At 68.4% G+C, this 46,504-nt stretch carries 34 protein-coding genes and 1 tRNA gene; 32 read left to right on the top strand and 3 right to left on the bottom strand.

The annotated features are described in order from the left end of the window. From VKZ50_00710 to VKZ50_00645, 14 genes are all read left to right on the top strand, one after another. Nucleotides 1-1,585, top strand: a 1,585-nt coding sequence (locus VKZ50_00710; GenBank protein ID HLJ58235.1) for an ABC transporter substrate-binding protein, incomplete at its 5' end; no start/stop codon positions are given. Between the two features lie 48 nt (nucleotides 1,586-1,633). Continuing rightward, nucleotides 1,634-2,659 (top strand): ABC transporter permease, encoded by a 1,026-nt coding sequence (locus VKZ50_00705; GenBank protein ID HLJ58234.1) that lies wholly within the window; start codon nucleotides 1,634-1,636, stop codon nucleotides 2,657-2,659. Next, nucleotides 2,656-3,609 carry an ABC transporter permease gene (locus VKZ50_00700; GenBank protein HLJ58233.1) on the top strand — a complete coding sequence of 318 codons (954 nt, stop codon included), beginning with the start codon at nucleotides 2,656-2,658 and terminating at the stop codon, nucleotides 3,607-3,609. The genes VKZ50_00705 and VKZ50_00700 overlap by 4 nt, the downstream gene beginning before the upstream one ends. Before the next feature lie 50 nt (nucleotides 3,610-3,659). Then, nucleotides 3,660-5,435: an ABC transporter substrate-binding protein gene (locus VKZ50_00695; protein HLJ58232.1), complete on the top strand. Its 1,776-nt coding sequence runs from the start codon at nucleotides 3,660-3,662 to the stop codon at nucleotides 5,433-5,435. Nucleotides 5,436-5,529: 94 nt separating this feature from the next. Further along, nucleotides 5,530-5,865, top strand: a complete 336-nt coding sequence (gene gatC, locus VKZ50_00690; GenBank protein ID HLJ58231.1) for an Asp-tRNA(Asn)/Glu-tRNA(Gln) amidotransferase subunit GatC — start codon at nucleotides 5,530-5,532, stop codon at nucleotides 5,863-5,865. Between the two features lie 71 nt (nucleotides 5,866-5,936). Next, nucleotides 5,937-7,364 (top strand): Asp-tRNA(Asn)/Glu-tRNA(Gln) amidotransferase subunit GatA, encoded by a 1,428-nt coding sequence (gatA, locus tag VKZ50_00685; protein HLJ58230.1) that lies wholly within the window; start codon nucleotides 5,937-5,939, stop codon nucleotides 7,362-7,364. Next, complete coding sequence (gene gatB / locus VKZ50_00680) at nucleotides 7,361-8,818, top strand: Asp-tRNA(Asn)/Glu-tRNA(Gln) amidotransferase subunit GatB (GenBank protein ID HLJ58229.1); 1,458 nt, start codon at nucleotides 7,361-7,363, stop codon at nucleotides 8,816-8,818. Before gatA ends, gatB begins: the two co-directional genes overlap by 4 nt. A 139-nt stretch (nucleotides 8,819-8,957) precedes the next feature. Beyond that, complete coding sequence (gene rlmD / locus VKZ50_00675; protein HLJ58228.1) at nucleotides 8,958-10,322, top strand: 23S rRNA (uracil(1939)-C(5))-methyltransferase RlmD; 1,365 nt, start codon at nucleotides 8,958-8,960, stop codon at nucleotides 10,320-10,322. Nucleotides 10,323-10,478: 156 nt separating this feature from the next. Beyond that, a complete protein-coding gene (locus tag VKZ50_00670; GenBank protein HLJ58227.1) occupies nucleotides 10,479-14,060 on the top strand; it encodes a DNA polymerase III subunit alpha in 3,582 nt (1,193 codons plus the stop codon). Beyond that, nucleotides 14,044-14,769, top strand: a complete 726-nt coding sequence (locus VKZ50_00665) for a DUF881 domain-containing protein (protein ID HLJ58226.1) — start codon at nucleotides 14,044-14,046, stop codon at nucleotides 14,767-14,769. Before VKZ50_00670 ends, VKZ50_00665 begins: the two co-directional genes overlap by 17 nt. Next, nucleotides 14,766-15,020, top strand: coding sequence for a glutaredoxin family protein (locus VKZ50_00660; GenBank protein ID HLJ58225.1), 255 nt, complete (start codon nucleotides 14,766-14,768; stop codon nucleotides 15,018-15,020). Before VKZ50_00665 ends, VKZ50_00660 begins: the two co-directional genes overlap by 4 nt. 38 nt (nucleotides 15,021-15,058) lie before the next feature. After that, entirely contained in the window at nucleotides 15,059-16,138 is a 1,080-nt protein-coding gene (locus VKZ50_00655) for a hypothetical protein (protein HLJ58224.1), read from the top strand. A gap of 463 nt (nucleotides 16,139-16,601) precedes the next feature. Next, nucleotides 16,602-18,191, top strand: coding sequence for an HD domain-containing phosphohydrolase (locus tag VKZ50_00650; protein HLJ58223.1), 1,590 nt, complete (start codon nucleotides 16,602-16,604; stop codon nucleotides 18,189-18,191). 284 nt (nucleotides 18,192-18,475) lie between these two features. After that, the gene (locus tag VKZ50_00645) at nucleotides 18,476-20,335 is read left to right on the top strand and encodes a diguanylate cyclase (GenBank protein ID HLJ58222.1); all 1,860 of its coding nucleotides are present in this window, start codon (nucleotides 18,476-18,478) and stop codon (nucleotides 20,333-20,335) included. Here VKZ50_00645 and VKZ50_00640 read toward each other — a convergent pair. Beyond that, nucleotides 20,287-20,847: an EVE domain-containing protein gene (locus VKZ50_00640; GenBank protein ID HLJ58221.1), complete on the bottom strand. Its 561-nt coding sequence runs from the start codon at nucleotides 20,845-20,847 to the stop codon at nucleotides 20,287-20,289. The two genes, VKZ50_00645 and VKZ50_00640, sit on opposite strands and share 49 nt — an antisense overlap. After that, nucleotides 20,844-21,299 carry a MarR family winged helix-turn-helix transcriptional regulator gene (locus VKZ50_00635; protein HLJ58220.1) on the bottom strand — a complete coding sequence of 152 codons (456 nt, stop codon included), beginning with the start codon at nucleotides 21,297-21,299 and terminating at the stop codon, nucleotides 20,844-20,846. Before VKZ50_00635 ends, VKZ50_00640 begins: the two co-directional genes overlap by 4 nt. 467 nt (nucleotides 21,300-21,766) lie before the next feature. Here VKZ50_00635 and VKZ50_00630 point away from each other — a divergent pair, with 467 nt between their 5' ends. The 4 genes from VKZ50_00630 (at nucleotide 21,767) to VKZ50_00615 (ending at nucleotide 27,007) form a co-directional block, all read left to right on the top strand. Further along, nucleotides 21,767-23,380, top strand: a complete 1,614-nt coding sequence (locus VKZ50_00630) for an ABC transporter substrate-binding protein (GenBank protein ID HLJ58219.1) — start codon at nucleotides 21,767-21,769, stop codon at nucleotides 23,378-23,380. A 136-nt stretch (nucleotides 23,381-23,516) separates the two neighbouring features. After that, complete coding sequence (locus VKZ50_00625) at nucleotides 23,517-25,244, top strand: CocE/NonD family hydrolase (GenBank protein ID HLJ58218.1); 1,728 nt, start codon at nucleotides 23,517-23,519, stop codon at nucleotides 25,242-25,244. Between the two features lie 4 nt (nucleotides 25,245-25,248). Then, entirely contained in the window at nucleotides 25,249-26,166 is a 918-nt protein-coding gene (locus VKZ50_00620) for an ABC transporter permease (protein HLJ58217.1), read from the top strand. Nucleotides 26,167-26,179: 13 nt separating this feature from the next. Beyond that, nucleotides 26,180-27,007 (top strand): ABC transporter permease, encoded by an 828-nt coding sequence (locus tag VKZ50_00615; GenBank protein ID HLJ58216.1) that lies wholly within the window; start codon nucleotides 26,180-26,182, stop codon nucleotides 27,005-27,007. 94 nt (nucleotides 27,008-27,101) lie between these two features. Here VKZ50_00615 and VKZ50_00610 read toward each other — a convergent pair. Continuing rightward, nucleotides 27,102-27,185, bottom strand: a tRNA-Leu gene (locus VKZ50_00610). Nucleotides 27,186-27,319: 134 nt separating this feature from the next. Here VKZ50_00610 and polA point away from each other — a divergent pair. The 14 genes from polA (at nucleotide 27,320) to VKZ50_00540 (ending at nucleotide 46,372) form a co-directional block, all read left to right on the top strand. After that, nucleotides 27,320-29,959 carry a DNA polymerase I gene (gene polA / locus VKZ50_00605; GenBank protein HLJ58215.1) on the top strand — a complete coding sequence of 880 codons (2,640 nt, stop codon included), beginning with the start codon at nucleotides 27,320-27,322 and terminating at the stop codon, nucleotides 29,957-29,959. A 10-nt stretch (nucleotides 29,960-29,969) separates the two neighbouring features. Further along, nucleotides 29,970-30,611 carry a dephospho-CoA kinase gene (coaE, locus tag VKZ50_00600; protein HLJ58214.1) on the top strand — a complete coding sequence of 214 codons (642 nt, stop codon included), beginning with the start codon at nucleotides 29,970-29,972 and terminating at the stop codon, nucleotides 30,609-30,611. A 106-nt stretch (nucleotides 30,612-30,717) separates the two neighbouring features. Then, entirely contained in the window at nucleotides 30,718-30,933 is a 216-nt protein-coding gene (locus VKZ50_00595; protein HLJ58213.1) for an amino acid transport protein, read from the top strand. 218 nt (nucleotides 30,934-31,151) lie between these two features. Further along, nucleotides 31,152-33,317: an excinuclease ABC subunit UvrB gene (gene uvrB / locus VKZ50_00590; protein ID HLJ58212.1), complete on the top strand. Its 2,166-nt coding sequence runs from the start codon at nucleotides 31,152-31,154 to the stop codon at nucleotides 33,315-33,317. A 172-nt stretch (nucleotides 33,318-33,489) separates the two neighbouring features. After that, a complete protein-coding gene (uvrA, locus tag VKZ50_00585; GenBank protein HLJ58211.1) occupies nucleotides 33,490-36,474 on the top strand; it encodes an excinuclease ABC subunit UvrA in 2,985 nt (994 codons plus the stop codon). Between the two features lie 43 nt (nucleotides 36,475-36,517). After that, a complete protein-coding gene (locus tag VKZ50_00580; protein HLJ58210.1) occupies nucleotides 36,518-38,476 on the top strand; it encodes a S9 family peptidase in 1,959 nt (652 codons plus the stop codon). A gap of 162 nt (nucleotides 38,477-38,638) precedes the next feature. Then, complete coding sequence (locus VKZ50_00575; GenBank protein HLJ58209.1) at nucleotides 38,639-39,658, top strand: C-terminal binding protein; 1,020 nt, start codon at nucleotides 38,639-38,641, stop codon at nucleotides 39,656-39,658. Continuing rightward, nucleotides 39,655-40,428 carry an aldolase/citrate lyase family protein gene (locus tag VKZ50_00570; protein HLJ58208.1) on the top strand — a complete coding sequence of 258 codons (774 nt, stop codon included), beginning with the start codon at nucleotides 39,655-39,657 and terminating at the stop codon, nucleotides 40,426-40,428. The genes VKZ50_00575 and VKZ50_00570 overlap by 4 nt, the downstream gene beginning before the upstream one ends. A 94-nt stretch (nucleotides 40,429-40,522) precedes the next feature. Then, entirely contained in the window at nucleotides 40,523-42,079 is a 1,557-nt protein-coding gene (locus VKZ50_00565; protein HLJ58207.1) for an ABC transporter substrate-binding protein, read from the top strand. 57 nt (nucleotides 42,080-42,136) lie between these two features. Then, a complete protein-coding gene (locus VKZ50_00560; protein ID HLJ58206.1) occupies nucleotides 42,137-43,105 on the top strand; it encodes an ABC transporter permease in 969 nt (322 codons plus the stop codon). After that, on the top strand, nucleotides 43,102-43,929 hold the full coding sequence (locus VKZ50_00555) for an ABC transporter permease (protein ID HLJ58205.1): 828 nt from the start codon (nucleotides 43,102-43,104) through the stop codon (nucleotides 43,927-43,929). The genes VKZ50_00560 and VKZ50_00555 overlap by 4 nt, the downstream gene beginning before the upstream one ends. A gap of 75 nt (nucleotides 43,930-44,004) precedes the next feature. After that, nucleotides 44,005-44,745, top strand: coding sequence for a creatininase family protein (locus VKZ50_00550; protein ID HLJ58204.1), 741 nt, complete (start codon nucleotides 44,005-44,007; stop codon nucleotides 44,743-44,745). A gap of 28 nt (nucleotides 44,746-44,773) precedes the next feature. Then, nucleotides 44,774-45,604, top strand: a complete 831-nt coding sequence (locus VKZ50_00545) for a creatininase family protein (GenBank protein HLJ58203.1) — start codon at nucleotides 44,774-44,776, stop codon at nucleotides 45,602-45,604. A gap of 51 nt (nucleotides 45,605-45,655) precedes the next feature. Beyond that, nucleotides 45,656-46,372 carry an MOSC N-terminal beta barrel domain-containing protein gene (locus VKZ50_00540; GenBank protein ID HLJ58202.1) on the top strand — a complete coding sequence of 239 codons (717 nt, stop codon included), beginning with the start codon at nucleotides 45,656-45,658 and terminating at the stop codon, nucleotides 46,370-46,372. The last annotated feature ends 132 nt before the right edge of the window (nucleotides 46,373-46,504 follow it).

Genomic DNA, 46,504 nt, shown 5'->3' with positions numbered 1-46,504 from the left:
AATCTACGAGACGCTGATCACGTACGACGGCAGCGTGCTCTCCCGGTACGTGCCGCGCTTGGCGACCGAGGTGCCGAGCGTGGCGAACGGGCTCATCAGCAAAGACGGGCTGACGTACACGTTCCCGATCCGCCAGGGCGTCCACTTCCACGACGGCACCGTGATGACGCCGGCGGACGTCCAGTACTCGATGCTGCGGTTCATGTTGCAGGACCGCGACGGTGGCCCGTCGTGGCTGCTGCTGACGCCGCTGCTGGGCACGGACAGCACGCGGGACAGCAAGGGAGCCGTCGTGGTCAAGTACGCCGACGCGGCCAAAGCCGTGACGGTCGAGGGCCAGAACGTCGTGTTCCACCTGAAGCGCCCTTCCGCGGCGTTCCTGAGCATCCTGGCCGCCTGGTCGTTTGTGCTCCCGCAGAAGTGGGCGGCAGCGCACGGGGACTGGGACGGCGGCGCCGCGACCTGGGCGAAGTACAACAACCCCAAGCTGCAGGACCGCTACGAGTTCGATCATACGAACGGCACGGGGCCGTTCTCGCTGCAGACCTGGGACCGGCAGACCAAGGAGTTGATCCTGGTCCGCAACGAGCACTACTGGCGCGCTCCCGCCCCGCTCGCGCGCGTCGTGATCCGGACCGTCACCGAGTTCGCGGCACGGCGGCTGCAACTCCAGCGCGGCGACGCGGACGTGATCTCGGTGGACCGGCCGGACCAGAGCCAGGTGACGGGGATGGCCGACGTCGCGATCCAGGACGGACTCCCCACGCTGGTCGTGCAGGTGATGCACTTCAACCAGAAGATCGATGCGTCCGGGAACCCCGACGTCGGGAGCGGCAAGCTCGACGGCAACGGGATCCCGCCCGACTTCTTCTCGGACGTGCACGTCCGGCGGGCGTTCTCGTATGCGTTTGACTACGGCACGTTCATCCGCGACGGGTTCCGGGGCAAGGCGCTGCAACCGAACGGCCCGATCATCCAGGGACTGCTCGGCTATGATCCGACGCTGCCGAAGTTCACGTTCGACAAGCAGAAGGCAACGGCGGAGTTCAAGGAAGCGTGGGGCGGGAAGCTCTGGGACACCGGCTTCCACTTCACCGAGACCTACAACACCGGCAACGCGGCGCGTCAGATTGGCGCGCAGATCATCAAGGACTCGGTGGAGTCGTTGAACCCGAAGTTCAAGATCGACGTCCGGAACATCCAGTGGTCCACGTTCCTCCAGGCCACCGTCCAGCACAAGGGAACGCTGTACGCCCTCGGGTGGGCGGCCGACTATCCCGACCCGGATGACTTCGCCCAACCGTTCCTGGCGACGAACGGCGATTACCCGAAGCGGAACGGGTTCTCCGATCCACGCGCGGATCAGATGGTCCGGCAGGGCGCGGAGACCGCAGATCCCGCGAAGCGCACGCAGATCTACCGCGATCTCACGAAGCTCGCTTACGAAGACGTGCCCGGTATCTTCGAGGCGCAACCGACTCAGTTCGTCGTGATGCGGTCATGGGTGCGCGGGTGGTATTACAACGCGATCCTGCCGCCCCTCGCCAATGTGGGATTTGACTTCTACACGATGTCGAAACAGTAGCACGGGGGTCTCCCGCCGGCCCGCCGCGCGGCGGGCCGGCGCCGCCGGATGAGCACGTTCATCGCGCGCCGGCTGTTGTTGCTCCCGTTCGTGGCCGTCGGGGTGACACTGCTCATTTTTTCGCTAACGCAGCTGCTCACGCCGGCGATGCGGGCGAGCCTCTACATCACCGACCCCAAGCAGTTGAACGCGCTGCCCGACATCATCCGCAAGTATCATCTGGACCAGCCCGTGTACGTCCAGTACTGGGAGTGGCTGCGCCAGGTCTTGCACGGCGATCTCGGGTGGTCCGAGACGGCACGGGAGCCGGTGGCCATCGCGATCGCAGGGTACTTCCCGGCGACGTTCGAACTTGCGCTCTACTCCTTCGCGTGCATCCTCACGCTCGGGATCTGGCTCGGCACCCTCTCAGCGGTCCGCAAGGACCAGCTCGTCGATCACATCAGCCGGTTCACGTCGATCAGCGGCGCATCGCTGCCGACGTTCGTGTGGGGCCTCCTGCTGCTGATGATCTTCTACGGGCACTTCGGCTGGTTCCCGCCCGGGCGGCTCGGGCTTCAGGCGGACCTGTTCGTCCGCAGCAGCCGGTTTCACCCGTACACCGGTCTCATGACGGTGGACACACTCCTTAACGGGCAGTGGTGGCTGTTCTGGGACGCGCTCCGCCACTTGGTGCTCCCGGTGGCAACGCTCACCTACTTCCTGACGGCCGTGCTCGTGCGGATCACGCGGTCGTCCATGCTCGAGACGCTGCGCGCCGACTACGTCCGGACCGCCGAGGCCAAAGGACTGAACCAGTCGGTGGTGATCGATAAGCATGCGCGCCGCAACGCCCTGATCCCGGTGATCACCCTTGCGGGCTTGCTGTTCGTGGGCCTGCTCTCCGGCGTCGTGATCACGGAGACCGTGTTCAACTGGCCGGGGATCGGGCGGTGGGGAGTGGCGGCGAGCCAGCAGCTCGACATTCCCGCGGTCACGGGGTTCGCGCTCGCGTTCGCCGGGATGCTCGTGCTCGGGAACCTGTGCGCAGACGTGCTCTATGCCGTGGTCGATCCGAGGATTCGCCTCAAATGAGCGCGGTGCGCACGACCTCGCCACCGCTCGTGGCGCCGGGCGCGGCGCCCGCGCCGCGCGTGCAGCAGACGACGTGGCAGCGCACGGTGCGTCGGTTCCGCCAGAACCCGCTGTCGATGCTCGGTCTGTGCATCGTCGTGTTCTTCGGCGTGGTGGCGCTGCTCGCGCCGCTGCTCGCGCATCCCACCGAGCGGAACCCCTACATGATTCCCCACGAGGGGTACTCGAGCGATCCCCACCCGCCCGGGCCGGGCCACCCATTTGGGACTACCGAGGAGCAGTTCGATCTCTACTACGGCGCCGTGTGGGGCACGAGGAGCGCGCTCCTCGTCGCGCTGACCGTCGTGGCGATCGGGATAGGCGTGTCGCTCGTCCTCGGGAGCCTGAGCGGATACTATGGCGGATGGATGGACGAGCTGGTCATGCGCGTGACCGATATTTTCCTCGCGTTCCCGGGCCTGATCCTGGCGGTCGTGATCGTGGCGGTCCTCGGGCAGAGCGTGCGCAACGCCATGATCGCCATCGCCGCGGTGCAGTGGCCCACGTACACGCGTCTCCTGCGGGCGGAGTTTCTCCGCGTGCGGGACATGGAGTTCGTGCAGGCGGCCCGGGCGCTCGGCGATCGCGATTTGGTCATCATCGGCCGGCACGTGATTCCGAACACGATCTACCCGATCCTGATCCTCGCGTCGCTGGACATGGGGCAGATCGTGATCACCTTCGCGGCGCTGTCGTTCCTCGGGCTTGGCGCCCCGCCGGGGTACGCGGACTGGGGACAGCTCATCAACCTGTCGCACAACTGGATCCTGGGCACCGCCGGTGACCCGTTCCAGTTCTGGTACACGCTCGCCGTGCCCGGGACGGCGATCTTCCTGTTCGTCCTGGGATGGAACCTGCTCGGGGACGCGTTCCGGGACATCTTCGACCCGCGCCAGCAAGGGAGCCGCTAGCGCCGAGCTCGCGCAGGATGCAGCGAAGACAACCGCAGAGGAGGAGAGAGATGCGTATCGCGTCGTGGACCGTCCGCGGTGCGGCGGCGTTGGTCGCCGTCGTGTTGATGCTCTCGCTCGGCGTGCTCGTCGCCCGGGGTGCCGGTGAGCCGGTGAAGAATCCCGACACCTTCGTTGAACTGCAGTTCGGCGACGTCACGAGCCTCGATCCCGACCTCGCCTATGACATCTACTCCGCCGAACCGATCTGGCCAAACGTGTACGAGACGCTGATCATCTACAGCGGCTCGTCGATCGACAAGTTTTCGCCGATGCTCGCGACGGAAGTCCCGAGCCTGGAGAACGGCCTGATCAGCAAGGATGGGCTGACGTACACGTTCCCGATCCGCCAGGGCGTCCAGTTCCACGACGGCTCCACGATGACGACGGACGACGTCGTGTACTCGTTCCGGCGGTTCCTGCTGCAGGACCAAGCCGGCGGGCCCGCGTGGCTGCTGTTGAGCCCGCTCCTCGGCGTCGACAGCACGCGGGACGCCCAGGGCAAGATTCAGGTGACGTGGGACCAGGTCCAGAAGGCCGTGTACGCGCAGGGCAATACCGTCGTCTTCCATCTCAAGAAGCCGTTTGCGCCATTTCTGACGATCATGGCGGCCTGGGGCGGCGTGATGCCGCGCAAGTGGGCGGCGGCGCACAACGATTGGGACGGGGGCGCGACGACCTGGCAGAAGTTCAACAACCCGAAGAACGAGGACCGGTACCAATTCAACCACATGGACGGCACCGGGCCGTTCATGCTGCAGCAGTGGGATCCTCAGACCAAGGAAGTGATCCTGGTCCGCAACACCCACTACTGGCGCAAGCCGGCGGCGCTCGCCCGTGTCATCATCCGGTCGGTGTCGGAGCTGGCCACGCGGCGCCTGCAGCTGCAGCAGGGCGACGCGGACCTGATCGTGGCGTCCCTGAACGAACAGTCGCAGTTGCGAAACCTACCCAACACGGTGATGCAGACCAAGCTGCCCCAGATCGCGGTGCAGACGCTCCAGTTCAACTTCAAGATCGACACCGATGGCAACCCCGACGCGGGCAGCGGCAAACTCGACGGGCAGGGGATTCCACCGGACTTCTTCGCGGATATCCACGTCCGCCGGGGGTTCGCGTACGCGTTCGACTACACCCAGAACCTGAACAGCGCCTACGCCGGGCAGGGCATCCTGCCGCACGGCCCGATCGTGCAGGGGCTGCTCGGGTACGACCCGTCGATCCCCACCTACGCGACGAGCCGCGACAAGGCGATCGCCGAGTTCAAGGAGGCGATGGGCGGCAAGGCCTGGGACACCGGGTTCAAGTTCACGATCCCGTACACCGCCGGCAACGCCGCGCGGCAGGTCGGAGCCGAGATCGTGCGCGACGACGTGCAGGCCCTCAACCCCAAGTTCCAGATCGCCTTCCGCCCGGTGCCGGCGAGCACGCTCAACTCCCTGTTGTTCAGTCACAAGGGGACGATGTACTTCCTCGGGTGGTTCGCGGACTATCCCGATCCGCATGATTTCGCGCAGCCGTTCCTCGCCTCGGCCGGGTACTTCCCGGTCCGCGGCGGGTATCACAGTGCGGACGCCGACCGGCTGATCGATCAGGCGGTCAGCGTAACCGATCCGGCCCAGCGCAAGGCGCTGTACAAGCAGGTCTCGATGATCGCGTACAACGATCTTCCATACCTGTTCCTCGTGCAGCCGACCACGTATTTCACGATGCGTTCGTGGGTGCACGGGTGGTACTACAACCCGATCTTCCCCGGGCAGTACTTCTACACTCTCTACAAACAGTAGCGGCCGCACGGACGACGACGCACGCGGGGGGCGCGTAGACCGTGCCCCCCGCGCTGTGTTACGATGGCGGCGACCACACGTCAGGAGGGATCGCGTGTCCGACGACCGGTCGCCTGCACCGACGATCGACGATGCCACCGTGGCGCACGTGGCCCGGTTGAGCCGGCTTGAGCTCACGCCCGAAGAGCGCCGTCTGTTCCGCGCGCAACTCGGCGGCATCCTCGAGTCGTTCCAGCGGCTCACCGAGCTCGATCTCGGGGACACACCCGCGGCGGGCCAGGGGGATCCTGCGGTCGGCGCGCTGCGCGACGACCGGGCCGTGCCGTCGCTGCCCCGGGAGCAGGCGCTCGCAAACGCGCCGGCCGTCGAAGACGGCTACGTCGTCGTCCCGCCCGTGATCGAGGGCGCGGAGGACGCCGGCACCCCATGACGCCCACCCCGTCCGCGTCGCCCGCGGACCTGCCCGCGTGGGAGCTCAGGGCGCGCTACCGTCGGGGAGAGATGCGCCCGACCGAGGTCGTCCGGGCGGTGCTCGACCGGATCGACGCGGTGGAGCCGCGGATCCACGCGTATCTGTATCTCGACGCCGACGCCGCGCTCCGCGACGCCGCGCGGTGGGATGCGGCCGCCGGGCGAGAGGACGCGCCGGCGCTCGCGGGCGTGCCCGTCGCGCTTAAGGACAACCTCTGTACGCGCGGCGTGCCGACGACGGCGGGCTCGCGTATCCTCGAGGGATTTCGGCCGCCGTACGACGCGACCGTGGTCACGCGCCTGCGTGAGGCGGGGGCGATCGTGCTGGGCAAGACGAACTGCGACGAGTTTGCGATGGGGAGCAGCACTGAGAACTCCGCGTTCGGTCCCACGCGGAACCCCTGGGATCCGGCCCGGGTCCCCGGGGGCAGCAGCGGTGGGTCGGCGGCGGCGGTGGCCGCCGGTGAGGCGACGCTCGCGCTCGGCAGCGACACTGGCGGCAGCATCCGCGAGCCGGGCGCGTTCTGCGGTGTCGTCGGTCTCAAGCCGACGTACGGGCGCGTCTCCCGGTACGGACTCATCGCGTTCGCGTCCTCGCTCGACCAGATCGGGCCGTTCGCGCGCGATGCGCGCGACGCCGCGCTGCTGCTGCGCGAGATCGCCGGGCGCGATCCGGCCGACGCGACGTCGGCCGACGTCGAGGTGCCCGACTATCCCGCGCTGCTGACGGGGCGCGTGCGCGGACTCCGCCTCGGCGTGGTGCGCGAGTTCCTGGAGGACGGCGTGGATGCCGGGGTCGCGAACGCGGTCCGGGACGCGATCCGAACGCTCGAGGGGCTCGGGGCCCGGCGCGTAGACGTGTCGCTGCCGCACGCGCCCTACGCGTTGCCCGCATACTACATCGTTGCGCCGGCGGAGGCGAGCAGCAACCTGGCCCGGTACGCGGGGGTGCTGTACGGCCGCCGCACCGACCGCGCCGACGATCTGATCGGCATGTACGCACGGACGCGCGATGAGGGGTTTGGCGCGGAGGTGAAGCGGCGTATCATGCTGGGGACGTATGCGCTCTCCGCTGGCTACTACGACGCGTTCTACCTGCGGGCGCAGCGTGTCCGCGAGGTGATCCGGCGCGAGATGGAGGATGCGCTCGCCGCGGTCGACATCCTCGTCGGGCCGGTGGCGCCGACGACCGCGTTTCCGCTCGGCGAGCGCGTCGAGGACCCGCTCCAGATGTACCTCGCCGACGTGTTCACCGTTCCGCTCAACCTGGCGGGGCTCCCGGGCGCCTCGGTGCCGTGCGGGGTCGTTGGGGGGCTCCCCGTGGGACTCCAGATTGCGGGCCGGCGGTTTGACGAAGCCACGGTGCTCAACGTCGCGCACGCGCTCGAGCAGGCGATTGGGACGCACGCCTTCCGGCCGCCGCTCGCAGCGGCCGAGGGCCGGCGCACCCGCGCATGAACGCGACCCGCGCCCCGGCGGCGTACGAGACGGTCATCGGGCTGGAGGTGCACGTTCAGCTCAACACGGCCAGCAAGATGTTCTGCGGGTGCGCGGTTACATTCGGGGCACCACCCAACACCCTGACGTGCCCGGTCTGTCTCGGTCTCCCCGGGTCCCTGCCCGTGCTCAACCGGCAGGCCGTGGAGTTCGGGGTGCGCACGGCTCTCGTGCTCGGGTGCACGATCCACCCCGAGAGCCGGTTCCACCGCAAGAACTACTACTATCCGGACATCCCCAAGAACTACCAGATTTCCCAATATCAGTACACCGGGCATCCGCCGCTGGCGACCGCCGGAGCGCTGGTGTTGGATCTGGCCGGGGAGGTGCGTCGCGTCGGCATCCGCCGCGTGCACCTTGAGGAGGACACCGGCAGGCTCGTTCACGCGGAGGGACGCAGCCTCGTCGATTACAATCGGAGCGGCACGCCCCTCATGGAGGTCGTGTCCGACCCCGACCTGCGATCGCCGGAGGAAGCGCGCGCGTTTCTCACCCGGCTGCGTGCGGTGCTCCAGTACGCCGGTGTGACGACGGGGCGCATGGAGGAAGGCACCCTGCGCTGTGACGCGAACCTGTCGCTGCGCGCCCCGGGCGCGCCGCACGGGATCCGGACCGAGGTGAAGAACATGAACTCGCTGCGCGCGGTCGAGCGGGCCCTGCGCGTCGAGGAAGCGCGCCAGCGCGCGTTGCTCGAGCGGGGCGAGGCCGTCGTGCAGGAAACGCGTCACTGGGACGAGGACCGTGGGATCACGTTTGCCTCGCGGGAGAAGGAGGAGGCGCAGGACTACCGGTACTTCCCGGAACCCGACCTGCTGCCGGTGCGCGTGGACGAGTCGTCGGTCGAGCGTGTGCGCGCGGACCTCCCGGAACTCCCCGACGCGCGCCGCCGCCGGTACATCGAGACGTACGGGCTGCCGGAGCACGACGCGGGGCTGCTCACCGAGACCCGCCCGATGGCCGAATTCTTCGAGGAGACGGTGCGCCGCTTTCCGCATCCGAAAACAGTCGGCAACTGGCTCGTCGGCGACGTTGCGGCCTACCTGAATGCGGCCGGTCTCGAGATCGAGCAGGCACAGATCGGCCCGGGCGCGCTCGCGGAGCTGCTCGCGCTGATCGAGCGTGGGACGCTCAGCGGGCGATCCGCGAAAGAGGTGCTCGAGGAGATGCTCCGGACCGGCCGCGCGGCGGACGAGATCGTCCGCGACCGCGGGCTGGTGCAGATCAGCGACGAAGCGGAGATCGTGCGCCTCGTAGACGCGGCGATCGCCGACAACCCCGGCCCCGTCGGAGACGTCCGGGCGGGCAAGGATCGGGCCGTCGCGTTTCTCGTCGGCCAGGTGATGAAGAAGACCCGGGGCCGGGCCAATCCCGAGATGGTCAACCGGCTGCTGCGGGAACGGATCGGTGCGGGATAGCGTCGGCGACCGGCGCCGCCCGGAGGCGCGCGCCGCTGCGCGCCGGCCGGGTCCAGACGAATCCCTTTTCCAGCGCGAACGGGAGCCGTCGACGCGGTCGGGTCCGGGCCAGGGACGTTCGTCAGCCACGAAGCGCAAGATGCCGCCGCCGGCGCGAGCGCGTGTCCGTCCGCCGAAGGCCCTGGTACCCGGCGCCCACGTGATCGTGGCGTTTGAGCAGATGGGATCGGACGGCACGGCCCTCGGCCGCGTCGGCGGCCGGGTCCTGGCCGTGCCCTATGCGGCGCCCGGCGAAGTCGCCACAGTGGAGATTCTCAAGACCGCCCGCGGGTCGACGCGCGGCCGGGTGGTGGCGCTCCGGCGGCCGGGCGAGGGGGTAGTGCCGCCGCTGTGCCCATACTTTGGGCAGTGCGGCGGCTGCCAGTGGCAGCACCTGAACTACGTCACGCAGCTCGAGCAAAAGGCTCTGCTGGTGGCCCAGGCGCTCGCGCGTCCCGGCCTTCGGACCGTCGAGGTGGAGCCGGCGATCGGATGGGGTCCCCCGTGGGGGTTCCGGACTCGGCTTGAAGCGACCGCCGGTCCGCCCGACGGAGCGCCGGTGCTGGGGTTCTACGCCTGGGGCGAGACCCGCGTGATCGACGCCCAGACCTGCCCGGTCCAGCACCCGGCGAATGTCGCGCTCCTCGGGGCGGTCCGCGACGGGTGGGCGGCGCTCGCGGACGGCCCGCCGTTCCGCGGCGTGATCGGTCGCGTCGGCGCGGCAACCGGCGAGGTGCTGCTCGGGCTCACCGTCACCGAACCTCTCGGTGCGGCGGCGCGCACGGCGGTCGTGCGTGCGCTTCTCGACCGTGTCCCTGGGCTCGTCGGGATCCTCGAGGTCGGCGTCCCGCGACGTGGTCCCGTGCCGGCCGGGCGGCGACCGTCGCTTCTCTGGGGGCGGACCCGCGTGCGGGAAGAGGTCGCCGGGGTGCGCTATGGCGTCCCGCTGCTCGCGGAGTTCCCGGCGAACGCACGGGCGCTGCCTGGTGTGATCGAGCTGATCCTGACCGCGCTGGACGCGTCCGGGTCCGATACGGTGATCGAGATCGGTGCCGGGATCGGCGCGTACACGCTGCATCTCGCGCTTGCCGCCGGCCGCGCCGTGGGCGTCACGAGCGGCCCGTTGGTCGACGCCGCCCGCGCCAACGTCCGCGACAACCGGATCGAGAACTGCACCTTCTACACCCGCGACGCGGCGCGGGCGGTGCAGAAGGCCGCGCGGGCGACGCCCGTGCGCCTCGCGTTCCTGCGCCCGGACGGGACGGGGCTCACGCCGGGGGTCGTGCCGGCCCTCCGTCGTGCCGGGGTCGAACGGATCGTGTACCTGGGGCGGTCGCTGCGGTGTCTCGGAGGAGACGCGGACGTCCTGCAGGCGGCTGGGTACCGGATCGTGCGAGCCCGACCGGTGGACACGAGTCCGCACACGAGTCACGTGAACGTCCTCCTGGTTGCCGAGGCAGGGTAGCCGCGAGGAGGGACAGCCCGATCGGACTCCGCTGTCCCGGCGGCGGTGCCGCGAAGAGGGCAGACCGGCTTTTGGTAGAAGTAGAACGAAGCAGGTTGGGCCTTCCAAACACGCCGATGCGCGAGCACGCAGCTAGGATCTTCAAGGAGACGCCGGATGCCCGCTGAGTTCGTCCACTGTCATCTTCACACCGAGTATTCCCTGCTGGACGGAGAAAGCCGGATCGACGCGCTGATGCAGCGCGCGGCGGCATTGGGGATTCCGGCGCTCGGTGTGACCGATCACGGCGTGATGTACGGCGCGGTGGAGTTCTACGAGAGCGCGCGCGCGCACGGCATCGTCCCGATCATCGGCGTCGAGGCGTATGTCGCGCCCCGCCGGATGACCGATCGAGACCCGAGGCTGGACGCATCGGCGTTCCATCTGGTGCTGCTCGCGTCAACCGACGAGGGCTACCGGAACCTCCTGCAGCTCACGACCGCGGCGCACCTCGACGGGTTCTACTACAAACCGCGGATCGACCGGGAGTTGCTCAGCCGGCATGCGAAAGGCCTGATCGGCCTGTCGGGATGCCTCCAAGCCGAGATCCCGCGGGCGATCCTGCGCGACGACATGAAGGCCGCCCGTGACCTGGCCGCGGCGTACCGCGATATCCTGGGGCCGGACAATTTCTACCTTGAGGTCCAAAACCACGGGCTGGCCGATCAAGAGACCGTCGTACGCGGCGTCGTCCAGCTCGCCCGCGAGATGCGGTTGCCCCTCGTCGCCACGAACGACGTGCACTACGTGACCCAGGACGAGGCCGACGCCCAGGACGCGCTGATGTGCATCCAGATGGGGATGAGCCTCGACCAGCACGACAAGCCGCGGATGGGCGACACGCCGCAATTCTACCTGAAGAGCCCGGAGGAGATGGCGGCGCGCTTCCCGGATCTGCCCGAGGCCCTCCGGAACACGCTCGTGATCGCCGAGCGGTGCCGAGTGACGCTCGATACCGACACGCTCAAGCTCCCGCACGTGGTCGTGCCCGAGGGCGAGACCCCGGAGTCGTACCTCCGCCGTCTCTGCGAGCAGGGGGCCGTGCGGCTCTTCGGACAGATGACCCAGCCGGTGCGCGAGCGGCTCGACTACGAGCTCGGCGTCATCACGAAGATGGGCTACGCGGCGTACTTCCTGATCGTGCAGGACTTTGTGAACTTCGCTCGCCGCAGCGGCATTCTGACGACGGTGCGAGGCTCCGCGGCCGGCAGCCTCGTCCTGTACACGTGCGGCGTGACCGATGTCGACCCGCTCGCGTATCGCCTCCCGTTTGACCGGTTTCTGAACCTCGAGCGCTACACGATGCCGGACATCGACGTGGACTTCATGGACAGCCGGCGCGACGAGGTGATCAAGTACGTCGTGGACCGGTACGGAGCCGATCGTGTGGCCCAGATCATCACGTTCGGCACGATGGGGGCCCGCGCCGCGATCCGCGACGTCGGGCGCGTGATGGGGCTTCCGTACGGCGACGTCGATCGGATCGCCAAGCTGGTGCCCGGCGCCAACGTCGCGCTCAAAGACGCGCTCGCGGCGGAGCCCGAACTGCGCGCGGCCGCCGACGGTTCGCCGCAGATCCGCCAGCTCCTTGACATGGCCCAGAAACTCGAGGGTGTCGCCCGGCACGCCAGCACGCACGCGGCCGGCGTCATCATCTCTCGTGATCCGCTGACCGATCATGTCCCGCTGCAGCGGGCGACCAAGGGCGACCTCTTGATGACGCAGTACGACATGAACAGCGTCGCCCGGCTCGGGCTCCTCAAGATGGATTTCCTGGGGCTCACCAACCTGACGATCCTCGATACCGCGATCGCGCTGATCCGTGACACGCACGGGGTCGACATCGATCTGAAACGCCTGCCGCTCGACGATCAACCGACGTACGCGCTGCTGGCCTCCGGCGACACGACCGGGATCTTCCAACTGGAAGGTCGCGGCATGACGCGCTACCTTCGCGAGTTGCGGCCGGACCGGATCGAGGACGTGATGGCGATGGTCGCCCTGTTCCGGCCCGGCCCGATGGCGAACATCCCCGCGTACATCCGGCGCAAGCACAGCGAGGAGCCGGTGACCTACCTCCACCCGTTGCTGGAGCCGGTCCTCAAGGAGACCTACGGCGTGATGGTCTACCAGGAGGACATCATGACCGTCGCGCAGGCGGTCGCAGGGTACACGCTGGCCGAAGCCGACGTGCTCTGCTACGCGATCCGCAAGAAGATCAAGGATCGCCTGCTGGCCCAGCGAGAGAAATTCGTCGCCGGCGCCCGCAAGAACGGCGTGCCGGCCAGGATCGTCGACCAGATCTTCGAGCAGTTTGAGCCATTCGCGCGCTACGGCTTCAATCGGGCGCACGCGGCGTGCTACGGCCTGATCGCGTACTACACCGCCTACCTGAAGGCGCACTACTCCGCGGAGTACATGACCGCGGTGCTCAGCAGCACCGCCGGGGACATGGAGCGGATCGCCCAAGCGGTCGGCGAGTGCCAACGCATGGGGATCCAGATCCTGCCCCCCGACGTCAACGAGAGCGAGGCATCGTTCACCGTCGTGGGCGGGGCCATTCGGTTCGGGCTCGCGGCGATCCGGAACGTCGGCGTGGGGGCCGTGGACACGATCATCGCGGCGCGGGCGTCCGGCGCACCGTTCCGAACCCTCGCGGACCTGTGCGCGCGCGTCGACACCCGCCAAGTGAACCAGCGAGTGATCGCGAGTCTCGTCAAGGCGGGGGCGCTCGACTCGCTCGGCGCGTCGCGGGCGCAGATGCTGCAGTCGCTCGATGACACGCTGGAGCAGGCGCAGCGCAGCCAGCGGGCGCGGGCCCAGGGGCAGACCGGTCTGTTCGACCTCGGCGCGAGCGCGCCCGTCCTGCCGGAAGCGGCGGCCCCGGTCCAGGAGTTCAGCCCCGAGGAACGCCTGACGATGGAGCGGGAGATGTTGGGACTGTACATCTCCGACCATCCTCTCAGGCGGTGGCAGCCTCTCATCAACAGTAAGGCGACGACCACAATTGCTCAGTTGCCCGACCTGCGCGATCGCCAAGAGGTCGTCGTCGGAGGGTTGGTCGGGGCCGTCAAGCGCAGCATTACGCGGTCGGGATCGGCGATGGCGTTTCTGACCCTGGAGGATCTGACCGGCAGCGTGGAGGTGCTCGTGTTCCCGCGGGCGTACGAGCAGCAGGGCTTTGCGCTCAAGCGGGATGCGGTGGTGCTCCTCCGCGGCAAGGTGGGCATCGACGAGCAGGGCGCCAAGCTCCTCTGCGACGAGGTCATCCCGCTCCCGGCAACGCCGGAGGAAGCAGCCGACCTTCATGTCCCGCCGCGGGCGCCGCGGGGGCGGGGGGACCGGTACGGCAACGGACGGCCCGCTCGGAACGGCGCGCCGTCGGTCCGTGCCGCGTCGAGCGCCCCGGTGAGCGCCGCCGGGACCGCCACCGCCGTGCGCGTGGCGCCGGAACCCCCAAGGCCGGACCGCAGCAGCGGCGTGCGTGCCCCGCTCCGGATCCGCGTGACAACACGCGAGGAGATCGAGCAGTTGTATCAGTATCTCGAGGCGCACCCGGGCGACCGACAGGTCTGCGCGCACGTCGTCACGGACACCGGCGAGCACGTCATCCCGGTTCGGATCCGGCTCGCGGACACCGCCGAACTCCAGCAGGAACTCGAGCAGGTCTTCGGCGAGGGGAATGTCTGGGAAGAGTAGCACGGCGTGGTGGCAGGCACTCCTCGCTGTGCTGCTGATGGCGCTTGGGTTCCTGGTTGTCGTGCAATTGCGTGCGGGTCGGGCGCTCTCGGGCCAGGAGGGCGTGCCGACCCGGAACGTGTACGCGCTCGCGGCGATGCTCGGCCAGGAGCGCGAGGCGCGCCGGGGCCTGGAGGCTCAGGTGGCCGGGCTCACCCGCCGACTCGTCGAGTTTGAGTCCGCGGCCGCGCAACGGCGCAGTGCCGACCAGGCACTGGTCCAGGAACTCGACGCGATCCGCACCGTTTCCGGTTTCGTCGCGTTGATCGGTCCCGGCGTCCGCGTGACCATGGACGACGGCAAGGCTCCCGGGGCCGGGCAGGCGCCGGCGGTCGTGCAGTACGTGGACCTCGCCAGCGTCGCAAACGAGTTGTGGGCTGCCGGAGCGGAGGCGGTCGCGGTCAGCGGGCACCGGGTCACCGCAACCACAGGGTTCAGCCAGGTCGGCGGGACGATCATCGCCGACGGGGAACGGTTGTCAGCGCCGTACGCGGTGGTCGCGATCGGAGATCCGCAGGCGCTCGCCGGCGCCCTCAACATCCGGGGCGGTGTGGTGGAGGGACTCCGAGGGCTCGGGTTGCGCATCGTCATTGTAACGCTCGACGCCGTGACCCTGCCTGCAGCACGCTCGCGACCCTCGCTGCACTTCGCCCGGCCGGTGTCGCCGTGACGCTCACGATCTACGGCAAGCCGGGCTGTTGCCTCTGCGAGAAGGCGGAGCAGGTCGCCGCGCGCCTGCGGCGGGAGTTCTCGTTTGAGCTACGGCTCGCGGACATCACGCGCGACCCCGATCTGCACGCCCGATATCGCGAGGTGATTCCGGTCGTCGCCCTGGACGGCGTGGAGATCGCGCGGGGTCAGGTGACGATCGCCGGGCTGCGGGCGGCGCTCGACCAGGCGTCGCGGCCGGCCCGAAGATAGCGCGTCCGCGGCGCATGCGGACATCCGAGGGGGAGTCGATGCGTTCGCCCGACGCCAGCGCGGCCTCTCAGCCTACGACGGAGGCCGACGTCGTCATCGCCGGCGCCTCGTTCGCGGGACTGGCCGTTGCCCGGGAGTTGCCCGGGCGAACGGTGCTGATCGACCATCAGGCAGTCGGCGAGGGACAGACGTCAGCGTGCGGTACGCCGATCAGCGTGCTGGCATCGATCGGCGCCTCGTCCGCCGTCCAAGAGTCGCACGACGATCTGGTGATCCACACGCCCGGACGAACGGTCCGGTGGCCGCTGCCTGAGCCATTCTGCACGTTTGACTACCGTGCGTGTTGCGTTGCCGTGTTCCGGGGCGCGGACGCCCCGATCATCCGCGCCTTCGTCCACGGGCGCGCGGAGTCGTTGGTGCGCACGACCGCGGGAGACGTGTCGGGGCGGGTGCTGGTCGATGCAACCGGATGGAGGGCCGCCCTGTCCGGCGGGACCCGTCGTCCTGGGCATCCCGGAGGCTACGTCGGTTTCGGCCTCGAGGCCACCGTGCCGGTCGCGTTCGACACGGGCCTGCATTTCTATTTCTGGCCGGACATCCTGCCCGACGGATATCTCTGGGTGTTCCCGGCGGGCACCACCTCGCGTGTGGGACTCATCAGCTACCGCGCACGCACACAGGTGGGGCCGGCGTTGGACGTGTTTTTGTGCCGCCTGGGCCTGCCGTCTGGGCCGAGGCACGGCGGGTTCCTCGGGGGCGGCTTCCGACCGCCCGTGGTGGACGGCGTGTTCGTCGTGGGTGATGCGGCCGGTCAGTGTTTGCCGTTCACCGGCGAAGGCATTCGGCTCGCCGTTCGTGCCGGCGGCGTCGCCGGGCGGCTCATTGACCAGGCGCTCGCTGGGCGGATCAGCCTCGATGTCGCGCGTGCACGCTACCGGGCGTTCGCGCTGCGTGCACGTCGGTCGTACCGCATCCTCGAATGGGGCACCAAGGCCTCGCTCGTCCTCCCCGCGAGCGCACTCGGGGCGGTCGCGGGATGGGCGGCCAGGCCGGGACCACTCCGGATCTTGCTCGGACACTACCTCAAGATTTTCGCGCCGGGAGCCGCATCCGTCTAAGCCGTTTGTCGGATGACCGCGTCGCGTTCCGCCATCGTTGCCCAGACCCGTGAACACCCTGAGTTCAGCCAAGGGATTGAGGCGCCGGGGTCGTTGCGCGCGTACCTCAGTCCCGTAGCCTGCGCGTGTTCTTCTCCTCGGCCGCGGTTTATCTTGCGCGTATGAATCATTCATAAGTCGTATACGATTGAACTCAGAAATAGGCGTAGGAGAATACTTCATCTATATCGAAATGAGTATCAACTTGCCTCAAAGTAGCGGGAACTCTGCAGCCAAGGGAGGGGTCAATGCACGTCACGGCGGGTCTTCGCCAGCGGCGCGCTGCTCCGTTCCCGACGAGGCCGTTATACAGTGTGCGGCGGCGCCACGGGGCTGGGGCCGCTTGCACTCCGCTCGGCATGTTCGACGGTTGCCGCGGAAACGTGGGTGGTGCGCGTCGGTCGCCATCGGGCGCGGTGCGTGCATGACGCCTGGACAACTCACGCGCGACGCCCACCGCGACGCACGTGACGCGCGACACCTCGCCGGGTGCTTCCGGACGCTCAACGAGATCGCTGGGGATGCCGCGATCGCCACGCACCCGCGGTCGTTCCTCGCCGCCGTGCTCCTCAAGATGCTGCGTGCGTGCCGGTGCGAGGCCGGGGGCATCTGGGTCGGGGAGCACGTCGTGAGCCGAGGCGCACCGCAGGCGGGGACGGCAGTGGCCGCCCTCGCGAGACGAGCCGGGGCAGCGATGCACGAACTCCGAGCCGTGGACGACTGGCGAAGCGTCGCCGGCCCAGCCGGGCAGGCGATGGCCGACGTCATGGCGGGTCTCGGTCTTCGCGCGACGCTGACAGTTCCGATGTGGGCCGGGCGGCGGCGGGTCGGCGGGTTGGTCGTCGCGTCCGCGCGGCCGAGGCTGTGGTCGGATGTGGAGGTCGGGTTTGCGAAGACCGCGGGGAGACTGATTGGAACCACCGTGGATCGGCTTCGACTGCTCACCGAGACGCAACAGCAGGCGGCCGACCTCAAGGTGCTTCGCGGGCTGAGCGCCGCGCTGCGAGCGGCGCAGACCCCGGAAGAGCTGTATCCGCTTTTTGCCGGATACGCAGCCCGGGTTCTCCGTGCAGACTATGCCGGCGTGCTTCTTCTGGAGGCGAACCATGAGGCGGTGACGCTCGTGCATCGCGCCGGCCCCGGCACCCTGCCGATCGGCAGCACGCTGCCGATCCCGTGCCCCACGTGGCGGGAGGCCGTGGCGAGCGGCGCGACCCTCGCCTTGGCGGCGCCGGGGTCCGGCAACGGCTCAGCGTGGATCGATCCGTCCGCCGGCATGTGGGGGCCGATGTCAATCGTGCCGTTGCGCGCGGAGAAGACCACGGTGGGCGTGCTCGTGCTCGCACGGAGCGTTGAGCGCCGCCCGTTCACGCCGCGCGATGTGAACCTGTTGAACGCTATCGCGGACATCGGGGGCACCGCGATTCGGCGGACGCGATTGTTTCAGCGCCTGGCCGACGCGGACCTCGATCTGGTGCGCGCGCTGGTGCGCGCGCTGGACGTTCGGGATCACCGGACCGCCGGCCACAGCGAACGGGTCGCGGTGTGGGCCGAGGCGGTCGCGAGGGTCCTGGGATGCGACCCCGAGGAGGTCCGGACCATCGGGTGGGCTGCCTTGCTGCACGACATCGGCAAGCTGGGCATCCCCGACGCGATTCTCAAGAAGACAGGTCCGTTGACCCCCGAGGACCGTGCGCTGTTTGAGCGGCATCCCATTATGGGCGAGGCGATCCTCTCGACAAGCGAGCGGATGATCCCGATCCGCGCCATCGTGAGACACCATCAGGAGCATTGGGACGGGTCGGGGTACCCGGACGGCATTCACGGCGAGGCCATTCCGTTGGGCGCGCGCATTCTGAGCGTGGTCGACGCGTACGCCGCCATGACGGAGGACCGGGTCTACAGCTCACCCCGGTCGCACGACGATGCGATCGCCGAACTGCGCCGGTGCGCCGGGACGCAGTTCGATCCTCGCGTGGTTGAATGCTTCTGTCGCGTCGTGCCGGCGCAGTAGCCGACCCGCGGTCCGCTCCCCCGGGCGTCTAACCCCGCGGCAACCAGGGTATGCACATGACGGACGCCCGTCGCCCTCATGGTGGCGGCGAAGAATCGATGGCGTCCGCCTGCATGAGAGCCACACCGGGCGCTGAGGAACGGGAAGGGAGCCCTGCCATGGTTGCGTTCGCTGATCGGGCTGTATCCGGCGCCGACGCGGAATCTGACGCGGCCCTCATCGAGCGCGCCCCCGCACCAACCGTTGTCCCGTAGCCGGCTCGCGGTGAGGGAGCGATCCGGGCGATGGGAGGCGTGGTGAAGCCCACAAAATCGGGGAACGTCCGGGGAGGCGGCCGGCGTTCGCCGACGGTAGACGCCCGGGTCCCGCCGCCGTCCGCGCGCAGCGACGTTCCGTTCCGCGTGCTGTTCGAAACCAGCCCGCTGCCCATGTGCATCTACGACTTCAACACACTGCGGTATCTTGCGGTCAATGAGGCCGCGGTCCTCCACTACGGGTACTCTCGTGCGGAGTTTCTGTCGATGCGCATCAGCGACATTCGCCCCGCAGAGGACGTCCCGGCGCTGCTGGCCACGGTCCGGAAGCAGAGCCCGGGGTTGCAGACAACGGGCGAGTGGCGGCACCGCCGCAGGGACGGTCAAATCATCACCGTCAGCGTCTTCACCCACGTGCTGCGGTGGGCCGGTCGTAAGGCGGTGATCGCCCTGATGCAGGACATCACCGACCAAAAGCGCGCCGAGGCAGCGGTGCGAGAGTCGGAGAGGCGATACCGCGGGTTGTTTGACGGGATCCCGATCGGCCTCTATCGTCGCGGCCGCGACGGCGCCTTCGTCGACGTGAATCTGGCGCTCGTAAGCATCCTCGGGTACTCGAGTCGGGAAGCGTTGCTCGCGGCCGAGCCCGGCGACCTGTACGTCGATGCGCAGAAGTTCCGCGAGGCCAACGAGCTGGCGGCCGACCGCGTGCTTGATTTCGAGACGCAACTACGCCGACGCGACGGCACCATGGTGTGGGTCCTCGAGACGATTCGTGGCGTCGCCGATGCCGCCGGGCTCGTGACCGTCTACGAGGGCGCGATTCGGGACATCACCCGCCGCAGAAAGATGGAAGAGGCCGTTCGACAGGCGCACGCGGAACTTCAAGCATCCGCCGCCGTGTTGGAGCGCGAGCGACATGAAATCTCGTTCCTCGCCGGTATGAGCGACCTCCTCCTCGCCTGTGCCACCGTCGACGAAGCGTATGTCGCGGCGGCGCGCAGCCTCGCCGAGCTGCTGCCGGGAACGTCTGGGGCGCTGTGTGTCACCAGCGCGTCGCGAGACTCCGTTGAGGCGACGAGCGTCTGGGGCGCGGCGCCGCCGGGCGACTCCGTGTTTGCTCCAAACGACTGCTGGGCGTTGCGACAGGGGCGAATTCACAGCGCCGGGCCGACGGGCGTGGCGCTGGTCTGTCGGCATCTTGCGGCCGTATCGTCGGACACCTGCCTGTGCGTCCCGCTGGCCGCGCACGGCGAAACCCTAGGCGTGCTGGTGCTGCGCGTTCCCGACACGAGTGCGGATCCGATCGCCGTCCAGCGCTTGGCCGGCGCGGCCGCCCAGCGAATCGCCCCGGCGATCGCCAACCTTCGCCTCCGGGACTCGCTGCGTGCCCAGTCGATCCGCGACCCGTTGACGGGGTTGTTCAACCGGCGGTACCTGGAGGAGACCCTAGATCGAGAATTGCGGCGCGCGCAGCGGCGGGGTGTCCCGGTCGGGATCATCATGCTCGATCTTGACCGCTTCAAGGCGTTCAACGACACGTTCGGACACGAGGCGGGCGACACCGTGCTGCGAGAGTTCGGCGCGTTTCTCCGCGCGCGGGTGCGGGCGGAGGATATCCCGTGCCGGTACGGCGGGGAGGAGTTCGTGTTGATCTTACCGGAGTTCGACGGCACCGCCGTGTTCGAACGCGCGCAAGAACTCCGGGAGGGCGTGAAACACCTCTCCGTGCTCCACGGCGGCCGCGTGTTGGGACCGCTGAGCGTGTCTGCGGGTGTGGTCGTCTTTCCCGAACACGGGTCGACGATGGCGGCCTCGCTTCGAGCGGTCGACGCCGCCCTCTACCGGGCGAAGGCCGAAGGGCGAGATCGGGTCGTCGTGGCAGGCTGATCGGGGCCGGCGCCTTGCGCGCGCGCACGGGCGCGGTCCCGCGGCAAACGCGCGGGTATCGCGGGCAGCGGCGTTCGATCACGCCCGGCGTTCGACAGCATCTCGGTCGCAATCGTGCCAAAATCGTCCGGGCGGATTTCGAGAAACCCGAATCGAAACGCCATCCCCCATCTCGCCCTGTTTCGTATGAACGAGAGTTTCTCAATCAGCGGCCGTATGTTGACCGCCCGGGACTTATGATACCTGACCTTGCGCCTGTAGGGTTTGAACCCAGGGGCCTGCTCGACTTGGGTTGGCGCCGCGTCAACCACCTGACCGATCGCGGTGAATTCTTGGCAGACCGTGGGTTCGCCGAATCTCTGCTTGCTTGAGTAGAGAATCACCCAATCGCCTTTCGAGAGTTTCTCGGCCGGACCCAGCTTCCCGTGGCAGAACTGCGCAAAGCCCCCCTTGATTCCCATGCGCACGTGGTCTTTCGACGCCGCGCCGATCCAGTAGCGTGTCTTGTTCATCCCCGTTCCTCCCGCAACAGACTTGCCAACGTGGTGACGAGTTCGCGCTGCCGGGTTGGCGTGAGCACACCGAAGAACGTCTTGTCGATCCCTTCGACGATCGGCACCAGCTTCGTTGCGAGCTGTTTGCCTCTGTCCGTTAAGCGCACCGAATTTGCCCGGGGGTCCCGGTCGCTTTCGGTTCGTCTGACATACCGTTTCACACCCAATTTCTTCAGCGATGTGGACACCGTCATCTTGTCGAGCTTGGACTGACGCGCGATCAGCGTCTGGTTCGGCTCCGTTTCAGCCTCTTGCGACCACAACAGGATCGCCAGGATCACGAACTGGGCATGAGAGATCTCGAAAGGCTCCAGCGCCTCTTTGATCTGCCTCTGCCAGACGACGGTCGTTTGCCAGAGGAGGAACCCGGGGCTCTCGGGCGCGGCAAAGGCAAACGCGGACTCAGCCATCCGCTGCCCTCGCGAACGCGGCCAACGCGTCATTCTCGTGTGCGGCCCCGCGTGCAACGTTGTGGGCCACGAGTTTGACCCAAAACGGGCTTAACATGCCTTGTGACGACCAGGGTATTGATGAGCCGCACAATGGAGCCTCCGATCGGCCGGCTTTATATCTCAATTTATTATATTCAAGTCTACAAATTCATCAAGCGATCGCCGGCGGACGCGCTCGCGGACGGCCCGAGGCGCGATCGGTGCGCGCGACAGAACGCCCGGATGTGCGCGCCTCGGTGGTGGAAAGGCGGCAGGAGACGGGAGCGGCCTCTGAGAACTCGCTGGGCAGGCAGGCGGATTCGATCTGATGGGCTCGGAGCGACCGATGCGCTGTGTCGAGGGATCCGTGATGGGACGGGTGCGGCCGTCACCGCGAGCGTTCGCCCAGCCCGATGCATCTTGGGGAAGAGGGGGGAATGGATCCAATGTCAGGACGAATCGCTAGGCGGCTTCGCCGGGGGTACGCCGCGGCCGCCCTCATCGCCCTCGTGCTCACTCCGTGGGGAGGCCGTTCCGCGGCCCTGGGCGCGGCCGGGCCGAGCGTCGGGGGCGCGTTCGTGCTGGCCGTTCAACAGGACCCCAAGACGCTCGACGCGCCTCGCATGACGCTGGCCGACGAAGATGAGATCTCGAACTACATCGGCGCCGCGCTGACGGCGATCGCGCCGGACGGCCGCGTCGTGCCGTGGCTCGCCGATCGATGGGAATGGAGCCCGAACGGGAAGACCTTGACCTTCCACCTGAAGCCGGGGATCATGTTCCACAGCGGGAAACCCATGACTGCGGCGGACGTCAAGACCACCTTTGAACGGGACGTCGATCCGGCCACGGCGTCCCCCTACGATCGGGATTTTCTGTCGTCCGTGGCCTCGTTTGACGCCCCCGACAGTACGACCTTGGTCTTGCGGCTGAAGGCCCCGGACGGCGGCTTGCTCGAGACGCTCGCCAGCCCGGGGTATTTGCAACCGACCGATCCGAGCGCGGTCGCGAAGTGGGGGAACCAGTACGCGCAGCATCCGTCGAGCGTCGGTCCGTTCATGTTCAAGGAGTGGCTCCCGGGTCAGACGGTGACCCTCGCGCGGAATCCCGCGTACCGCTGGGGGCCGAGTTTCGACCACCCCGGACCTCCGTACGTCAACGAGTTGGTGTTTCGGGTCATCCCGCAACTCACGTCACAGATGGCGGCGTTCCAGTCCGGCACGCTCTCCGCGCTGCTCAGCGTGCCGCCGGAGCAGTGGGACACCTACGCGACGAACCCGAAATATCATTTCTTCAAAACGGTGGGTCCGCGCGTCTACTACGTCGAGTTGAACCTGAAGAACGCCATGTTTCAGGATCTGCGCGTCCGGCAGGCGCTGAACGACGCGATGGATCGCAACGCCATCGTCGCTAGCGTGTTTAACGGGCACGCGGTCGCCAATTGGGCGCCGTTCAGTCCGCTGCTGGCCGGGTACTGGAAGGGATCGGAGAACGCCTACCGGCACGATCTCGCGCACGCTCGGCAGCTGCTCTCGGAGGCCGGGTATACCTACCAAGGTGGGACGTTGCAGAAGGGAGGGCGCCCGGTCGCGCTGCGCTTGGTGACGCGGTCCTACCAGCCGTTCACCGATCTCGCCCAGGTGGTCCAAGCGCAGCTGCAGGAACTGGGGATCGGGACGACGATTACGGCGTACGAGGTCAGCACCGCGCTGGCGCGGCTCAAGGCGGGCGACTACGACGTCTCCGTTTCGAGCTACGCGTGGGATTCGGACCCAGGGCTGGTGCTCCGGTTGGTGCTGCAAACGGGTGGCTCGCTGGACTTCTCGACGTACGATAGTCCGGCGTTCAACGAGCTGTCGCGTCTATACCAGACCACGATCTCGCCCACCGTGCGCATTCAGTTGATGCAGCGGCTCCAGGCGCAATTCTTGCGCGACGTGCCCTGGGCGATGCTCGCTGCGGAGGTGAACGGTCGCGTCGTGCAGGGCGGGTTCGGGGGCGTCATCCTGAACCGTGCCACGGGGGAGCTGCTGGTCGAGAACGCGTACGTCGCCAAGTGATCCGCCCCCGGGCAACCGTCATGCGCCAGGAGGCTTCGGTCGCGGCTTGCGCGGCGACTCGCGACCTCGCGCCGCGCGAGCCGCCCGCAATCCCCGGCCGGTCGGCTCGCGGGCGCCCGAGGAGCAAACGGTCGAGATGAACCCCGACGCACTTCTTCCCGTCGTGATGCAGCTCGATGTGCGCGTTCCGATGCGCGACGGGGTGGAACTCTCGGTTGATCTGTTTCTGCCCGACGCGCCGCGCGGAACGTTGTCGACGTGGCCGGCGATCCTGCAGCGGACCCCTTATGACAACGCCCGTCGTCTCTACCCGAAATTCCATTGGGTGGAGGTGGCGCGATACTTCGCGGCCCACGGCTACGTCTTCGTGAGTCAGGACGTCCGCGGCCGGGGAGACTCTGACGGCGTGTGGCACCCGTTCATGAACGAGGCCGAGGACGGCTACGACACGGTGGAGTGGATCGCGCGGCAGCCGTGGTCGAGCGGCCGCGTGGGGATGATGGGGGGCTCGTACGGCGGTCTCGTGCAGTGGCTGGCGGCGCGCGAGGGACCGCCGCACCTTACCACGCTGGTCAGCACCGCGGCGGCGGGGCGATTGATGGAAGAACTGCCGTATCGACATGGTAAGCTGCGTCCGCCGTGGGCGATGTGGTGGTTGAACATGGTCGCGGGTCGCACGGTGCAACCCCCTGAGTTGATCGAGTGGCCGCGCGTCATCCGCACGCGTCCTGCCAAGGACGTGGACCTCGCCGTCGGTCGACGCAACACGGTGTGGCGCGAGTGGCTCGCGCATCCAACGCTCGACGACTACTGGCGACAGATGGGTATGCTAAACCGCTTCGCCCAACTCGACTTGCCGGTGATGCACATCACCGGGTGGTTCGACGGAGACCAGCTCGGGCAGCTCTACTATTGGCGCGAGATGGCCGTGCACTCGCCGGCCCGCGACCGCCAGTTTCTGCTTGCCGGTCCGTGGGATCACGCTGGCACCCGGGCGCCCGAGCCGCGGTTCGGCGGGCTCGAGTTCGGGGATGCGGCGATGCTCGACATGAACGCGATCCACCTCCGGTGGTTCGACTACTGGCTGAAGGGCCGCGGCGCTGCGCCGACGGATTTTGCCCGCGGGTGCCGCAGTCGGATCTTTCTCATGGGGGAGAATCGCTGGCGGGACGATCCGACGTGGCCGCCGCCCGCCGCCGTGGGCGAACGCTGGTGCTTTCGGAGCGGCGGCCGTGCGAACACGGTTTCCGGCGACGGCCGACTCGAACCGGCGCCGCCGCCGGAGGGCGAGCCCCCGGACCGCTACACATACGATCCGGACGCGCCGACCCCATCGAGCGAGCCCCCGGACGTGTATCCGCCCGCCGAGGTCCGGTTGGACGAACGTTGGTTGTTGGGACGCGAGGACGTGCTGGTCTACACCTCGGAGGCGCTGGCGCAGCCCATGGAGGTGACCGGTCATCCGCTCGTGGTCCTCGAGGCCGCCACGGATGCCCCCGACACGGACTTCGCCGCCACACTGTACGACGTGTTTCCGGACGGCAGAAGCATGGCACTATGCGACGGCATCGTTCGCGCGTCCTACCGCAACGACTCCGGTCGCCCGGAGTCGTCCCCGCTCGCCCCCGGGCGGCCATACACCTATCGCATCGAATTGGTCGCGATCAGCAACGTGTTCCTGCCCGGGCACCGGGTGCGTGTGGCCGTGATGTCGGCGCGCTGGCCCGCCTACGATCGCAACCCGAACACGGGTGCGCCGCCAGGCGACGATGCCGTCGCGCGGCCCGCCGCACAGGTCGTGCTGCACGAGCATGGCCGCGCCAGCCACCTGCTGATCCCGGTTGTGCCCCGCGGCACGGCCTGACCGCATGTACGCGCTTCGACGCCTCGCGTTGTTCGTTCCGGTCTGGATCGGCGTGGCGGTGCTCACCTTTGCGATGATGCGGTTGATCGGGGGTGACCCAGCCCAGGCCCTCTACGGCGGGGGCGCGCTGAGCGTCGCCGCCCTGCAGGAGGTGCACCATCGGCTGGGGTTGGATCGCCCGTTGCTTGTGCAACTCGGTGCCTTCTTGTTCAACGCTGTGCGCGGCAACTTCGGAGACTCCTGGCAATCCGGGACGGCGGTGGGGCCGATGCTTGCCCAGCGGTTTCCGTACACGCTCGAGCTCGCGCTGACGGGGCTCGGGCTCGGCACGGCCGCGGGGCTCGTGCTCGGGATCATCGCCGCGGTCCGTCAAGGGTCGTCGCTCGATCGCGCCCTCCTCATCGGCTCGTTGCTGCTCTTGTCGGTGCCCGGTTTTTGGCTGGGAATCCTGCTCATCTACCTGTTCTCCGTCCACCTCGGGTGGCTGCCCGTCGCCGGGGCGGTCGGATGGCAGTCGCTGGTGATGCCCGCCGGCGTGCTCGCCGCGACGGGCGCGCCGATCGTGGCGCGCGTCGCCCGCGCGGGCATGCTCGAGGTGCTACGTACGGAGTACATCCGGACGGCCCGCGCGAAGGGGCTCGGCGAGCGCATGGTGCTGCTCCGTCATGCGCTCCGCAACGCGCTGAATCCGATTGTCACCATCGTCGGACTGTTGTTCGGCAACCTGCTGGGCGGCGCGATTATCGTCGAGCAGGTGTTCTCCCGCCCCGGGATCGGCACGCTCGCGGTTCAGGCGATCTTTGCGCGGGACTACCCGCTCATCCAGGGCATTGTGCTCTACACTTCGACGGTGTTTCTCATCCTGAATCTTGTGGTCGATCTCTCGTACACGCTAACGGACCCCCGCGTGCGCTTCGACTAGAGGACGCCCCGTGATGCGCTTCTGGCACACCGGACGCACCACGCGGGCGGCCGCCCTCGTCCTGGCCGCGATCATCGTTGCGGTGATCGGCGCGCCGGTGCTCGCCCGGATCAGCCCGTTCGTCATGAACATCCCGGTTCGGCTGCGCGGCCCGTCGCCCGCCCACGTGCTGGGCACCGACGGGATGGGACGCGACGTGTGGGCGCGGATGCTGTTTGGGGGCCGGCTGTCCCTGACGGTCGGGTTGGTGGCGGTCGCGATCGAATTCGCGCTAGGAACCGCCGTGGGCGTGATGGCAGGCTACGCCGGGGGCTGGCTGGATCTCATCGTGATGCGCCTGACCGACATCATGCTCGGCATGCCGGGATTGATTCTCGCGCTCTTCGTCGTCGCGCTCCTCGGGCCGGGGCTCTTCAACGTGATGATCGCGCTCGGGATCGGCGGGACGCCCGGCGTGGCGCGGCTCGTTCGCGGCGTGACGCTCGGCATCCGGGAGCGCGACTACGTCCAGGGCGCGGTGGCCGTGGGACTGCCACCCGTGTGGATCGCGCTGCGGTACCTCCTGCCGAACGCGCTCCCGCCGGTGCTCGCGCTCGTGACCCTCGACACCGGGACGATCATTCTCGCCGCGGCCGGGCTGAGCTTCATCGGCCTCGGCGCGCAGCCTCCGTCGCCAGAATGGGGGGCAATGCTCTCCGATGCGCAAAAGTATTTCCCGAACGGGTGGTGGCTGAGCGTGTTTCCCGGCCTCGCGATCACCGTCGTCGTGCTGTGTCTCAACATCGTCGGGGACGCCGTGCGCGACGTGTTGGATCCCCATCTCTTCCGGGGGGCCCGCTAGTTCTCGAACTGGCGCGACCCCGTGACACCCGGGGGAGGACACCTCTGCCGAGAGACGGATGGACAGGACATGTGAGTAGACTTCCAAATGGATGTGCCGGAGGAGGGACTCGAACCCCCACGGGCGTGAGCCCACGCGATTTTGAGTCGCGATCGTCTGCCGATTCCGACACTCCGGCGCGCTGATCGGCGACCCTAATCGTACCACACTCGTCTCCATGCGCTCAAGCACGCGGCGGCGTTCGCTCTGGCCGTAGGGCGGCGACCGCTGCCCGGAGGAGGCGGTGCGCCCGCGCGGAAAGGTTTCTCAGAGATGACCACGCCGGCCGCGCGCGACACGCTCCTCCTCCTCGACGCCAACGGGCTCGTCTACCGGGCGTTCTACGCGCTTCCCTACTTCACGACGCGCGACGGCCAGCCGACGAACGCCGTCTACGGTTTCACGACGATGCTCCTCAAGGTGCTGGACGAGGTGGCCCCCCAGTACGTCGCGGTGGCGTTCGACAAGCCGGGGCCGACGTTCCGTCACGAGGCGTTCGCGGAGTACAAAGCCACGCGGCAGAAGATGCCGGACGACCTCCGCCCGCAGATCGCGCTCGCGAAGGAGGTCGTCGAGGCGTTCGACCTACCGGTGTTCGAGGTCGCCGGGTTCGAGGCCGATGACGTCATCGGGACACTGACCCGCCTGGCGGAGGCCCGCGGGATGAACGTCGTGATCGTGACGGGCGATCTCGACGCGCTGCAACTGGTCTCCCCGCACACCCGCGTGATGGTGACGAGCCGCGGGATCAGCGAGACCACGGTGTACGACGAAGCGGGGGTGCAGGCCAAACTCGGCGTCGCGCCGGCACGCGTGCCCGATCTCAAGAGCCTCAAAGGTGACGCCACCGACAACATTCCGGGTGTCCCAGGTGTGGGCGACAAGACCGCCGCCCGCCTGCTCGCAGGGGGAGCAACGGTCGAGGAGGTGCTCGAGGCGCCGGCGGAGGGGCGTGATGCGCGCCTCCGGCAACGACTCGAGGAGCACCGCGCGCAGATCCTGCAGAGCAAGACGCTGTCCACGATCCAGACCGGCGTCCCGCTCTCGCTATCCTGGGATCTCCTCCGGCGCCGCCCGGTGGACACCGCGCGGATCCGTGACCTGTTCACGCGCCTTGAGTTCAAGTCGCTGCTGGATCGGCTCGGCGTCGAGGTCCCACTCACGGAGGCGCGCGGCACGTACGGGACGCTCGCGCGCGACCACGCGGCGGCGTTTTTGGAAGGGGTCTCCGAGGTGGCGATCGCGCCGGTCGCCGAAGGTGACGGGCCGCTCAAGTCTCGCCTCATCGGCATCGCGCTGGCCCGACGGGCCGGAGAGGCGAGCTACCTCGAGCTTCACGACGGGGTGCCTCCGGCGCTTGCCGACGCGCTGGCGCGGGAGGATGTGGCGAAGCTCAGCCAGGACGTCAAACGCGACCGGTTGCTGCTGGAGAGCGCGGGGCTCACGCTCCGGGGGTTCGCGTTTGACGTGGGGCTGGCGTCGTACGTGCTGGACCCCGGGAAGCGAACGCACACGCTGGCGAGCAGCGCGTGGGAACACCTCGGCTGGCGTCTGCACGAGGAGAGCGCGGCCGCGGACGAGCTGGCGCTCGGTCCGGCCCCCGGGGAGCGCGCGGCCGAGGAGGCGGACCTGATCTTCCGGTTGCGCGACGTCATGGCGGCGCAGCTCCGCGCGCGCGAGGTGGACCGTCTCTACCACGAGATCGAGCTGCCGCTTGCGAGCGTGCTCGCGCGGATGGAGCACGTGGGCGTCGCGATCGATGTGCCGGCACTGCGCGCGCTCTCCGACGAGCTGCGGCAGCGTCTCGTGGCACTGACGGCCGATATTTACCGGCTGGCGGGCTCGGAGTTCAACATCGGATCGCCGAAGCAACTCGCGTTCGTCCTGTTCGAGAAGCTCCAGCTTCCGTCCCTCAAACGCACCAAGACCGGGTTCTCCACCGACGCCGACGTGCTCGAACAGCTCGCGCCACATCACCCCGTGGTCGCCCGCATTCTGGAGCATCGCGAGCTGAGCAAGCTGCTCAGCACGTACGTGGACGTGCTTCCCGCGATGGTCGATCCGCGGACCGGCCGGCTCCATACCACGTACAATCAGGCCGTCGCCAGCACCGGGCGGGTCATCACCACAGACCCCAATTTGCAGAACATTCCAATTCGGACGGGAGTGGGACGGCAGATTCGACGGGCGTTCGTCGCCGGGCGGGAGGGTACGGTGCTGCTCTCTGCGGACTATTCGCAGATCGAACTGCGGGTGCTCGCCGAGGCCACCCAGGACCCCGGACTGCTCGAGGCGTTCCGGCGGGGGGCAGATATCCATACGGTGACCGCGGCCGAGGTGTTCTCCGTGGACGCGGAGACGGTGACCGCCGAGATGCGCCGCCGCGCCAAGGCGTTCAACTACGGCATCGCGTACGGCATCAGCGACTTCGGGCTCGCCGCACAACTCTCGATCGGTCGGGACGAGGCGCGGGTCTTCATGGATACGTACTTCGCGCGGTACCCGCGCGTCGCGGAGTACATGCGCACGGTCGTCGAGCAGGCCCGGAGGGACGGGTACGTCAAGACGCTTCTCGGCCGCCGCCGCTACCTGCCGGATATCCTGAGCCGCAACCGGGTGATCCGCGAGGCCGCCGAGCGCATCGCGATCAACGCGCCGATTCAGGGCACGGCCGCGGACATCATCAAGATCGCGATGCTGCGGGTGGACCGAGACCTGCTGCCCGAGGCGCCTGGGATGGAGATGATCTTGCAGATCCACGACGAGCTGCTCTTCGAGGTCCCCCAGGAACTTGTCGAACGCATCGGCCCGCGGGTGCGGCAGGTGATGGAGGAGGCGTATCCGCTGGCTGCCCCGCTCGTTGCCGATCTCGCGGTGGGGCCCAACTGGCAGGATCTGACGGAACTGCCATGAAGGGCCCGCCGTGAGCCGCTCGCCGCTCAGAATCGGGCTTACCGGGGGGATCGCGAGCGGGAAGAGCACCGTCGCCGCCGCGCTGCAGGACGCCGGGGCGGCCCTGGTCGACGCCGACCGGATCGCGCGCGAGGTCGTCGCTTGCGGCGGGCCGGCGTACGACGACGTCGTGAGGGAGTTCGGTCCCGGGATCGTGGGCCCAGGCGGCGCGATCGACCGCAAGGCGCTTGGGGCGTGCATCTTCAACGACGCGGCGGCGCGTCGGCGGCTCAACGCGCTGACCCACCCGCACATCCGCCGGCGCATGGCGGACGACGCGGCGCGTCTCGCGGCCACTCCTGGCGTCGAGGTCATCGTCTTCGAGATCCCGCTCCTGCTCGACACGACCGACGGCCGGGATCTCGGACTCGACGGCATCATCGTCGTGTCCGCGCCGGAGGAGGTCCAAGTGGACCGTCTCGTCGCTCGGGACGGCGTGTCACGCGATGACGCGCGTCGCCGGCTCGCTGCGCAGGTTCCGCTCCGCGACAAGGTCGCCTCGGCCGATTGGGTGATCGACAACGGGGGCACGCCCGACGCGACGCGGGGGCAGGTTGAGCGCCTGTGGGCGACGCTCACCGCGAAGGCCAAACTCCGGCATCCCTCCACGTAGCGCGACTCGGCCGAGCCGCTCGGTCGCGCCGGTCCGGGCGCGTTTGGGCCCCCAACGGATGTTCCCACGTCTCGTTGGAGACCACGAAGGGCACACTCACAGTATAATGCTGCATCTGCCAAGCGCCGCGACGCTCGTGCTCGGGGGCATCCTCAGCCTCATCGGGATTGGAGCCTTCATGTACGGCAGGCGGATCGGCCACACGGCGTTTCTCATCGGCGGCGGCGTGCTCATGGTCGTTCCCTATTTCGTCGGCAGCCCCCCGTTGTTGATTCTGATCGGGGCCGGCACCGTCGTCGGGATGTACCTTTTCCGCTACTAGGCGCCTGATCGAGCTCCGCGTCACTGGGTTCCGGCGCCCGGAACCGCGTTGCGCGCAGCGTGAGGCGGCGTGGCGCTGCATACATCTCCTGGCGCGCAAGAAGCCACCTCACGGGGTTGCGGCCGCGCGCGGCGTGTCCCACGACCCATGGAGCGCGCTCGCCCCCCCATGTTATAATTGGCTGATACATCCCTCAACGCGCGGTGGGTTGTCGAACAATGCCTCAGCTCAAGATGGTGACGGACCAACAGCCGGCCGGCGATCAGCCGAGCGCGATCGCCGGGCTTGTTGAGAGCGTCGGGCGCGGCGACCGGTTCCAGACGCTCCTGGGGGTCACGGGATCGGGCAAGACGTACACGGTTGCCCGGATGATCGAGCAGATCCAGCGGCCAACGCTCGTGCTCGCCCACAACAAGACGCTCGCCGCGCAGCTGTACGGGGAATTCCGGCAGTACTTTCCCGACAACGCGGTGCGGTACTTCGTCTCGTATTACGATTACTACCAACCCGAGGCGTACGTGCCGCAGACCGACCTGTACATCGCGAAGGATGCGTCGATCAACGACGAGATCGATCGGTTGCGCCACGCGTCCACGAAGGCGCTGATGGAGCGCCGCGACGTCGTCATCGTCGCCTCGGTCTCGTGCATCTACGGCTTGGGTTCGCCCGAGGACTACCAGGACGTCATGCTGTTCCTGCGCGTCGGCGAGCGGAAGTCGCGTGACGAGATTCTTCGCCGCCTGGTGGACGTGCAGTATGAGCGCAATGACATCGACTTCTCCCGCGGCAGGTTCCGCGTGCGTGGCGACGTCGTCGAGATCTTCCCGGCCTACGAGGACCGAGCGGTCCGCGTCGAGTTGTTCGGCGACGAGGTCGAGCGCATCCACGAGATCAACCCGCTCACCGGAGAGATCCTCGTCGACAAGCCCGCGGTGGCGATCTGGCCGGCGAAGCACTGGGTCACGACCGCGGCGAAGCTCGGCGCCTCGCTGGACCGGATCGAAGCCGAACTGCGAGAGCGCGTGGCGTGGTTCCAGGCCCAGGGCAAGCTGTTGGAGGCGCAGCGGCTGGAGTTCCGGACGAAGTACGATCTCGAGATGCTGCGCGAGGTCGGCTACTGCCCCGGCATCGAGAACTACTCACGCCATCTCTCCGGGCGCGCCGAGGGCGAGCGACCGGGATGCCTGCTCGACTACTTCCCCAAGGACTTCCTCGTCGTGATCGACGAGTCGCACGTGACGGTGCCGCAAGTCCGCGGAATGCACGAGGGCGACCGTGCGCGCAAGAAGAACCTCGTGGACTTCGGGTTCCGGTTGCCGTCCGCCTACGACAACCGGCCGCTGACGTTCGAAGAGTTTGACGCGCTCGTGCCGCAGGTCGTCTTTGTCTCCGCGACGCCCGGACCGTACGAGCTGGCGGTCAGCACGCGGGTCCTAGAGCAGATCGTGCGTCCGACCGGGCTGGTGGATCCGCAGGTGGAGGTGCGCCCGGCGAAGGGACAAGTCGACGACCTGATCGCCGAGATCAAGACACAGGTCGAACGGGGCGAGCGGACCCTCGTGACGACGCTGACGAAGCGGATGGCGGAGGATCTGTCCGACTATCTTCAGGAGCTCGGCATGAAGGTGCATTACCTCCACGCCGAGGTCGAGGTCCTACAGCGGATTCAGATCTTGAAGGACCTGCGCGAAGGCACCTACGATGTGCTCGTTGGCATCAACCTGCTTCGGGAAGGGCTCGATCTGCCCGAGGTGTCGCTCGTGACGATTCTCGACGCCGACAAGGAGGGATACCTCCGTTCGGAGACGAGCCTGATCCAGACGATGGGACGGGCGGCACGGAACGTGGGCGGGCGGGTGATCCTCTACGCCGACGGGGTCACCGACTCGATGCGCAGGGCGATTGCGGAGACGAACCGGCGCAGAGAGATCCAGCTGCGCTACAATGAGGAGCACGGCATCACGCCGACGACCATTGTGAAACCGATTCGCGACATGATCGAGATCGAGGCGGCGGAAGAGCCGGCAGCCTATACCGCCGGAGAGTCGGGCGAAGGCGCCGTGCTGACGGCCAAGGAATTGATCGGCTTGGCGGAGCAGGGTAAGCAGGTGCCGTGGGACATCGCTCGGTTGCTGATGCTGAGCCCCGGGGAGCTCGAGGGCACGATCGAGGCGCTTGAGCGCGAGATGCGAAAGGCCGCCGCCGAGCTGCAGTTCGAGAAGGCCGCGTCGCTGCGCGACCAACTCCAAGAGCTGCGGCGGGGGCTAGGAGAGCCGTATTTCGGCGGGACCAAATCCCGCCGTGGGCGTCGCCCGCCGCCCGCGCCGGTGGGCGGGGCGCACCCGAGGCCGCGCCGGGACGGCGGACGCAGGCACCCGAGGTAAAGAGCACGGCGGGCGGCTCGACGACGTGGAGTGGAACGTTCGGCGCCGGCGTTAGACATGAGGACGCGTTTGGCCGTACCCGCACCAGAGAGGGATCGGGACCTGCTACAGCGAACACACGTTCGATTTTCCTTTCATCGCCGCCGGTGGCGGCACACACAGAGGGGTAGCCATGCCGCTTGACCGGATCGTGGTGCGAGGCGCACGCGAGCACAATCTTCAGAACATCGACGTCGAGATGCCTCGGGATCGTCTGGTCGTGCTGACCGGGATCTCCGGGTCGGGCAAGTCGTCGCTAGCCTTCGACACGATCTACGCCGAGGGGCAGCGCAAGTACGTCGAGTCGCTCTCGGCGTACGCGCGGCAGTTCCTCGGCCTGATGGAAAAACCGGACGTCGACCACATCGATGGCCTGAGCCCGGCGGTCTCGATCGACCAGAAGGGAGCCCCGCGCAATCCCCGGTCCACCGTGGGCACCGTCACGGAGATCTACGACTACCTGCGCCTCCTCTACGCACGCGTCGGCATGCCGCACTGTCCCAAGTGCGGGAAGCCGATCAGCCGGCAGACGCCCGAGCAGATCGTGGACCGGGTGCTCGAGATGCCCGAAGGTCGGCGGATTCTCGTGCTCGGTCCGATCGTGCGCGGCCGCAAAGGGGAATACCGCCAGTTGTTCCAGGACCTCCGCCGGCAAGGGTTCGCCCGCGTTCGCGTGGACGGCAACCTGTACGAGCTCGGCGAGGAGATCCCCCTCGACAAGAACCGGAAGCACCAGATCGAGGTGGTCGTGGACCGGCTCATCGTGCGGCCCGACATCCGGAGTCGGCTCAACGACTCGGTGGAGACCGCGCTCAAGCTCGGCCAGGGCATCGTGGGGATCTCGGTCGTGGACGGCGAGGAGTTCGTGTTCAGCCGAAACTTCGCGTGCCCGGACGACGGCGTCAGCTTGTCCGAGATCGAACCGCGGATCTTCTCGTTCAATGCGCCCTACGGCGCGTGCCCGACCTGCACGGGCTTGGGGTTCAAGCAGGAGATCGATCCCGCGCTGGTGCTGGACGCGTCCCTCTCGCTGCTCGACGGCGCCGTGCTGCCGTGGGCAAACTCGACCAGCGAGTACTACCAGGAGGTGCTGCGCTCGCTTGCGGACCACTACGGCGTCGACGTGCACACGCCGGTTCGGAAGCTGCCGCGGGAGTTCGTGCGGGCGCTGCTCCATGGGACGGAGGAGCCGATCAGGCTGAAGTACCACAACCGTTGGGGGACGCTGCGACAATATGATGCCGCGTTTGAAGGGATCGTGCCCCAACTCGAGCGGCGCTACCAAGAGAGCGACTCCGAGTACGTCAAGGAAGAGATCGAGCAGTTCATGAGCAGCGCACCGTGTCCGGACTGCCGCGGCACGCGCCTGAAGCGGGAGAGCCTCGCGGTTACCGTCGGCGGGCGTTCGATCGCTGAGGTGTGCGCGCTGACCGTCCGGGGCGCGATGCAGTTCTTCGAGACGCTCGCGTTTAGCGACCGCGAGCAGATGATCGCGCAGCAAATCCTGAAGGAGATCCGGGCCCGATTGCGCTTTCTGGTGGATGTTGGGCTCGACTACCTCACCCTCGACCGGACCGCCAACACTCTTTCCGGCGGCGAGGCACAGCGGATCCGGCTGGCGACGCAGATCGGATCGGGGTTGATGGGTGTCCTCTACGTCCTCGACGAGCCGAGCGTGGGGCTGCACCAGCGGGACAACCACCGGCTGATCGAGACGCTCGAACGGCTGCGCAACCTTGGCAACACGATCCTCGTTGTGGAGCACGACGAAGACACGATCCGTGCGGCCGACTGGATCGTGGATATCGGGCCAGGCGCGGGCTCGCACGGCGGGCAGGTGATCGCATCGGGGCCGCTCGAGACGATCCTGCGTACGCCGTCGTCCGTCACCGGCCAGTTCCTGTCCGGCGCGCGCCGGATCGCGATCCCGCCCCGCCGGCGCGCTGGGCGCGGCGAAGCGCTGGTGGTCCGCGGCGCCCGCGAGCACAACCTGAAAGGGATCGACGTGGCGGTCCCGCTCGGGATGTTCGTATGCGTGACCGGCGTGTCGGGGTCTGGCAAGTCCACCCTCATCGACGACATCCTGTACCGGGCGCTGTCCCACTATCTCCACGGGTCGCGCACGCGGCCGGGCGCCCACGACCGGATCGAGGGGCTGCGGCTGCTCGACAAAGTGATCAACATCGATCAGTCGCCGATCGGCCGCACGCCGCGCAGCAACCCCGCGACGTACACGAAGACGTTCGACTTGATCCGCGAGCTCTACGCGCTGACCCCCGACGCGCGGGCGCGCGGGTTCAAACAGGGGCGGTTCTCGTTCAACGTCCGCGGGGGACGATGCGACGCGTGCGAGGGGGATGGCATTGTCCGGATCGAGATGCACTTCCTTCCGGACGTGTACGTTCCGTGCGACGTGTGCAAGGGGAAGCGGTACAATCGCGAGACGTTGGAGGTCAAGTACAAGGGGAAGTCCATCGCCGACGTGTTGGACATGACCGTGGAGGAGGCGCTCGGATTCTTCGACGCGATCCCCCGGATCAAACGCAAGCTCCGCACGCTTGCGGACGTCGGCCTCGGCTACGTCACTCTGGGTCAACCGGCGACGACGCTGTCCGGAGGGGAGGCGCAGCGGGTGAAGCTGAGCACCGAGCTCAGCCGGCGCGACACGGGTCGGACGATCTATATTCTCGACGAGCCGACCGTTGGGCTCCACTTCGCCGATGTGCAGCGGCTGCTGGACGTGCTCCATCGCCTCGTGGACGTGGGCAACACCGTGCTGGTCATCGAGCACAACCTCGACGTCATCAAGACGGCGGATTGGCTGGTTGACCTGGGACCCGAAGGCGGCGACTTTGGGGGGCAGGTGGTCGCCGAAGGCCCGCCGGAGGCCGTCGCGCGCGTTGCCGCATCCTACACGGGTCAGTACCTCCGCAAGGTCCTCGGGCCGGAGGCCCTGCGCACGGCCGGCGTCGCCGGACCGCGCCGGGACGGAGAACGAGCGCTGCCCCGATCCGCGAACGGAAACCCTGACGGTACGGGCGGTCCCCGGCCTCCTGTGCGCGACGCCGCGCCGGTGAGGCGTCCTCGCATGCCGGTCGGGAGGCGTCGGGGCGCCTAGTCGATGGGGCGCGCGCGTCACCATCGCGCGAGAGGCTGATCGAGTGCTCTCGGAAGCAGCACGGTCACGCATCGACGACCTCATCGGCACGATCACGTCGCTTTCCGGGCCCGCGGATCCGCAGCTGTCCCCCGACGGCCGCCACGTGGCGTACGTGCGCATCCCTTTCGCGTGGGAAGGGGACTACGCCGCGGGGGACATCTGGGTCGCGCCGGCCGACGGCTCGGCGCCGGCGCGGCAGTTCACGCGGGGCAACGCCCGCGACGATAGCCCGCGGTGGTCCCCCGACGGACGGGCGCTCGCCTTTCTCTCGGACCGCCTGAACCGAGGCGCAAGGTCGCTGTACCGCATCTCGCCGGACGGCGGCGAAGCACTGCTGCTGGTCCGACGAGAGGCGCAAGGGATCGAGCGGTTCGCGTGGTCGCCGGACGGCTCGCGGATCGCGTTCACCGCTCCAGACGAGCCCACCGACGAGGACAGACGCCGAACGCGGGAGCGCGACGACGCCGACGTCTACGGAGAGCGCTGGCGGTGCGCGCGCCTGTATGTGCTCGATCTCGCGCGTGGGGCCGTTGTCCGCTGGGACACGGAGGAGCGGCACGTCGTGGATTTGGCGTGGGCACCCGACGGCAGGGCGATCGCGGTGTTGGCGGCGCCCACGCCCGAGGGGGAGGTGCGCCACCGGATGGAGTTGCTGATCGCCTCCGCGGATGGGACGCCGTTGAAACGGGTAGGTTCGGTCGGCGGCGCGCAGGCTCTGACCTGGTCACAGGCCCTGTCTGCGATCCTCTGGCTTGGTTCACACAGCGGCGGCCCACAGTCCGCGTTTACCGTGTTTGCCGTCGATGTGGCACGCGCGCCCGACGACCGAGGCGCCGGGACGCTCGGCGCGATCCAGCCGCGTCTCGTCGGCCCGGGCCCCGACGACGGCTGCTGCGCGGTGGCCCTCGCGCATGTCGCGGGCGACGCGCGCGTCGTCGTCGCCCTCGCCGAGGGTCTGACGACCCGACTGGAGTGGCTCGATGCCAGGACGGGGACGCGGGAGGTGCTGTGGGAGGCGCCGGACGGCGAGATTCACGAGTTTTCCGCCGTCGTGCACAACGGATCGCCCCTGCTGGCCGTCGTGCAAAGTTCCGGCAGTGCGCCGCCCGAAGTGCATGTGGGGACGCCCGGTGCGCTCGTCCCCGTTAGTTGCCACCACGCGCCCATCTCCGCATGGTCGTTTGGACGACAGGAGCCGTTCTACTGGACGGCGGCCGACGGGATTGCGCTCGACGGCGTACTCATCCGGCCGGTCGGCGGGTCTCCCGGGCCCTGGCCGACGATCGTGCTGATCCACGGCGGACCATATCATGGACGCGCCGGCAACGGGTTTCACCTATCGTGGGGACAGCTGCTCGCGATGCTCGGCTATGCCGTGCTGTTCCCCAACTATCGCGGCGGCATGGGGCACGGCGAGCGGTTCGCCGCCGCGGTCCGGGGAAATATCGGCGGCCCGGATTTCGTGGACGTCATGACCGCGGTTGACGCCGCCGTGGCCCGCGGCATCGCGGACGAGCGCCGCCTCGGGATCGGCGGGTGGAGCCAGGGCGGGTTCATGACCGCGTGGGCGGTGACGCAGACAGATCGATTTCGAGCGGGCGTGATGGGCGCGGGAATCAGTCACTGGGGCTCGGAGGTCCTGACCAGCGACCTTCCGACGTTTGAGGGGACCCTGGCCGGCGACCGTCCGTGGGACGGTCCGGACGCTCGGCGCGGCGACCTCCGCTCTCCGATTACGTACGCCAAGAACGTCCGGACGCCGCTCTTGATCCTGCACGGCAAGGCCGATGAACGAATCCCGGTCGGCCAGGCGACCGGGTTCGAGCGGGCCATGCGGAAGAACGGCGTGCCGGTGCAGCTTGTGACCTATCCTCGCGAACCGCATGGGGTGCGTGAACGCAATCATCAACGGGACCTGCTCCGCCGCATGGTCTTGTGGTTCGACCGGTGGCTCGCCTAGACGATCCCGGTCCGAAGCGCGAGCTCACCGTCAACACGTGGGGCTGCTCATGGCGCCCGCGCCGCGGGTCCTCGCGGGACTCTGCGCCTGACGGAGGAGACTGCGTGACGCGCATCGGAATCCCTTGGAAACGACCGGCAGGCACCCGGGCGGGAGGGCGTGATGGCAGAACCGCAGCTGGTGTTGTGGACGGAGAGTGACGACGGTCCGAGGTTCGGCGTCGACACAGACGGGATCGCGGGGGCCGGCGGGGTGTTCCGCTCGGTGCGGTGCCGGGACGAAGCGGAGCGCATCGCGGCGGCACGGGACGCCCGCGTGATGGTGGTGAGCGCCGCGGCGATCACGGACGCGGTGTACGCGGGGGCGCCGCACCTCGTCGGCATCGTGCGGACCGGGATCGGCCTGGATACGGTGGACATTCCGGCGGCGACCCGGCACGGCGTCTGCATCTCACACGTGCCGGACTTCTGCTACGACGAGGTCGCGGATACCGCCTGGGCGCTGATTCTCGCGGTAACTCGCAGGGTCGTGTTGGCCGACCGGCACGTTCGCGCGGGCGAGTGGTCGCCGGGCGCCGTGATGCCGGTGCATACGCTCCGCGGCCAAACCTTGGGGCTCGTGGCGTTCGGCCACATCGCCGGGAAGGTGGCCGAGCGCGCGCGCGGGTTCGGCGTCCGGATCGTCGCGGCGGACCCGTATGTGGATGCGGCGGCCATGCGCGCGGAGGGCGTGGAAAAGGTCAGCCTGGACGATCTGCTGGCGCAGGCCGATATCGTCTCCCTGCACACTCCGCTGACGCCGGAGACGCGCGGGATGATGGGCGCGGCGGCGTTCGGGCGGATGAAACCGGGCGCGGTGCTCATCAACACGTCCCGCGGCGGCGTCGTGGATCAGGCGGCCCTGATCGAGGCCCTCCGCACCGGACGCCTCAGCGGGGCAGGGCTCGACGTCCAGATCCCGGAGCCCCCGTCCAAGGACAATCCGTTGTTGGGGATGGACAACGTCGTGCTCACGCCCCACTTCGCGTCGACGACCGTCGAAGCGATGCGCGACTTGGCCGCGAAGGTCAGCCGCCAGGTGATTCAGATGCTCCGGGGCGAGTGGCCGACCTATTTGGCGAACCGGGCGGTGCGCGAGCAGCCGACAGCCCGGCTGCTCGTGGGACGGGGAGCGGCGCGATGACGACCAACCAGGCCAAGGCCAAGCTGCGTCAGGGCGGAACTGCGCTCGGCACGATGGTGTCGGAGATGCGCAGCGAGGAGGTCGCGTATGTGCTGGCGGCCTCCGGCTTCGACTTCTTGGTGGTCGACACCGAACACGGGTCAGCCAGCATGGAGACGGTCCAGCGGATCTGCCGGGCCGCGCGCGGCGCCGGCATCGCGCCGCTCGTTCGCGTGACGGAGATCGGCTACGCGCTGATCGCGCGCACGCTGGACGCCGGCGCGCTGGGCCTGATGGTTCCGCACGTCGAAACCGCCGAGGACGCGCGCACGATCGTGCGGTGCGCGAAGTACCCGCCGGTCGGCGAGCGCGGGTTCGGGCTCCGGAGCGCCGTGACCGATTACTCGGGCGCATCGGTTCCGGACGCGATCGCGTGGTCCAACGCGGAGACGATGGTGATGGCGCAGGTCGAGAGCCAGCGCTGCCTCGACAACCTGGACGAGATCGCCGCGGTGCCGGGCATTGACGTGCTGCTCGTCGGACCGACGGACCTCAGCATCGCGCTCGGCGTCCCCGGACAGTTGCTGCACCCGAAGATGGAGGACGCCTACCGGCGCGTGGTCGAGGTCGCGCGTCGCCACGACATCGCCGGCGGACTCCACCCCAGCGACATCAAGGTCGCGCAACGCGGGCGGGACCTCGGGATGCGGTGTCTGATGTACTCCGCCGAGATCCGCATGTTGTGGGTCGCCGCGCGCGAGGCGGTGCAGGCCCTGCGCGCGGGGAGCTGACCGGCCGCGGCCCGCGCAGCAGGCGTGCCGCGCGCAAGACGCGAATCCTCCTGAAAACGTCGAGGCCGGCGCGTCACGCCGGGGAGGAGTGTGCATGACACGGGCGCGTTCGTGCATTTGGGCGGTTGCGATCACCGCGGCGGCGCTGTTCGGGACCGGGATGCCGTGGGGGCCGACGCCGGCGCCGGGGGCCGCCCCCGCGTCGCTCACGTTCGGCCTGTCCGCCGAACCGCCCAATCTGGATCCCCACAACAGCGCCGGAGCGGCCGCGCAGACCGTGAAGATGCAGATCTACCGCGGGTTGTTCAAGCTCGATTCCCGGGGCCGGATCCAGAAGGATCTCGTCGCGTCGTACGACCAGCCGACGCCGACCACCTACGTGTTCCACCTCCGCCCCAACCTGAAGTTCAGCGACGGCTCGCCGTTGACCGCGGCGGACGTCGTGTTCAGCTTCGAGCGCATCGCGGACCCGAAGGTCGGCGCGTACCTCCAGAAGCGCCTGGCCGGTGTCGAGAGCGTGGAGGCGCTGGATCCGCAGACGGTCAAGGTGACGCTGCATGCGCCCGACGCGGTATTCATCACGCTGCTGGGGCTCCCGCAGGCCGCGGTCGTGTCGAAGACGTTCACGCTCGCCCACAACGACGATCTGAAGACCGTCACGATGGGGGAGGGACCGTATGTGCTCGCCGACTGGCAGCGCGGCGTGCAGCTCACAGTCACCCGGAACCCCAACTACTATGGCGGAGCGGTGAAGACGCCGGAGATCCGGTTCGTGTTCTATCCTGACGACAACTCGCGCGTCGCGGCGCTCGAGTCCGGGTCGGTGGACATGATTGAGTATGTCCCGTGGCAGGCGATCACCCAGATCCAGTCCAACCCGCAGTTCGGCTATCAGGGAACGGACGGGCCGTTCATGTACCTCGTGTTCAACGTCACCCAGGCGCCGTTCAACGACGTGCGCGTGCGGCACGCGATCGGGTACGCGATCGACCGCGACGCGATCATCAAGACCGCGTTCTTCGGTCGCGGCGGGACGATCTACGGCCTGCCGATCGCGAAGGGGAATCTGGCGTACGATCCGGCGTTCGATCACTACTACACGTACGATCCCGCGAAGGCCAAGCAGCTCCTCGCGGAGGCCGGCTTCCCGAACGGGTTTACCGCGACCCTCCTGAGCACGGCCCAGTACGGCATGCACAAGGACACCGCGCAGGTCGTCCAGCAGAACCTGAACGCGATCGGCGAGCACGTCACGCTGTCCCTGCCGGACTGGCCGACCCGCGTCGCGACCGGGAACGAGGGCCGCTATCAGTTCGCGGTGATGGGGACGGTCGGCGACTACAGCGACCCCGACTTCCTCTCGCTGTTCCTGCACTCCGGTCCCACCTACTACGCGTATGCGGCGGGCTACAACAACGCGACGATGGACGTGCTCCTGGAGCAGGGTCGGGCCGCGATGGATCCGGCTAAGCGCAAGTCGCTGTACGCGCAGGTCCAGCGCACGGCGCTCGCGGACGCCCCATATATCTTCCTGACTTACCGCGAACAGGGGTACGCATACCGAAAAGGGCTCGAGGGGTTCCGACTCATGCCGGGGTTCCTCGCTTTCTACTCGGCCTACGAGATGGAAGGGTTCACCGTCGCCAGGTAGGCGGGTTTCCGCGCGGCGAGCGCGGCGGCCGGCGCACCGCGCCGGCCGCCCATGCCGATGCTGAAGTATACATCCCGCCGGATCGTCACAGCCGTCATCCTCCTGTGGGTGGTTGTGACCCTGGTGTTTGCGTTCCTGCACTTGCTTCCCGGGGACCCCGTGTTCATCATTTTGGGCTCGGAGTCCGGGGCGCAGGCGCCGAGCCCCGAGCAGGTCACGGCGGTCCGTCACGCGCTGGGCCTCGATCGCCCGGTGCCGGTGCAGTACGGGCTGTGGCTGGGCCGGCTGGCCCGGTTCGACCTGGGGACCTCGCTGTACGACTCGACATCCGTGACCGTGGACATCCTCGCCAGGCTCCCCACGAGCCTGCAGCTGATCGCGGTGGCCGTGGCGCTCGCCGTCGCCGCCGGCGTGCTGCTCGGCATCACGGCGGCGCGCCGGCGAGGCACGTGGATCGACGTGGTGCTGTCCGTCGTGCTGGCCGGCGGGCTGTCGATCCCCGTGTTCGTCATCGGCACCCTCGCGGTGCTCGTGTTTGGCGTCGAACTGCGGTGGGTGCCGATCGGCGGATTCGTACCGTTCACGCGCGACCCCGCCGCGTACCTGCGGCAGCTCGCGCTGCCCGCGACGACGTTGGCGTTCAGCCTGCTCGGCGTCGTAGGACGCATCACGCGCGGCAGTGTCCTCGAGGTGATGCACCAGGACTACGTGCGCACCGCGCGCGCGAAGGGCGCCGGCGAGGTCCGTGTGCTCGTCCGTCACGTCCTACGCACCGCGTTGATCCCGATCGTCACGGTTGTCGGCGTCCAGTTCGGCATCCTCATCGGCGGCACCGTGCTGGTGGAGTACATCTTCAACTGGCCGGGCATCAGCACGCTGCTCTTCACCGCGATCCAACGGCGCGACTACCCCACGGTCCAGGGGATCGTCCTCGTGACGTCGGCGCTGTTCATCCTGATCAACCTGATCGTCGATCTGTCGTACGCAGTGCTCGATCCGCGGATCCGGTACGAGGGCGGCGCGTGAGCCGCCGCCACCCCGCGGAGCGCGTCCGTGTGACCCTCGGTACGGCGGTTGTGGCCGCGGTCGTGGTCGCCGCCGCGGCGCCCTGGCTGTTCACCGGTAGCGATCCGCTGCTGATGCACCCGTCGACCCCGTTCGCGGGGCCCGGCGGCGCGCACCCGCTGGGGACGGACGAGTTCGGCCGGGACATCCTGGCGCGGCTGGTCTACGGGGCGCGGGCCTCGCTCGAGGTTTCTGCGGGTTCCGTGCTGCTCGCCGGGTCCGTCGGTACGCTCCTCGGCGTCCTGGGTGGCTACCGGTCGGGGGTGTGGGAGGCGGTCACGATGCGGTCGGCGGACGTCATACTGTGTTTTCCGCCGATCCTGCTCGCGATGCTGGTCGCCGGGTTTCTCGGCGCGGGGGTGGGGCACCTGATTCTGATCATCGGGTTCCTCTATATGCCGCAGTTCAGCCGGCTGGCGTTCGCGCAAACGCTCGCGGTACGTCAGGGAGAGTTCGTGGAGGCGGCGCGCGCTGCCGGCGCCTCGACCGGCCGCATCCTCGCGCGCGCGATCCTGCCGAACGTCGTGGGGCCGATCGTCATCCAGGCGTCGCTCTCGGCGGCGTCGGCGATGCTGCTCGAGTCCGGCCTGAGCTTCCTCGGGCTCGGGGTGCTGCCGCCGGCGCCGTCGTGGGGGTTGATGATCGCCACGGCGCGTAACTACATGTTCCAGACGCCCTACTACGTGTTGTGGCCGTCCGTCGTGCTCAGCGTGACGATCCTCGGGATCAACACGCTCGGCGACGCGCTCCTCGACCATCTCGATCCGCGGAGGCGCCTCGGGTAGGGAGAGCGAGCCGGGGGAACGGAGCCGCCGGTCGTCGGATCGGCGGTAAGCTCACACGACGCACGGGGGTGACGCGTGAACATCGCGGAAGCATCGTGGGTGGACATCGAAGAACGGGTGCGGCACAACCCCTGCGCCCTGGTCCCCGTCGGCGCCGTCGAAGTGTACGGGCCGCACCTTCCGCAGGGCACCGACGGGATCGTGGCCGCCGCGGTCTGCGAGCGCGCCGCCGCGCGCGCGGGCTGCCTGGCGGCGCCGCTCGTGCCGGTCGGGTGGTCCGAGGGGCTCGCGAGTTTCCCCGGGACGCTGAGCGTCCGACCGGACGTGCTGCGCGGCTACTGCGACGGACTGGTGACGAGCCTCTTTCCCTGGGGCGTTCGCTCGATTCTGTTCGTGAACGGGCACCTCGGCAACGTGCCCTGCCTGCAGGAGCTCACCCTCACGTACGATCGACCCGACGAGGGGCGCCGCGTCGCGCAGATCGACCTGTGGCGATTCATCCAGCCGTTCACGGCGGATCTCTTGCGCAGCCCGTCCTGGAAGTTCGGCCACGCCGGGGAGGCCATGACCGCGGCGATGCTGTACCTGCGCCCGGAGCTGGTTCGGATGGAGCGCGCGGGCCGGTTCCTCCCCGACAGCGCCGGACCGCCCCTCGGTGTGCACGTGCAGCGGCGCTACCGCGACCAGGCGCCCGAGGGATTTCTCGGCGACGCCACGCTCGGGAGCGCGGAGGTCGGTCGGGAGATCGTGCACCGGTGCGTCGAGCATCTTCTCGGTCTCATCGCGCGTGAGTTCGGTGCGCGGCCGCCGGCGTGACGCGGCCTGCCGACAACGGAGGCGGACGATGGCGAACAAGTACCGGCTGCGGGACATGTCCTGGATGGAGGCGGAGGAGGCGTTCAAGAGGTCCGATACCGTCATCGTGCCGGTCGGCACGCTGCACGGACACGGGCCCACGCCGATCGGGATCGACTTTCGCTCGGTCGAGGCGCTGGCCGATCGCGTGGGCGAGCGGACCGGCCTGATGGTCTTGCCGGTGGTGGCCTACGGCGAGAACGACAAAATGAACGCGTACCCGGGATCGATCACGATCAGCCCGGACGTGCTCGTGGCCTATTACACGGATATCTGCCGCAGCCTGCACGCCAACGGCGTCACACGCGTCATCTTTCTCAACGGGCACGGTGGGAACCACGACCCGCTGCTGCGGACCGGGCGGAATGTGCGGTCCCTCGGCATGTTGGTCGCGATCGTGGGGTGGGGATCCATTGAGCGCGCGCTGATGCCCGCGCAGTTCTCCGAGGGCAACTTCACGTCATGGGTGGCGATTGCGGAGTTGGCCGTGGCGGTGGCGATCGACGGCCCGGGCGTGGCGGACCTCCGAGGCGAAGGGTACCGGGGAGAGTGGGGTTCCAACCCCACCGTGCGCCCCCTGTTCGGGGAGAAGATCAAGCCGCTCGGCTTCAGCGAGTTCGAGTACGCCGGCGCGCCGGTGACCATCCCCGTCGACGCGTGGGACGTCGATGTTGACAGCCCGCCAGATCCCCCGCGGAGCGAACTGGCGGGGCTGCAGCGTCGCGGCGAGGAAATTCTCGAGCGCCAGACCGAACACATCGCGGCATTCGCCAGAGAGTTTCAGAAGATCGACGTGGCGAAGGCGCTGCGGCACTCCTGACCTCTGGGGCGATCGTGGCGGGCGCGCGGTCGGCGCGCAAGGAGGGCGGCGGTGGACGTTGTGGCACGGATTCGGGCGATCGCACGGTACCCGGTCAAGTCGATGCGGGGCGAGGATCTCGAGACGGCCTCGCTCACGTTCCAGGGCCTCGCGGAGGACCGTCGATACGCGTTCGTTCAGGCGGGCTCCCGAAGCGCCTTTCCGTGGCTGACCGGCCGTCAGTACCCGGGTCTGCTTCGGTACCAGCCGCGCGTCGAGCTGGCCCCGGACCCGAGCAACCCGCGCGTTCAGGTCACCACGCCGGAGGGCGTCACGCTCGACGTGAACGACGACCGTCTCCGACGCGCGCTCGAAGCGGGGTGCGGTGGTGCGCTGTTTCTCATGCGCGACTACCGCGGCAACTACGACGTGTCGCCGGTCTCCATCATCGCGTGGCAAACGATCGCGCGCATCGCCGCGGGGAGCGGCACGGCGTCCGATGTCAGGCGCTTTCGGCCGAACCTGCTCGTTGACGTCACCGACGGCGGTCCCGCAGGCGAGATGGGGTGGGTGGGACGGATCCTACGCGTCGGTGACCGCGCACGTCTGGCCGTGACGGAGCCCGACCACCGCTGCGTGATGATTACCCTGGACCCCGCGACGACCGAGGCCGACCCCCGAATCCTGCGCTGGGTGGCGCAGCAGCACGGCGGTGTGGCGGGCATCCACGCGACGGTGCTGGCCCCCGGTGACGTACGCGTCGGCGATCCGATCGTGCTGGAGGCATGAGACACCCTGTGTCAAGCCCCCAGTCATCAAGCCGGTTTGGGCGCGGGGATGGTGAGGCCTTGTGCGGTCGTATGGTGGCTGAGTTGGTAGGGGGTCGAGGATTGCCAACAGCGCCAGAGGACGCGGAGCCAC

The organism is bacterium (assembly GCA_035295165.1).
In the GTDB taxonomy this organism is placed as follows: domain Bacteria; phylum Sysuimicrobiota; class Sysuimicrobiia; order Sysuimicrobiales; family Segetimicrobiaceae; genus JAJPIA01.
This window is presented reverse-complemented; position numbering and strand designations above follow the sequence as displayed.

Bases quoted from the DNA above. Each gene is read 5' to 3' on its own strand.
- VKZ50_00695 (HLJ58232.1), top strand. From the start codon at position 3,660: ATGCGTATCGCGTCGTGGACCGTCCGCGGTGCGGCGGCGTTGGTCGCC.
- VKZ50_00665 (HLJ58226.1), top strand. From the start codon at position 14,044: ATGTCTGGGAAGAGTAGCACGGCGTGGTGGCAGGCACTCCTCGCTGTG.
- VKZ50_00635 (HLJ58220.1), bottom strand. From the start codon at position 21,299: ATGGCTGAGTCCGCGTTTGCCTTTGCCGCGCCCGAGAGCCCCGGGTTC.
- gatA (HLJ58230.1), top strand. From the start codon at position 5,937: ATGCGCCCGACCGAGGTCGTCCGGGCGGTGCTCGACCGGATCGACGCG.
- VKZ50_00640 (HLJ58221.1), bottom strand. From the start codon at position 20,847: ATGAACAAGACACGCTACTGGATCGGCGCGGCGTCGAAAGACCACGTG.
- VKZ50_00655 (HLJ58224.1), top strand. From the start codon at position 15,059: ATGCGTTCGCCCGACGCCAGCGCGGCCTCTCAGCCTACGACGGAGGCC.
- VKZ50_00570 (HLJ58208.1), top strand. From the start codon at position 39,655: ATGACGACCAACCAGGCCAAGGCCAAGCTGCGTCAGGGCGGAACTGCG.
- VKZ50_00705 (HLJ58234.1), top strand. From the start codon at position 1,634: ATGAGCACGTTCATCGCGCGCCGGCTGTTGTTGCTCCCGTTCGTGGCC.
- VKZ50_00630 (HLJ58219.1), top strand. From the start codon at position 21,767: ATGTCAGGACGAATCGCTAGGCGGCTTCGCCGGGGGTACGCCGCGGCC.
- VKZ50_00595 (HLJ58213.1), top strand. From the start codon at position 30,718: ATGCTGCATCTGCCAAGCGCCGCGACGCTCGTGCTCGGGGGCATCCTC.
- VKZ50_00575 (HLJ58209.1), top strand. From the start codon at position 38,639: ATGGCAGAACCGCAGCTGGTGTTGTGGACGGAGAGTGACGACGGTCCG.
- VKZ50_00565 (HLJ58207.1), top strand. From the start codon at position 40,523: ATGACACGGGCGCGTTCGTGCATTTGGGCGGTTGCGATCACCGCGGCG.
- VKZ50_00615 (HLJ58216.1), top strand. From the start codon at position 26,180: ATGCGCTTCTGGCACACCGGACGCACCACGCGGGCGGCCGCCCTCGTC.
- rlmD (HLJ58228.1), top strand. From the start codon at position 8,958: ATGCCGCCGCCGGCGCGAGCGCGTGTCCGTCCGCCGAAGGCCCTGGTA.
- VKZ50_00545 (HLJ58203.1), top strand. From the start codon at position 44,774: ATGGCGAACAAGTACCGGCTGCGGGACATGTCCTGGATGGAGGCGGAG.
- uvrA (HLJ58211.1), top strand. From the start codon at position 33,490: ATGCCGCTTGACCGGATCGTGGTGCGAGGCGCACGCGAGCACAATCTT.
- VKZ50_00670 (HLJ58227.1), top strand. From the start codon at position 10,479: ATGCCCGCTGAGTTCGTCCACTGTCATCTTCACACCGAGTATTCCCTG.
- polA (HLJ58215.1), top strand. From the start codon at position 27,320: ATGACCACGCCGGCCGCGCGCGACACGCTCCTCCTCCTCGACGCCAAC.
- gatB (HLJ58229.1), top strand. From the start codon at position 7,361: ATGAACGCGACCCGCGCCCCGGCGGCGTACGAGACGGTCATCGGGCTG.
- VKZ50_00650 (HLJ58223.1), top strand. From the start codon at position 16,602: ATGACGCCTGGACAACTCACGCGCGACGCCCACCGCGACGCACGTGAC.
- VKZ50_00560 (HLJ58206.1), top strand. From the start codon at position 42,137: ATGCTGAAGTATACATCCCGCCGGATCGTCACAGCCGTCATCCTCCTG.
- VKZ50_00620 (HLJ58217.1), top strand. From the start codon at position 25,249: ATGTACGCGCTTCGACGCCTCGCGTTGTTCGTTCCGGTCTGGATCGGC.
- VKZ50_00625 (HLJ58218.1), top strand. From the start codon at position 23,517: ATGAACCCCGACGCACTTCTTCCCGTCGTGATGCAGCTCGATGTGCGC.
- uvrB (HLJ58212.1), top strand. From the start codon at position 31,152: ATGCCTCAGCTCAAGATGGTGACGGACCAACAGCCGGCCGGCGATCAG.
- VKZ50_00700 (HLJ58233.1), top strand. From the start codon at position 2,656: ATGAGCGCGGTGCGCACGACCTCGCCACCGCTCGTGGCGCCGGGCGCG.
- VKZ50_00645 (HLJ58222.1), top strand. From the start codon at position 18,476: ATGGGAGGCGTGGTGAAGCCCACAAAATCGGGGAACGTCCGGGGAGGC.